This window comes from Cupriavidus sp. L7L, assembly GCF_004353535.1.
GTDB classification, from domain to species: domain Bacteria; phylum Pseudomonadota; class Gammaproteobacteria; order Burkholderiales; family Burkholderiaceae; genus Cupriavidus; species Cupriavidus oxalaticus_A.
In genome coordinates, this window is the sequence record NZ_SMNY01000022.1 from 339846 (window position 1) to 394475 (window position 54630).

The window sequence follows — 54630 nt, forward strand, 5'->3', positions numbered from 1 at the left end:
GCCCCCGTGTTTGCGTTTGCCTGGCAGCACCGCCTCTTCACGGTCGAGATCAACAGCGCGCTCGCAGTGCTGCTGCTCTTCCTCGGACAAGAGTTCTGCTACTACTGGTACCACCGCGCCTCGCACCGCATCCGCTTCTTCTGGGCGACGCACGCGGTCCACCACTCGCCGAACGAACTGACGCTGGGCACCGCCTATCGCCTCGGCTGGACCGGCAAGATCACCGGCACCGCCATCTTCTTCGCGCCGCTGGTCTTCCTGGGCGTTCGTCCTGAAGTGGTACTGGCCACGGTGAGCCTGAACCTGCTGTACCAGTTCTGGCTGCACACCACCTGGATTCCCAAGCTGGGCTGGCTCGAATACGTGTTCAACACCCCGTCGGCGCACCGCGTGCACCATGCCTCGAACATCGACTACCTCGATGCCAACTACGGCGGCGTGCTGATCATCTTCGACCGCCTGTTCGGCACCTATGTGGAAGAGCGTGCAGCAGAGCCCTGCCGCTACGGCCTGGTCCACCCGACCACCACGCATAACCCGCTGGTCAACCAGTTCGAGCACTGGATCGGCCTGGGCAAGGACATGCTCAACGCTGGCAGCCTGCTGAATGCGATTGGCTATCTGGTGATGCCCCCCGGATGGACCCCGGATGGGTCGGGCCAGACCACGGAGAGCCTGCGGCTGCAGGCGCAGGCTGAGCGGGCGGTGGCAATAGAAGTCAGGTAAGACCTGCGGAATGCAGGGTTGGAAAGCGCGGCAAGTGCCGCGCTCTATTTTTTCTTCCGACAACGCCCCGCGCGGCACCGGTTTTGGCCGTTCAGTACGGCAACCCCACATAGTTCTCCGCCAGCACCCGGCACGCCGCTTCCGAACCCACCAGGTAATCGAGCTCGGCCCGCTGCATGCGCAGCGCAAACGGATCCGCAGCCGGGAAGCGATGCATCAGCGAAGTCAGCCACCATGAAAAGCGCTCGGCCTTCCAGATGCGGCGCAGGCAGCGCGCCGAATAGGCATCCAGCTCCCGCTTGTCGTCATGCCGGTAGGCGGCGACCAGTCCATCGGCCAGGGTCAGCACGTCGCTGGCGGCCAGGTTCAGCCCCTTGGCGCCGGTGGGCGGCACGATATGCGCGGCATCGCCGGCCAGGAACAGGTTGCCGAAGCGCATCGGCTCGCACACAAAGCTGCGCAGCGGCGCGATGCTTTTCTCGATGCTCGGGCCCGTCACCAGCGACTGCGCCGACTGCGGATCGAGGCGGCAACGCAGTTCGTCCCAGAAGCGTTCATCGGACCAGTCCTCCACGCGCTCGCTCGACGGCACCTGTACGTAGTAGCGGCTGCGCGTGCGCGAGCGCATGCTGCACAGCGCAAAGCCGCGTTCGTGGCTGGCATAGATCAGTTCCTCCGCCACCGGCGGCGTGTCCGAGAGGATGCCAAGCCAGCCGAACGGATAGACGCGCTCGAACAGCTGCGTGGCGGTAAGCGGCACGCTCTGGCGGCTGACGCCATGAAAGCCGTCGCAGCCGGCGATGTAGTCGCAGTGGATCTCGTGCGCCACGCCGTCCTTGCGGTAACGGACCACCGGCCTGGCGCCATCGAAATCATGAAGGCTGACATCCTGCGCCTCGTAGACCGTGGTGATGCCCGCTTCCTGCCGCGCCGCCATCAGGTCGCGCGTGACCTCGGTCTGGCCGTAGACGGTCACGCTGCGGCCGACCAGCGCGTGCAGGTCGATCCGATGCCGCTGGCCATCGAACGACAGCTCGATGCCGTCGTGCACCAGGCCTTCCTCATGCAGCCGCGCCGCCACGCCCGCGCGCTCCAGCGCATCGACGGTCACACTCTCGAGGATGCCGGCGCGGATGCGCCCCAGCACGTATTCCGGGCTGCGTTGCTCGACGATGATGTTGTCGATGCCCGCCTTGGTAAGCAACTGCCCGAGCAGCAGGCCGGCGGGGCCGGCGCCGATGATGGCAACCTGGGTGCGCATGTCTTGTCTCCTTGTACATATCGATCTACCGGCGCTAACGATAGTCGGCGGAGGCCCGCTACGGAATGGACAGACCGAACCGATGACAGGACAATCAGAACATTGCTGGTAAACACTGACGCCCCCCGTGAAACCTGTCCCGACCTACTCCCTGTATGGCGTGAATTCGTCCGAGCCGCTGTCTGACCAGCTGCATTTCGAGTCCATCGCCGCGCGCAGCCGCCTGCACGGGTGGGAGATCAAGCCCCACCGGCATGAGCGCTTCCTGCAAATTCTGTACATCCACGCGGGTGGCGGGGAAGCCCTGCTCGAGGAACGCCGCGAGCCGTTGCGCGGCGGCTCGCTGGTGACGATGCCGCCGCGGCACATCCACGGCTTCGTGTTTACGCCGGACACTGACGGCATGGTTGTCACCATGACCGACAGCCACCTGCGCACGCTGCTGGCGGGTGTGCCGGATGCGCTGCCGCTGTTCGACCACCCGCGCCACGACCGCGTGCGGCGCGGGCACGCGCTGGCGGATGCGCTGGCGCTGTTTCGAGGGGAGATGGAAGCGGTGTCCGCCTGGCGCGGGGCGTCGCTGTCGGCGCTGCTGACGCTGGTGCTGATCGGCATTGCGCGGCTGGGCAATGCCGATCAGCCGGCCGCCGCGCGCAGCAGCAGCCGCCCGGCGCGGCACTTTCAGCACTTCCAGCAACTGCTGGAATCGGACTACCGCGAGCAGAAGGAGATCGGCCACTATGCCGGCACCATCGGCATCACGCCTACACAGCTCAACCGCGTGTGCCGCCAGGCCTCAGGGCAGTCAGCGCTGCAGATGATCCACGCGCGCGTGCTCGCCGAAGCGCAGCGCGACCTGCTCTTCAGCGACCTGGAGATCAAGCACATCGCGCTGTCGCTCGGGTTTTCCGATGCGGCGTATTTCTCGCGCTTCTTCGCGCGGCAGGTGGGCCAGGCGCCCACGGAGTTCCGGCAATCGGGGCGGGCGCGGCTGCCGGCGTTCGCGGTGCGCTGACGGATCAGGCGGGCTGGTCCATCCCGGCGAAGATTTCCTCGGCCATGTGGAAGGCCGAATTCGCAGCCGGCACGCCGCAATAGATCGCCGTCTGCAACAGCACTTCCTTGATCTCGTCGCGCGTCACGCCGTTGTTGGCGGCGGCGCGCAGATGGAGCTTCAGTTCATCCGCGCGGTTCAGCGCCACCATCATGGCGATGGTCAGCAGGCTGCGCGTATGGCGCGGCAGGCCTTCGCGCGTCCAGATCTCACCCCAGGCGTAGCGTGTGATCAGGTTCTGGAATTCTTCGTTGAGCGGCGTCAGCCGCGCCAGCGAGCGATCGACATGCGCGCTGCCGAGCACCTCCCGCCGCACCGAGAGGCCGGCGTCGTAGCGCGCGTGGTCGTCGGTCACGGGCAGGCGGCCGCGCACGAAATCGATCAGTGCGGCAGTGAAGCGGCCCGGCTGCTCGAAGCTGGAGATATGCGCGGCAGGCAGTTCGATGAAACGCGCGCCGGGAATCGCATCGGCCAGCGCGCGGCCCTCCTGCGCGGTGGTCGACGGGTCCTGGCTGCCGGCGACAACCAGTACCGGCACCGGGATCGACGGCACCGTCTCGCGGAAGTCGGCGTCGCGCACCGCCGCGCAGCTGGCCGCATAGCCGCGTGGATCGAGTCCTGCCAGCACGCTGCGCAGGCCGTCCAGCGCGCGGTCGGCCGTGGCGGCAAACCCGGGGGTGAACCAGCGCTCGACCGAAGGCGCGACCATCACGCTCATGCCGTCGCGCAGCACGGTGTCGATGCGAGTGTTCCATCCCTCCGCGTTGCCGATCTTTGCGGCGGTATTGGCCAGCACGATGCGGGAAAAGCGCTCGGGCGCATGGATGCCGAGCCACATCCCGGTCAGGCCGCCCATCGACAGGCCACAGAATACGGCCTGGCCGATGCCCAATGCATCCAGGATGGCGATCACGTCCTGGCCGAGTTGTTCAACCGTGAAGGCATCGCCGGGTGCGGTCGAGCGGCCATGGCCGCGCGTGTCGTAGCGCACCACGCGAAAGCGCCCGGCCAGCGCGGCGGCCTGTGGCTCCCACATGGTGTGGTCGGTGCCGAGCGAGTTGGAGAAGATGATGGCCGGCGCGGCCTCGGGGCCGTCGACGGTGTAGAAGAGCCGGGCACCGGCGTGATCGAGATAGGGCAATGCAGTCTCCTGAGAATCCGTGGCCAGTCAGCGTGCGGCACGTCCGGCAAGCGCGGATTGCCACGCCTGCACCGCGGCATCCGCAAAAGCCGATGACTGGCCCGCGTAGTTGGCGGGGTTGGCAAGGCGGTCGAGCGTGGCGTCGTCGAGCAAGCCCGCATGGGCGGGTTCCTCCTGCAGCGTGCGGGCCAGCGCATCGCGCAGGCTGGTGCCGTCGGCCACTGCGCGGCGCGAGGCGCGCTCCACCAGATGGTGCGCCTGCAGGCGTCCGATCCTGCCGCCGAGCTCCAGCATCGCGGCCTCGCCGAGTATCAACCCATGCGTGAGATCGAGATTGCCACGCATGCGCGCCGCATCGACCTGCAGCCCCGCCACCACCTCGCCCATCTGGCGCAGCGCGCCCGCGGCCAGCGTGACGATCTGCGGCAGCGTGTCCCATTCTGCCTGCCAGCCACCAAGCGCGCGCTCGTGTTCCTGCACCATGCCCGACAGCATGGTGGCCACCAGCGGCGGCACGCGCACCGATGCCGTCAGCACCGCCGCGCAGCCGACCGGATTGCGCTTGTGCGGCATGGTGCTGGAACCGCCGCGGCCGGGCCCGGTGGGCTCGGCCACTTCCGCCACCTCGGTCTGCATCAGCAGCGAGATGTCGCGCGCCATCTTGCCGAGCGTGCCGGTCAGCATGCCAAGCGTGGCGGCCACTTCGACCATGCGGTCGCGATGCGCATGCCATGGCAGCACGGGTGCGACCAGGCCCAGCTCGCGGGCCAGTGCGGCGGCTACGCCGGGCGCGGCGTCGCCAAGGCTGGCGAGCGTGCCCGCGGCGCCGCCGAACTGCAGCGCGCGGGCCTGCGCGCGTGCCGCATCAAGGCGGGCGAGGTCGCGGCGCAGCGCGTCGAGCCAGCCGGCGGCCTTGCAGCCAAAGGTGGTCGGCAGTGCATGCTGGAGCCAGGTGCGTGCCACCATCGGCGTGGCGCGGTGCGCGCTGGCCAGCGCGGCGCAGGATTCGCCCAGGCGTATCAGGTCGGCATCGAGTACGCGCAGCGCGTCGCGCAGCTGGAGGACGAGCGCGGTGTCGATGATGTCCTGGCTGGTGGCGCCCCAGTGCACGAAGCGCGCCGCATCGGCATCGCGCGCAGCCATGGCGGTGGTCAGCTGTTTGACAAACGGAATGGCCAGATTGCCGGCGGCGACCGCGGCCTGCGCCAGCGCATCGCGGTCGATGGCGCCGACGTCGCTGCAGACTTCGGTGATGACGGTCGCGGCAGCGGCCGGGATCACGCCGCATTGCGCTTCGGCGCGCGCGAGCGCGGCCTCGACGGCAAGCATGCGTTGCACGGTGCCGGCGTCGGAGAAGATGTCGAGCACCGCGGGGCTGCCGAACATGGGATCGGTAAGACGCGTGACGGTTGGCATGGGGGCGATCGGTAGGGGTCGTGGCGATGACGACCACCTGATTATGCTTTGTCGCCGGCGGCCCGGGAGAGTCCCCGGCCGCCGGCGCGGCGTGTCAGATATCGAAGAACACCGTCTCGCCCGGGCCTTGCAGCACGATATCCCAGCGCAGCGTGCCATTGCCGGCATCGTTGCCAACCAGCGTGCCGCGCCGCTCGGCCGGCACCAGCGCCAGTACCGGATCGGCCCCATTGGCCGCGGCCTCGTCCGGGAAGTACATGCGCGTGGCAACGTGCTTGACCAGCCCGCGCATGAACACCGACACCATGATGTGCGGCGCCTGCGGCCGGCCGTCGGCACCGGGTACGGCGCCCGGCTTGACGGTGACGAAGCGGAACGACCCGTCAGCCTCGGTCGGCACGCGGCCGAAGCCGGTAAAGCCTGGCACCAGCGGCAGTTCGCGCGTGTCTTCGGCGTGGCGGTAGCGGCCGGCGGGATTGGCCTGCCAGATCTCGACCATGCCGTCGGGCACGGGCTCGCCGTTGCCGTCGGTGACGCGGCCTTCGATCACGATGCGCTGGCCGGCCAGTGCCGGTGCGCTGGCGGTCAGGTCGGCGCAGTTCAGCCCGCTCAGGCCGATATGGAGGTAAGGACCGACGGTCTGGGATGCGGTGGCGTAAAGCATGGTCTTACTCCATCGGCGTGGCATCGCGGCCACGCAGCACGATATCGAAACGGTAGCCGAGCGCGTATTCGGGCTGGGTGGTCTCCCAGTCGAGGCTGGCGATGAGCCGGTCGCGCGCCTTCTCGTCCGGCACGCAGTTGAAGATCGGGTCGAACGGCAGCAACGGATCGCCGGGGAAGTACATCTGCGTCACCAGCCGCGTGGCGTAGGCATTGCCAAACAACGAGAAGTGGATATGCTGCGGCCGCCAGGCATTGTGGTGGTTGCGCCAGGGATAGGCGCCGGGCCTGATGGTCTTGAACCGGTAGTGCCCGTTGGCGTCGGTGACGGTGCGGCCCTCTCCGGAGAAATGCGGGTCCAGCGGCGCGTCGTGCTGGTCGCGCTTGTGCACGTAGCGGCCGGCCGCGTTGGCCTGCCACACCTCGATCAGCGCGTTCGGCACCGGCCGGCCATTCTCGTCCAGCACGCGGCCGGTCACGAGGATGCGCTCGCCGATGGGCTCGCCGCCGTTGCCGACGGTGAGGTCGTTATCGCCTTCGCGGACGAACTCGGCGCCGAAGGTGGGACCGGTCACTTCGGACAGCGACTGCGGCAGCGCAATCAGCGGCTGGCCAGGCGAGCGCTTCTGCGTGGAAGCGTAGGGGTCGAAGCGGTATTCGGGCTGGGTGTCCCAGTAGGGACGTCGATACTGGGCAAGGCGGGTCATTGCGCAGTCTCCTTGTCGTTGGAATGGTATGACTTTAAGCAACACATAAAGTCATGTAAATTGAGATTTCCAAGAATTACGATAACTTTTCAGCATGAAAAACCCCGCCCCACCCGCGCTCGAAATCTTCCGCAACCGCGTGCGGCTGCGGCATCTCTACTGCTTCGTGGCGGTGTCGCAGACCCAGCACCTGGGCCGCGCCGCTGATCGCCTGGGGCTGACGCAGCCAGCCGTGTCCAAGACCCTGAGCGAACTGGAGGAGCTGACCGGCACGCGCCTGCTGGTGCGCCAGCGCGCGGGCACGGAACTGACCACCGCCGGCACGCGCTTCCTGCGCCACGCGCTGCGCATCCTCGCCGATATCGATGCGGCGGCCGACAGCATGGCCGGCGAGCAGGCGCAGCCACAGGAGCGCATCCGGCTGGGCGCGCTGCCCAGCGTCGTGCCGGCGGTGCTTACCGATGCCTTGCTGCGCTTCCGCGCCGCGCACCCCGAGGTCGGGCTTGCCGTCCAGACCGGCATGAACCGCAGCCTGATCGACCAGCTCAAGGCCGATGTGCTGGATCTGGTCATTGGCCGGATGGATGACCCGGTTGCCATGGAAAGCCTGTGGTTCGAATCGCTGGGCCCGGACTCGCTGGCGCTGGCGGTGCGTTCCGCGCACCCTCTTGCCGCCGTATCGCGGCCGACCTTGCTTGACGTGCTGGCATGGCCGCTGGTGATCCCGGCAGCGGGCTCGATCCCCCGCCACAACACCGAAAGCCTGCTCGCCCGCCACGGCCTGCCCCTGCCGGGCGGATGCGTGGAAACATCGGACGCCTACCTCGGGCGGCTGCTGGCCCGCCACAGCGACTGCGTGTGGGCGGCGCCGCTGTCTGCCGCGCAGCGCGCGGTGGCCGAGGATGAACTGGTCCTGCTGCCGCTCGATACGCAGGGCACGGAGGAACCGATCGGCCTGCTACGGCACGGCGACCGCACCCTCAGCCCGATGGCCGAAGCGCTGGCTGACTGCATCCGCGCCGCGGCCCGGCCGCTTGCGGCTCAGTGATGCTCAGGACTGCTCAGTGAGGCTCAGTGAGCTGCCACGCCGGCGCTGCCCTCGGCGTCGGCACCCGGGGCATGACTGCCGCTGAAATGCTTGACCACCAGCGCACCGGCAGCCAGGAATGCCGGCACGGCAAGCAGCGTAAAGATGGTGTCGAAGCCCAGATGCAGGCGCAGCAGTTCGGCACCGAGCAAGGCCCCGGTGATGCCGCCGAAGCGGCCGATGCCAAGCATCCACGCCACCCCGGTGGCACGGCCCTGCGTCGGGTAGAACGCCGCGGCCAGCGACGGCATCGACGACTGCGCGCCGTTCATGGCGGTGCCGGCGAGAAAGATCAGCACGCCAAGCAGCACCTGGCTGCCAGTGCCGTGCCCCACGGCGTAGATCAGCACGCCGGTGGCGGCGTAGGTGATGGCGATCACCTTGTTGGGGTTGAAGCGGTCCATGAACCACCCGGCCGCGATGGTGCCGATGCCGCCGCCGAGCGGGAACAGCGCTGTCAGGAATGACGCGTGCTGGATCGAGAAGCCGGCGTCCTTCATCAGCGTGGGCATCCAGCTCGTCAGCAGGTAGAAGATGACCAGGCCCATGAAGTAGGTGCACCACAGCATCGCCGAACCCAGGCGATAGCCCGGCGCCAGCACGGTGCCGATGGCGGAGCGGGTCGCGGGCGCCTGCTCGCCGATGACGAAGGCGTTCGCTGCCCCCACGTCCGCGCCGGTCACGCGCCGCAGCAGCTGGCGGATCTGGTCGGCCGGATAGTTGCGCAACACCATGTAGCGCACCGACTCCGGCAGCAGCACCACCAGCAGCAGCGCCAGCGCAAGCGGCACGATGCCGCCAAGCAGCAGCACGCTGTGCCAGCCGAAATGCGGGATCATCGCGGCGGCGACAAAGCCGCCGGCCGCGGAGCCGAGCGGAAAGCCGCAGAACATAGTGTTCACCAGCACGGCCCGGCGGCGTTGCGGCGCGAACTCGGCGGTCAGCGTCACGGCATTGGGCATGGCGGCGCCCAAACCCAGGCCGGTCAGGAAGCGCAGCACCGTCAGCCAGCCCAGCGTGGGCGCAAAGGCCGTGGCCAGGCTGCAGGCGCCAAAGAAGAAAACCGACAGCACCAGCACCTTCTTGCGGCCGATGCGATCAGCCAGCGGGCCGGCAAAGATCGCGCCGAAGGCGAGGCCGAACAGCGCCGCGCTCATGACGGGCCCGAGGGCCGATTTCTCGATCCCCCAGTCCTGCACCAGCGCCGGCGCGATATACCCGATGGCGGCGGTATCGAAGCCGTCGACGGCAACCACAAGGAAGCAAAGCACAAGGATCAGCCACTGGTAAGCAGTGAATCGCTGTCCGTCGATCAGGGCCTGGACGTCCGCGACGCCAGCCTTGGTTTGGAGGGATTGGGGCACTATTGTCTCCGTCTGCCTTGGAAATCGCACGGTCCGCCTGCAGGCAGGCACGACCGGCACCGCGATTTGTTCTAATAGCGAACTCACGTTCTCTAATTGAACGAATCTTAGGCAACGGGCATTGAGGCCAAGAATTGGCGTTAACCCGGCAAAAAGGCGTGCGCATCAGAGCCTCGATTCACCAGGAATCTCCACCTATCTCGGGTTTTTCACTATCTGTTCCTCACTATTTTGGATATTTATTTCACTGTTTTACGAAATACTGAAATTTTCTATCCCAACCATCCATACGAATAAGGAAATTTCATACAAAAAGCGCGAGCCTTCAATTTACATTCCGAAATCCATGTAAATCACGGCATCCTGACCAGGATGGCTGGCCTGCGGCAGACCGGAATCAATGCGTCGACCTGCCGGTCAAATGCCTCAGGATCGCCCGCTGACCCTCCCCATCCCATGCAACGCCTGCTCCTCATCCTGGGCGCCGTGCTGCTTGCCGCCGGCGCCGCCTGGCCCTGGCTGTCGAAGTTGCCGTTCGACCGCCTTGGCCGCCTGCCCGGCGACATCCATATCGTCCGCGACGGCTTCAGCTTCTACCTGCCGATCACGACCTGCATCCTGGTGTCGGTGGTGGTCTCGGTCGTGATCTGGCTGCTGCGGCGCTGACCCCGCGCCAGCGGCATCAGGCCGCCTGCGCCTCGGTGCGGAACACCGCCATCGCGCGCTGCATCTGCTGCGCCTGCGCCTGCAGCGACTGCGCCGCGGCGGCGGCCTCCTCCACCAGCGCGGCGTTCTGCTGCGTGACCTGATCCATCTGCGCCACCGCCTGGTTGACCTGCGCGATGCCGGTGCTCTGCTCGCGCGAGGCATGGCTGATTTCGTCCATCATCGCCGTCACGCGCCGGATCGCGGCCACCGTGCTGTCCATGCTGGCGGCAGCGTCCACCGCCAGCGACGTCCCGGACGCCACCCGCTGCGCCGACTGCGAGATCAGCGTGCCGATCTCCCTGGCCGAGTTGCCGGCACGTTGCGCCAGCCCGCGCACCTCGGTCGCCACCACGGCGAAGCCGCGCCCGGCCTCGCCCGCGCGCGCCGCCTCCACCGCGGCGTTCAGCGCCAGGATATTGGTCTGGAAGGCGATGGCATCGATCACCGCGATGATGTCGACGATGCGGCGCGAATCGGCCTCGATGTCCTGCATGGTCTGCCGCATGCGCCCCACCGCGGCGCCGCCGGCCAGCGCGATGTCCGACGCCTCGCGCGCCAGCTCGCTGGCCTGCCCGGCGCTGCCGGCGTTCTGCTGCACGGTGGCGGTAAGCTGCTCCATGCTGGCCGCGGTCTGCTCCAGCGAAGAGGCCTGTTGCTCGGTACGCGCCGACAGGTCGATATTGCCCTGCGCGATCTCGCCGGCGGCAGCCAGCACATTGTGCGCGCCGGCCTTGGTATCGCCGATCAGCCCGCGCCAGCTGTCCACCAGCGACAGCAGGTGGCGCTTGACCTCGCTGAGTTCGTCGCGCCCGTGCACCGCCATGCTCAGGCTCAGGTCGCCGGCGTTGATGCGGTCGACCATGTCCCCCACGGTGCGCACATCGCTGCGCATGCCGCGGCTGAAGCCGCCGAACAGATAGAAGGCCAGGGCCAGCGCGACCACGCCCAGCGCCGCCAGCAGCACGAACTGGCGCTGCTGTGCGGCGATGCGCTGCGCCAGCATGGCGCCGGCGATGGCCGAGAACTCCCTGTTGGCGGCCAGTACGCCGTTGATCGCCGCGGTCGCCTCGTCGAAATAGGTCTTGGCATCGATGCCGATGCCGCTCGCACCAAGCATGCGCGCCTTGAGCGTGCGGTGGAAATTGTCCATCGCCGCCAGCTGCTGCATGGCCGCGTCGAGCTGCGGCTGGTGTGCCGGCGCATTCCTGCGCACGCGCGCGGCATCGCGCCGGATGGCTTCAAGTCCCTCCTGGATCTGCTCGGCAAGCGCGCCCAGGTCGGCCTGCTGCGCGGCATCGGCATAGCCGCCCCGCGCGATGATGCCGGCGCCGCGCCCGCGCGCCAGCGCGCTGTGCTCCGCCAGGCGCGGCATGGGGCCAACCATCAGGCTGATCAGGTAGTAGGCGCCGGCCTCGCCGTCGAGCGCGAGCTCCGAACGGTCGGCCACGTCGGCGATGAACAGCTGTGTCTGCCTGACCAGCGCGCTGTGCCGCTCGAACAGCGGTCCGCGCGAGGTGCTCAGGCCGAGGCCGCGGATGTGCTGCCAGTCCTGCTCCAGCTTGCGCGCCGCGGGCTCGAGCGCAAAGCCAGGATTGGCGGTGGTGGCGCGCAGCAGTTCGGCCAGGTTGGCCGCGGCCTTGCCGTCGGCCGCGTCGAAGGTCGGCCGGAAGCCGGCGTTGCCGGCCAGCACGGTATTCGCGGCACCGCGCCGGATCTGCGTCTCGCGCATGAAATCAAGCGCGTGGCCGACGATGACCAGGCCGCGCCGTTCGCTGTCGGTGGCGCGGATCGACTGCGCCGAGCCATGCAGCACGACGTACATCGCGCCGCACAGCGGCACGAGGAACAGCGCTGCGATCAGGGTCAGTTTCTGGTTGATGTTCAGGCGCGCCATCAGGCGCTCGGCGGGGCGGAAAAATGCGGTCATCGGGCTCGGCAAGGGGTTGGCTTTCCCCCGGGCTATCGGCCGCGTTTTCCAGGCCTGAAGCACGAATTCCGATCGTTTTGACGATGCGCAAACGGGGTGCAGAAAATGCCCGGCATCGGGGCAAAATGCACGCACCAGGGGCAGAAAAACGGTACTTGCACGTCAATGTCGGCGATACCGACGGAGTCCTCTGCGCGATTGCGGTGTGCCGTCGTCTATCGCTTTCCGGCCCTCGCTTTGCCCGCCCCGGTCTGTGCCTGCCTGCGCCCGGCGCGCGGCGGCTGCACGCCCGCCATGGCCGGCACCGCCTCGCGCATGGCATCGATGAACAACCTGAGCCTGGCGGGGTAGAAGCTGGCGTACGGATAAACCAGGTAGACCGGCAGCGGCTCGGCCTGCCACTCCGGCAGCAGGTGCAGCAGGTCGCCGCGCGCGATGTCGTCGGCGAAGATCCACGCCGAGCCCACGCCGACGCCCAGGCCCTGCAGCGCGGCACTGCGCAACGCGTACAGGCTGTCGGTGCTTAGCCGCGGCCGGAACCGGAGTTCGCGGGAGTCGCCGCTGGCCACGTGCGACAGCGTCATCGCCTGGCGGTAGAAGGTGTGCAGCGCCAGCCAGGGCAGCGCCTCCAGTTCCTCGGGCTGGAGCGGCAGCCGCCGGCCTTCGAGCAGCGCCGGCGCGGCGACTGCCACGCGCGGCACTTCGGCCAGCCTGACTGCGACCAGCCCGGGCTCGCGCACCTCGCCGACATGGATGGCGCAATCGATGGCCTCGGCGATGAAGTCGGGCGTGCGGTCATGCAGCAGCCACTCCACCGCGACCTGGTCGTACTGGCGCATGTAGGCGGCCAGCGGCGGCACCATCAGGTCCTGGCCGAAGGCATGCGGCACCACCACGCGCAGCGTGCCCTCGGGCGCGTAGCCGGCGCCGCGCAGGTCGGCCTCCAGCGTCGCCCAGTCGCCGACCAGCGCCTTGGCGCGCTCGTAGCAGCGCTCGCCGTCTTCGGTCAGCTTCATCCCATGCGTGGAGCGCTGCAGCAGGCGCACGCCCAGCTGCCGCTCCAGCGCCTGCAGGCGGCGGCTGACGGTGGGCTGCGTGGTCCGCAATTGCGCGGCGGCTTGCGACAAACTGCCGGCCTCGACGATGCGCACGAAGGTCTGGAGCAGGTCGATGCGGTCGGCACCGGCGCTGGCCGGAGCGGGTTCCGGGGTGCCGGCCCGTGCGGTGGCCCGTGCAGTGGTCCGGGATCTGGTCATACGCGCCTCGTATAGCCGTTGTTCACCGCACACCTCTACCAGAAAACGCGGGGGCCGGACAACATCTGCATCCATCGCATCCACTGCACCGATTGCGGATCTGCCTTTTTTCAACGAAATCACCAGATTCAGGAACAACGACCATGTCTTGCCTTTCCCCCTCGCCCGCCGCTGCCATCGCGGCGCCATCGCCGGCACCGGCGCTGCCGGCACGCCTCGTATTGATGCTCGCCACTGCCGCCGGTCTCGCCGTCGCGTCGCTGTACTACAGCCAGCCCATGCTCGGCATCATGGCGCCTGACCTGCACACCTCCGCCACGGCTGTCGGCGCCATCCCGACGCTGACGCAGCTTGGCTATGCGCTGGGCATCCTGCTGCTGGCGCCGCTCGGCGACCGCTTCGACCGCCGCCGCATCATCCTGGCCAAGTCGGCGGCGCTGGTGGCCGCCCTGCTGCTGGCGGGACTGGCGCCCGGCATCGGCTTGGTGCTGGCGGCGAGCCTGGCCATCGGCCTGTCCGCCACGCTGGCGCAGGACATCGTGCCCGCCGCGGCAACGCTGGCGCCCGATGCGCAGCGCGGCAAGGTGGTGGGCACGGTCATGACCGGGCTGCTGCTCGGCATCCTGCTGTCGCGGGTGGTCAGCGGCCTTGTCGCCGCGCAATTCGGCTGGCGCGCGATGTTCATCGCCGCCGCCGGCAGCATCGCCGCGATGGCGCTGGTGGCGCAGCGCAGCCTGCCGCGTTTCGCCCCGACCGCGGTGATGCCCTACCGCGCGCTGCTGGGCTCGCTGCTGACGCTGTGGCGCCGGCATGGCGACCTGCGCCGCGCGGCGCTGGCGCAGGCCCTTCTGTCGGTCGGCTTCAGCGCGTTCTGGTCAACGCTGGCGGTGATGCTGCATGGCGCCCCGTTCCACCTTGGCAGCGAAGCTGCCGGCGCATTCGGGCTGGCCGGTGCGGCAGGCGCGCTCGGCGCCCCGATCGCGGGCCGCATCGCCGACCGCCGCGGCCCGCAGGCCGTGACCCGGCTCGGCGCCGCGCTCGCCGCGCTGTCCTTTGCCGCCATGCTGCTGGCGCCATGGCTGTCGCCGCAGGCGCAGCTCGGGCTGCTGGTGGCCGCCGCCGTCGGCTTCGACCTGGGCGTGCAGGTAACGCTGGTCGCACACCAGACCATTGTCTATGGCATCGACCCGGGCGCGCGCAGCCGGCTGAACGCGGTGCTGTTTGTCTGCATGTTCGCCGGCATGGCCGCGGGCGCCGCGCTCGGCAGCCTGGCGCTGGCGCATGCCGGCTGGACGGGCGTGGCCGCGCTCGCCACTGCCACATCGCTGGCAGCGTTGGCGGTACGGACGCTGCCGTTGCGAGCCGGGCAGGCGTCGTAACCAGGAAGCAATGCGCAAGGCTTCCTGCGGGCGGTGATGGCGGGCGGCTACGTCCCCGCCCGGCCTGCGCCCTGGCATGCCGCCGCGGCACGATCATGCGGCGGGTGCCAGTCCCTCACCTTCCTCGCCGTCCTCATCCCCCGTCGGCGCCAGCGGCAGTTCGATCGTCAGCGTCGTCTGGCCCGGTACCGATTTCAGTTGCAGCCGCCCGCTGATCGCCGCAGCACGCACCCCCATATTGCGCAGCCCGCGCCCGCCACGCGGGGCGTCGACATCGAAGCCGCGCCCGTCATCGCCCAGCGTGACGCGGATCACCTGCGCCACCGGGTCGGCATGCGCCGCCAGCGTGATCGCGCTGGCGCCGGCGTGCTGCAGCACGTTGGTGATGCCCTCGAGCAGCAGGTACTGCAGCTCCTGCACCTTGCGCGCGGTGAAGTGGGGCAGCACCGGCAGCCGCTCGACCTGCCAGCGGATGGCGATGCCGGCCTCTTCGATGCGCGGCCCCAGCCGGTAGCGCAGGTTGCCCAGCACCGCGGCGAGGTCGCCGCCGGTGTCCTGCATGGCATCGATGGAGAGCTTGAGCGAGTCCAGCGCATGCCGCACCTGCCCGGCGATCTCCGCGCGGCTGGGCTGACCTGACTCCAGCATCGACAGCGTGGTGACCAGCTGGCTGCCGAGGCCGTCGTGCATGTCGCGCAGGATGCGGCTGCGCTCGCGCAGCGCGGTCTGCTCGGCGGCGGCCTTCTGCGCGCGTGCGAACACCGCGCGCAACTCGGCCTCGCGCTGCGCCACGCGCTCGCTCAGCACCTGGTTGGCGCGCTGCAGGCTGCGTACCGCGCTGGTGTAGCGCTCCACCAGCATCCACGCCATGACCACGCTGAACGGCACCGAGACATAGCGGGTCATCGAGTGCACCCAGTAGTAGTCGCCGGTCAGCCACACGCGCAGCCAGTCGCCCAGGAACAGCACCGCCGACACGCCCACGGTGGCGGCCAGCAGCCTGGCCTCGCGGCTTGGATGCCGCAGCGCGGCCCATACCAGCGCGGCCGCCACCGTCAGGATGATGCCGACCTTGGCCAGCCAGCTCAGCGGGAACACCAGCGGATGGCTCGACAGCGCGGCCAGCGGCGCCAGTATGGGCAATGCCAGCCACAGGTAGGCGTCGAGCGTGCGGTGCAGCCAGCGCCAGGGCACGCGGATCACCAGCAGGCAGAACTTGCCGATGGCGCCGAGGAAGACCTCGCGCGCGGCCGCGACGATATAGCTGCGCAGTTCCGGCGGCAGCGCGAGGTCGTCGACAAAATAGTCGAGCAGCCGCACGCTCCAGGCGATCTCGGCCAGGCCGTACAGGCCGAACAGCGGGTCGCGCTGGCGCCACCAGATCAGCAGCGCGATGGTGCCGAGCACGGCGCTAAGCACGGCGACAATGAAGGGCCCGGCCACGCGCACCATGAATGCGTCCTGGTAGCGCGCGCGCACCGCCTTGGCCGGCCCCACCGTGACCGGCAGCAGGCCGGCTCGTGAAAACGCGCGCGCCGCCACCGTGATGCGCAGCGCGTTGCCGTGCTCGCGCACCAGCTCCGGCGGCAACGGCACATAGTAGGGTCGCTTGGCCAGCGCGGATGACGGCGCGCCCAGGCTGCCGCCCGCCGCCACCAGGATGCCGTTCAGGCGCACCTCGTAGCTGCCGCCTGCCCACGGCACGAACAGCCCTGCCGCTGCCGCCGCCGGCCAGCCGCGGTCAAAGCGCAGGTCGTAGACCGCCATGCCGGACTTGCCCGGCAGCGCGCGGTCCCAATAGTCCGGCAGCGTCAGCGGCTGCGCCGGCAGCACGCTGCCGTCGCTAAGCGTGGCGCTGCGCACGGCCAGCTCCAGCTCCGCCAGCCCGTCGCTGGCGGCCGGCGCGGCACCACGCGCCGGCGACGCCAGCCACGACAGCGGCAGCAGTACCGCAAGGACGGCAAGCAAGGTCCGGGTGAGTCGCAGCCAGGTCGGCGGCATGGCGCAGGAAGCTACAGGGACTTGAGCAGGCCGAGCTTGGCGGCCTCATACACGGCTTCGCCGCGCGAGCGCACCGCCAGCTTGCCGTAGATGTTCTTGATGTGCGATTGCACGGTATGCACGCTCAGGCCGACATAGCGCGCGGTCTCGGCATAGGTATAGCCGCGCGAGATCAGGTCGAGGATCTCGCTTTCGCGCGCGGACAGCGTGACGCCGCGCTGGGCGGCGTTGCCGCGTCCGGCGCATTCGGCGGCCCCGGCGGGCTCGCCGCGCAGGCGGTTGACCACCTGGCGCGCAATCAGCGGGCTCATCGGCGAGCCACCGGCGCGCAGTTCGCCGATCGAGGCGGCGATGCGGTCGGTGGTCTCGTCCTTGAGCAGGTAGCCAATGGCGCCGGCTTCGATGCTGGCCAGCACGTGCTGGTCGTCGCCGAACACCGTGACCACCATGCAATCGCACTCGGGATAGCGTTCGCGCACCTGGCGTATCACGGCGATGCCGCTGCCGTCCGGCAGGCCCAGGTCGCACAGCAGGACATCGGGCTGGTGCAGCGCCAGCCAGGCAAGGGCATTGGCGACACTGCCGGCGCAGCCGGCCACGGTACTGGCGGGAGCATGCATCTCGACGGCCTGCACCAGGCGGCTCTGCGCCGCCGGGTCATCCTCGACGATCAGGACTCTTGTTGTGCTTGTCATGCCAGTGTGGTTGCGGGGCCCTGCCGTTGCGTCGGCGCGACGGGTTGCCGGCGGATTCTGACATATCCGCCGGTGTCGCGGGCGTGGCTCGGGCTGGTTTTCAGGGTAAACACAAGCGTCGCCGCGGCCGCCCGCACCAGCCTATCCATGCGGGTGTCGCTTTTTGTCCGCTGGTTCGCGGCGCCGCCCCGTTGTGGAGAACGCGGCATTTCTCCCCGTTCCCCACCCTGCATCCCTTACAAGGTCTGCAAGGCTTGCACGGCCTGCGGCGTCACCCGGGCCGCAGGCGCGCGGCTGCCGCACGGTATGAATCTTGCCGCTCCTGATAACCCGCCACCGGAATGCGGACATTGTTGTGCTCGTCCGCGTATGGCGCCATTCACATATCAGGAAATCAGCATGAGCTACTACTACGACGAACGCCAACGCCGCCAGGCGTGGGACGACGACGACTGGCAACCGGAATCCGAAAGCGACCGCGACCGCTGGCAGGCGCAGCGCCGTCGCCAGCAGCTGACGCCGGGCCAGACCAGCTACGGCGGGCCGGCACGCCAGGGCGGCGGCTACAGTGACGAGTACGGAGCCGGCCGGTATCCGGAGCGGCCGACGCAAGGCGAGTACGGCAGCCGCGGCCAGCAGCGCTCCGCCGGGGCGTGGCGCGGTGACTACGACTATCCACAGCGCCAGGACTTCCAGGGTTCCCAGGGCTACCAGGGCGATGAAAGCCGGCGGTATGAGCGCGACGAGCGCAGCCAGCGCGACCGGGACGAAGAGCGCTATCGCCGCCGAGCCGGCAGCAGCCTGAGCTACGGCCTGAACGGCGGCTATGGCTGGGAACGCGCAGGCGAATGGCGCGATCCGCAGGCGTGGCAACGCGATGACGAATACGCCGACCGCCAGTGGCGCGAAAGCGCCGAGCGCGCCCGCGACCCGTATGAGATCGCTCGCGAGCGCAACCGCGACCGCTACTTCCGCGACCTGCGCAGCGACACCCGCTACTGGACCGAGGACCGCGACGAGCGCGAAGACCAGCAGCGCTACGGCCAGCGCTACAGCCGCGCGGCGGCGCGCCAGCGTGGGTGGGAAACCGATGATCGCGAAGGCTATCGCGGCGACGACCGGGAAGACCGCGGCGTGCTCTACAACCTTGGCCGCCGCATCGGCGAGGCGGTCGGCGACCTGTTCGGCACCGACCAGCGCGAGCACGAGCGCAAGGCTGGCCCGCGCGGCTACCAGCGCAGCGACGACCGCATCCGCGACCAGATCTGCGAGCGGCTCAGCTATGCGCGCGGCGTCGATGTCAGCGATGTCAGCGTCGACGTCAACGAAGGCGTGGTGTCGCTGACCGGCACGGTGCGCGAGCGCGGCCAGAAGTACTACATCGAGGATCTGGCCGACGGCACCTACGGCGTGAAGGAAGTCAACAACGACATCCGGGTGCGCCGCGAGGGCCACGGCACCAGCGCCGGCAGCACGAGTACGTCCGAGGCAACCGGGAGCACCTGGCGCGCCTGATTTGCCGCAGCAGCGCACCGGTGCAGCGCCGGTGCGCGCGGCAGATGCCCCGGCCGGCACTTGTGTCGGCCGGCCTCGTTCCTGCCTCATTACCAACGCGCAAGGTGCCCATGCCCGCGCTCAAGATCGCCACGTTCAACATCAACGGCATCCGCAGCCGGGTCGGCGCGCTGCGCCACTGGCTGGAGCGCGAGGCGCCCGACGTGGCCTGCCTGCAGGAACTGAAGACCGCCGACGAAAGCTTTCCCGCGCGCGAACTGCGCGAGGCCGGCTACGGCGCCGTCTGGCACGGCCAGAAGTCGTGGAACGGCGTTGCCATCCTGGCGCGCGGCGCCGATCCGGTGGAAGTCCGCCGCGGCCTGCCCGGCGATCCCGACGACAGCCACAGCCGCTACCTGGAGGCAGCCGTGCACGGCATCCTGGTCGGCTGCCTTTACCTGCCCAACGGCAACCCGCAGCCCGGGCCCAAGTTCGACTACAAGCTGGCCTGGTTCGCGCGGCTGATCGAACACGCGCAGACGCTGTTCGACAGCGGCCACCCCGTGGTGCTGGCGGGCGACTACAACGTGGTGCCCACCGACGAAGACATCTACAACCCGCGCTCGTGGCGCAAGGACGCGCTGCTGCAGCCTGAAAGCCGCGAGGCCTACGCGCGCCTGCTGGCGCAAGGCTGGACCGATGCGTTGCGCACGCACTATGGCGAGGAACGCGTCTACACCTTCTGGGACTACTTCCGCCAGCACTGGCAGACCAACTCCGGGCTGCGCATCGACCACCTGCTGCTGAGCGCCGACCTCGCCCCGCGGCTGCGCGATGCGGGCGTCGACACCTGGGTCCGCGGCGAGGATCATCCCAGCGACCATGCACCCGCGTGGGTGGTGCTGAACCGGCCCGCCGCCCGGCGCAAGCGCGCGCCATAGCCAGCGCCCCCAGCGCAGGATTCAGGCCGCCGCGCCCATCTCCGCCGCCAGGCGCTCCCGGGCGAAGTCCAGGAAAGCGCGCACTCCCTCGGGCAGCGTGCGGCCGGCCAGCGTCTGCAGTTCGACCGCACGGCTGCGCATGCCGCGCTCGCGGATGGCAGCGGCATGCAGTTCGCCGCGCCGCAGGCGGTCGCCTACGGTCACCGCGCCCGAGATCGACAGCCCGCCGCCATGCAGCACGAAGCTGGTCAGCGTCTCGAAGTGGTTGGTCACCAGCACCGGATCGAACACGATGCCGCGCTCGCCGCAGGCAATGTCGAACAGCTGCCGAACAGTGTTGTCGCCTTCCGGCAGCGCTAGCGGGTACGGCTGCATCTGCGCCAGCGTGATGCTGCGAAAGCGCGCCAGCGGGTGGTCGGGCCGCATGATGGCGATGACCGGCGCGGGCTGGCGATGCTCGATGCGTATGCCCTGCTCGGCCGCACGGCTGTAGGTGATACCGATGTCCGCGTCGCCATGCAGCACGATGCCGGTCACCTCCGCCGGCGCCGCCACGCGCACATGGAAATGCAGCCCCGGATAGCGCTCGCGGAACTCGGCGATGATGCGCGGCAGGAACTCGATGGCAAACCCGGCAGAGCTGGCAATGCGCACGCGGCCACGGCGCAGCCCCTGCAGCGCGGCGATCTCCGCCACGACGCGGTCCGCTTCCAGGGCGCCGCGCAGCGCATAGGCGGCGAGCAGTTCCCCGGCGGCGCTCGCGACCATGCCCCGGGGGCGCCGGTCGAACAGCGGCACGCCCAGCAGCGCCTCCAGTGCCGCGACCTGCCGGCTGACCGCCGAAACGGTCACGCTCAGGCGCTGCGCCGCCTCGGTCAGCGAACCGCTGCGCACCACCTCCAGGAAGTAGCGCAGCGAGGTGTCCTGCAGGCGGTGCGACAGCATGGGGGCAGCTCCGTGGAATGCGGCAGTGCAGCGAGCCGCTTTGCGTTTTATGCAAGGATATTTGAAAAAATCATCGATTGCGTAAAGCCCTGCCGGGCCCGTATGCTTTTTCCCGACACCACAGGAGACACCGGGAGAACCCATGGCGAACAGGCTTTCCAGCGCGCTTTCCATCACGCTTCCCACCGCGCTTCCCACCGCGCTTCCCACCGACCCGATCACCGAACTCGATGCCGTCGCCCTGTCGCGCGCCGTCCATGCCCGCGAGGTCTCTTGCGTGGAGGTGCTGGAGGCCTTCCTCGGCCAGGTCGATCGCCACAACCCCCGCGTCAACGCCATCGTCGCGCCAGTCGACCGCGACGTGCTGCGCAGCCAGGCGCAAGCGCTCGATGCCGAGCTGGCGCGCGGCGACAGCCGCGGCCCGCTGCACGGCTTTCCGCAAGCGCCCAAGGACATCAGCCCGGCGGCGGGCATGGTTACCACCAAGGGGTCGCCGATCTTTGCCGGGCAGGTCACCCGGAGCGATGCCGCGATCTTCGAGCGCATGCGCGCCGCGGGCTCGGTCTTTATCGGCCGCACCAACTCGCCCGAGTTCGGCCTGGGCGGCCATACCTACAACCCGGTCTACGGCACCACCCGCAATGCCTTCGACCCGGCGCGCTCGGCCGGCGGCAGCTCCGGCGGCGCGGCGGTGGCCGTGGCGCTGCACATGCTGCCGGTGGCGGACGGATCGGACATGATGGGCTCGCTGCGCACGCCCGCGGCCTTCAACCAGGTGTACGGCCTGCGCACGTCGGTCGGCTGCGTGCCGCATGGGCCCGCCGACGAGGTCTTCTTCCAGCAGTTCAGCGTGGCCGGGCCGATGGCGCGCAACGTGCCCGACCTGGCGCTGCTGCTGTCGGTGCAGGCCGGCTTCGATGCGCGCATGCCGCTGACGCGGCGCGCCGAAGCGCCCGGCGCCTTCACGCTGCCCCCCGCGCGCGACTGGAAAGGTGTGCGCGTGGGCTGGCTTGGCGACCTGGGCGGCCACTTGCCGACCGAGCCCGGTGTGCTCGAAACCTGCGAGCAGGCACTGGACCACTTCCGCGCGCTCGGCTGCGACGTCGACGCCGCACTGCCGGATTTCGAGCTGGAGCGCCTGTGGCAGGCGTGGATCGACCTGCGCAGCTTCTCGGTGGCCGGCGCCAATGGCACGCTGTACCGCGACCCCGCCACGCGCGCGTTGCTCAAGCCCGAGGCCGCCTGGGAAATCGAGCGCGGCCTGGCGCTGCCCGGCACGCGCGTCTACGAAGCCCTGTGCGAGCGCAGCGCGTGGTACCAGGCACTGCGCGCGCTGTTCGAGCGCTTCGACTACCTGGTGCTGCCGGCCGCGCAGGTGTTCCCGTTCGACGCCGGATGGGACTGGCCGCGCAGCGTCGGCGGCCGTGACATGGACACCTACCACCGCTGGATGCAGGTCGTGGTGCCGGCCACCATGGCCGGGCTGCCGGCGCTGGCCGCGCCCGCCGGCTTCGGCCCGCAGGGGCTGCCTGCCGGCATCCAGATCATCGGGCCGGCGCAGGCCGACGCGGCGGTGCTGCAGCTGGGCCATGCCTACGACCAGGCCGGCGGCTTCTCGCGCGTGCGCAGCCCGTGGCTGGACCGCGCGGCCTAGTTCGACAACACACCACACCATCACAACACACGCGGCCCGGCCTGACCCGGGCCGGTGCCCACGCTTCGCTTTCCTACAACTGCCGGCAGGAGTGAATCCGATGACCGCATTGCCCCCGAAGCTGTTCCTCGCCTGTGCCGCATTCAGCGCGGCGATGGCCACGGCGCCTGCCATGGCGCAGGCGCCAGCCTGGCCCGAGCGCCCGTTGCGGCTGGTGGTGCCGTTCGCCGCCGGCGGCGCCACCGACCTGCTGGGCCGGCTGCTCGCTGTCGGCCTCGGCGAAAAGCTGGGCCAGCCGGTAGTGGTCGAGAACAAGCCCGGCGCCAGCACGGTGGTCGGCGCCACCCAGGTCTCCAAGGCAGCCCCTGACGGCTACACCCTGCTGCTGGCGGCCAGCACCACGCTGACGCTGAACCCGGCGATCCGGCAGCACCTGGGCTATGACCCGATCAAGAGCTTCACGCCGCTGGGCCTGGTCGCCGACATGAGCCTGGTGCTGGTTGCCAATCCCGATGCGCAGGTCGGCTCGGTGAAGGACCTGGTGACGCAGGCCAGGGCCCATCCCGACAAGTTCTCCTATGGCTCGTTCGGCACGGGTTCGTCGGTGCATTTCGGCGGCGAGATGCTCAAGTCCGCCACCGGCATCCGCATGGTCCACGTTCCCTTCAATGGCAGCGCGCCGAGCCTGACCGCGCTCGCCGGCGGGCAGGTGCAGGTGGCGGTCGATACCGTGGTTGCCAGCCTGCCGCTGATCAAGGGCGGCAAGATCCGGCCGGTGGCGGTGCTGTCACCGCAGCGGCTGCCGGCGCTGCCGCAGGTGCCGACGGTGGCGGAAAGCGGCTATCCCGGCTTCCAGATGGGCACGTGGTTCGCACTGCTGGCGCCGGCGGGACTGCCCGCGCCGGTGCAGCAGAAGCTGGAAAAGGCGCTGGCCGAAGTCGCCAATGCCCCGGCCACGCGCGCGCGCATGGTCGAGCTGGCGCTGACGCCAGCCTACGGCAACGGCGCCGCGGTGCGGGCGCGGGTCGAGAAGGAGCTGCCGGAGATGCGCGCAGTGGCCGCGCGCGCGGATATCCGCGCTGAATGACGGTGGCAGGCGCCTGCCTGCCGCACGGTGCCCCCGCGCGCGCGGCTCATGCGACGTGCGCGGCAAACCCTGCCAGGCCCGGCGCCACGTCTTCGCGCAGCGTCAGCGCCGGGATCCGGTAGTCGCCGGCGTTCTGCGGCCGGAACGGAATCGGCGCCGTGGTCGCCAGCGTATCGAGGCGCTCGCCCAGCTCTGCACGGATCGCGGCAAAGCGGGCGTCGTCGACCCGGCTGGTCCGGTACACCACGTACGGCGGCAACACGTCGAAGCCGGGGTAGTACAGGATGCCGTGCTGGATCGGGAACAGGACATCGTCGATCGGCCCGTTGATGCCGCGCGCGCTGTAGTGCGATTCCCAGCCGCCGGTGGTGACCACCAGCATCGCGCGCTTGCCGGCGAGCATGCCTTCGCCGTAGCGGTTGCCCCAGCGTTCGTCCGAGTGCTCGCCCACGCCGTAGGCAAAACCATAGGCGTAGACGCGCTCGATCCAGCCTTTCAGGATCGCCGGCATCGAGAACCACCACAGCGGGAACTGCAGGATCACCGTATTGGCCCAGCGCAGCTTGTCCTGCTCGCGCGCGATATCGTCGCTCTGCAGGCCGTTCTCGAATGCGTGCCTGGAATCCAGCGAAGGATGGAACGGCGCATCGCCGCGGCGCGCCTTGCTGTCTGCGGCATCGAGCTGCGCTTTCCATTGCATCGCGTACAGGTCGGATACCTGGACCTGGTGGCCGGCATCGCTCAGCCGCTGCACCGCGTAATCGCGGATGGCGCCGTTGAGCGAGGTGGGTTCGGGGTGGGCGTAGACGATAAGAACGTTCATGACAGCGGCTTCCTTGGGTAAGCAATGATCGGGAGAAGCCAGCTTAGGCCGCCGCGAGGTATATTGGAAATGAATATCCAATATCACAGGTATTGTCATGACTAATCTCAGGCGGCTCGACCTCAACCTGCTGGTCACGCTGGACGTGCTGCTGTCCGAGCACAACGTGACCCGCGCCGCGCAACGCCTGCATTTCTCGCAGCCATCGGTCAGCGTCCACCTGGCCAGGCTGCGTGACTACTTCGGCGATCCGTTGCTGCTGCCCGGGCCGCGCGGCATGCGGCCCACGGCCAGGGCGGAATCACTGCGCGAGCCGCTGCGCGAAGCGCTGGCCGCGCTGGAGCATGCGGTGTCGCCCGACAGTCCCTTCGATCCCGCCGCCGCCACGCATACCTGGCGCGTGGCGGCGACCGACTACGGCGAATCGACCATCGTGCTGCCGGCCATCCGGGCGCTGCGCACCGCCGCCCCGGGCGCGCGGCTGGCGGTGCTGGAGATGGTGCCGTCGCGCATCGCCCGCCAGTGCGAGCAGGGCGAGCTGGACCTGGCCTTCCACACGACCGAAGGCTCGCCGCCCGCGCTGCACCGGCGCGCCCTGTTCACCGAGCGCTATGTGCTGGCGGGCCGCGCCGGCCATCCCCGGCTGAAGCGGCGGCCGACGCTGGCGCAGTTCTGCGCGCTCGAGCATGTGATGGTGTCGCCCGACGGCGGCGGCTTCTCCGGCGTTACCGACGAGGCGCTGGCGCTGGCCGGCATGCAGCGCCGCGTGGTGCTGTCGGTGCCACATTTCCTCTTTGTCGCCGCGGTGCTGGCGAGCACCGACCTGGTGGCGATGGTGCCGCAGCGCCTGGTGCGCGATGCGCCGGCACTGCGCGTGGTCGAGCCGCCCGTCGAGGTGCCGGGCTACGAGATGTCGATGCTGTGGCATGAGCGCGTGCACCGTGACCCGGCACATCGCTGGCTGCGGGAGCAGATCGTCGCGTCGCTCTCACAGGCGTAGACCGGCGCTTCTGTTTTGCATACAAAACTGGAATACAATCAGTGCTTTCAATGTAGCGGCCGGGTGCTTTCCGCGCCGCCCAGTTTTGGAGGAGACCATGACCTACAGTGCAACCGGCCTGACTTCCCGCCACACCGCCGCCCTGGCCCCGATCGAGGACTACCTGCAGGGCCACGCCACCGGCAACCCCGAGGTGATGCGCCGCGCCTTCCATGCCGACGCCCGCATCGTCTCGTTCCGCGACGGCAAGCTGCATTCGCTGACGGTGGAAGACTTTATCGCCGCGCGCTGCCCCGGCCATCCGCCGGCCGATGAAGCGCAGCGCCGGCGCGCCATCAGCCAGTTCGACGTGGTCGGCAATGCCGGCGTGGCCAAGGTCGTGCTGGAGCATCCGGACGTGGTCTTTACCGACTACATGACGCTGCTGCAGATCGACGGCGCGTGGAAGATCGTCAACAAGACCTTCAGCGCCGCGCCACGCGTGCCGCAGTAACGTACTGCGGCGGCTGCCCGCGCGGCTCAGCCGGGCAGCACCGCGGTGGCTTCGATCTCGAACAGCATGTTGTCGAGCGCCAGCCGCGGCACCGGGATCAGCGTGCAGGCCGGCGCGGGCCGGTCGCCCCACATCTCGCGCAGCGCGGCGCCAAAGGTGCGCAGGCGGTCGTGCGAGTGGTCGACCACCAGCACCGTCAGCTTGGCGACATCGCCCACGTCGGCGCCCGCGGCCTGCAGCGCGATGCGCAGGTTCTGCATGGCCCGCGCCACCTGCCGCGGAAAATCCGCCGCCAGGCAGCCGGCGGCATCCTCGCCGCCCTGCCCGGCCACGTAGACGATGCGGGCGGGCCCTTCCACCACCGCCACGTGCGAATAGCCGTTGGGACGCGGATCGTACAGCGCGGGGGGATTGATCAGGTTCAGCGATGCATTGGGGCGGGCAGGCGTCAGCATGGTCATTAACTCTGTGTTGAGAGAAGGGCAAACAATGGAGCCGCAAGTATCAAACCTCAAGTTAGGTTAAGGTCAAGCGCGGCCACGGTGGTAGCATGGGCATTCCCGCCGCCGCCCTCCCTCCACCCAGCCATGCCCAAGACTTCCCGACCTGTTCCCGCCGTGCCTGCCACGGCCGATGCGCCGCGCCGGCGCCGGCCAGGACCTGCCGAGGAACTGCTGTCGGTCGGGCAGGTGGCCGAACGCACCGGCATCGCGGTATCGGCGCTGCATTTCTATGAATCACGCGGGTTGATCGCCAGCACGCGCAGCGGCGGCAACCAGCGCCGCTATGCGCGCGCCGTGCTGCGGCGGCTGGCGGTGATCCGCGTGGCGCAGCGCATGGGGCTGCCGCTGGCGGTGATCGCGGCGGCGATGCAGAAGCTGCCCGACGGGCGCGCGCCGACAGTGGCGGACTGGCGGCGGCTGTCGGCCAGCTGGCGCGATGACCTGGAGGAACGCATCCGCACGCTGACGATGCTGCGCGACCAGCTCGATGGCTGCATCGGGTGCGGCTGTTTGTCGCTGAAGGCGTGCCCGCTGCGCAATCCGCAGGATGCGCTGGCCGGAGCAGGGCCGGGGCCGCATTTCCCCGGCGAAGAGGATTAGGCGGAGGCCTTACCGGAAGGTCTGCAGGTAGCCGAGCAGGTCTTCGATCTGCTTGTCGTTGCCCATGCCCCAGAAGCGCATTTTGGTGCCCGGCACGACCTTGGCCGGGGAACGCAGGAAGGCGCTCAACGTGTCGCGCGACCACACCACCCTGGATGTGCGCATCGCTTCCGAATACTGGAAATCCGTTGTCGTGCCCGCCTGGCGCCCGAAGATGCCGTTCAACTGCGGCCCGAACGCGCCGCGCGCATTGCGGCCGACGTAGTGGCACGACGCGCAGCGCGTGGCAAACAGTGCCTTGCCGGCCTGCAGGTCAGGCTCGGCGCGCGCCACGGCGGGCATTGCGGCAAGGATGGAAAAGGCGAGGAAAGCGGCGGCGGGCAGGACGGTACGGCGCATGGGCAACACGGGGCAATGAACTGCGAGGCTGCATGATACAGGCGCGCGGGTGGATGGGCAGGTTACACCGCGTCACACTTGCAACACTTCGAGCGCCCAATATTACGGACCCTGCCCCTACAGTGAGCCCATGTCCAACGCCCCTTGGGAGGCACCCATGAAACGAATCCTGGCAATGGCAGTAGCAGGCGGTGCATTGCTGGCGGCGAGTGCCGCAGCCCATGCCGGCGTCAGCGTCGGCATCAATATCGGCGCGCCCGCCGTCGTGGTCGCCGAGCCGGCGCCGGTGTACCGCCCGGCCCCGGCGGTCTACGTGCCGGCGCCCGCGCCGGTAGCGTATGCCCCCGCCCCAGTCGCCTACGCCCCGGCACGCCCGGTGGTAGTGGCCCCGGTGCCGGTGCGCTATCGCCCGGACTATCGGGCCGACTATCACCCCGGCTATCACCCCGGCTATCACCGCGCGGAATACCGCGAGGCTCGCCGCGAATGGCGCGAGCGCGAATGGGCCCACCGCCATGACGGGCACCGCGATTACCGCGGCCCGGGCCGCCACTGGGACTGACACGCCGCTGCCGGCCGGGCCCTCCAGCCCGGCCGCCGTGGAAAGACCCTTCCAGCAAAGATCCGCAAGTCAGGCTACCCTGTCGGCCAACTTCCCGTTTGAGCCTGCCAGGAAATCGCCATGACCCAACCCCTCAGAATCGACTTCGTCTCCGACATCGCCTGCCCCTGGTGCGCCATCGGGCTGTCTTCGCTCCAGCTCGCGCTGCAGCGGCTGGGCGACAAAGTCGACGCCGAGATCGTGCTGCATCCCTTCGAGCTGAACCCCGACATGGGCCCCGAAGGCCAGGCCATTGTCGACTACCTCGGCAAAAAGTATGGCCGCACGCCCGCGCAGATCGCCGAAACCCAGGCCATGATCCGCGAGCGCGGCGCCGGCGTGGGCTTCACCTTCGGCGAGCGCGCCTTCGTCTACAACACGTTCGACGCGCACCGGCTGCTGCACTGGGCCGGCCTGGAGGGCAAGCAAGTCCCGCTGAAGCTGGCGCTGCTGCGCGCCTACCATACCGATGGCAAGGATCCGGGCAACCATGCCGTGCTGCTCGAGGCGGCGGCGTCGGTCGGCCTGGATGCGGACGCCGCGCGCCAGGTGCTGGAAAGCGGCCAGTACGGCGACGAGGTGCGCGCCGAAGAGCGCCAGTACCAGCAGATGGGCATCCAGTCGGTGCCGTCGGTGATCTTCAACAACCGCTACCTGGTAACGGGCGGGCAGCCGGTCGAGGCCTTCGAGCAGGCGATCCGGGAGATCGCGGCCGAGGCGCAGGCGGGTACGGCAACCTGAAGCAACGCGTGCGCTGACTGGACCGGCCTGGGGTGGTCCTCAGGCCGGTAGCTTGCGGGTCAGGAATTGCGCTTGTGCCCGCGCCGTTCATTGACCGCTTCGCCGAGCAAGTCCAGCATTGCCAGCGAATCCTCCCAGCCGATGCAGGCATCGGTAATGCTCTGCCCGTAGGTCAGGGCGGACGGGCTGTGCTGCCCCGGGGTGAACTTCTGCGCGCCGGCCACCAGATTGCTCTCGACCATGACCCCGAAGATGGAGCGGCTGCCGCTGCGGATCTGCTGCGCCACATCCCGCGCCACGTCCAGCTGACGCTGATGCTGCTTGCTGCTGTTGGCGTGGCTGAAATCCACCATCAGCGCGTCGCCCAGCCCTGCCGCCTGCAACTCCCGGCACGCCGCCGCCACGGAATCCGCATCGTAGTTGGGCACCTTGCCGCCGCGGAGAATGACGTGGCAATCCGGATTTCCCTTGGTGTGCACCGTCGCGACCTGGCCGTTCTTGTGCACGCCCAGGAAGTGGTGCGGTCGCGATGCGGCCTGGATCGCGTCGATCGCAATCCTGATATTTCCGTCGGTGCCGTTCTTGAAGCCGATCGGCGCTGAAATGCCTGAAGCCAGCTCGCGATGCACCTGGCTTTCCGTGGTGCGGGCGCCGATCGCGCCCCAGCAGATCAGGTCGCCGATGTACTGTGGCGAGATCACGTCGAGCAACTCGCCGGCCGCCGGCAGGCCGAGGCGGTTGATGTCGACCAGCAGGCTGCGCGCAATGCGCAGGCCCTCGTCGATGCGGTAGCTCTCGTCCAGATAAGGATCATTGATCAGCCCTTTCCAGCCGACCGTGGTCCGGGGCTTCTCGAAATACACGCGCATCACGATCTCGAGCGTGCCGGCATGGCGTTGCCGCTGCTCCAGCAACAGCCGCGCATATTCGAGTGCCGCCTGCGGGTCGTGGATCGAGCAGGGTCCCATGATCACCAGCAACCGGTCGTCCTCGCCATGCTGGATACGCGCGATACGCTGCCGCGTCTGCGTGATCAGCGACTCGACCGCCGTGTTCCGGATCGGGAAAAAGCGGATCAGGTGTTCGGGCGGCGGCAGCGGGATGATGTCTTCGACATGCGCGTCGTCAGTCACGCTGGTACGGTCCGGCGGTGACTGCCATTCACTGGCGATGGTGGGCGAAGGTTTGAGCGGGTCGTTCATGGCGAGGTCGAGCAGGTTTTGCTAGCGAACGATGGTGCTACACCAATGGCGAGGGCGTCAAGGCAGGCCGAAGGCCCGCCTGCTTCCGAACTGTGTTGACGGGCACATATGATCCGCCTTCGCCACCCTGGTCCGGCCGGCACCTGTTACTGTCGACGAATCACTTGGCCACAAATCACTTCGCCACGAATCTCGCCGTCACGGTCTTGCCGTCGGCAAACCGGATCGTCGCAACCAGCTTGGCGCCAGCCTGCAGCGACAGCTTGTCGGCAGCCACGAGCGCGTTTCCAGCGCCCGGCGCAAGCGTGGTTTCCGTCTTCCTGGCACCCGTCAGCACCGTCAGCTTGCCGCTGGCACCGGCCACGGGCAATTTCTTGTCATGGTCGTCAACATAGATGGTGACTGCGCCATCCTTGTTGACCAGTTCGAATTGCAGGTCGCTGGCCGTCTGCACGATGCCGCCGTACTGCGCGGGCCCGGCACCGTGGGCCAGCGCCAGGCCGGACACGCCAAGGCTGGTGGCAATCAGGATGGTTGTGATCTGCTTCTTCATCGCATACTCCATTGATGCAGCAACTTGGGGGCGTCGCTGCCAAAGCCCATGTTCAGTACATGTCGCCCTGCCGCTGCGACAGGATCCGCTCCAGCGGGCGGCGCCCGAACAGCCAGAAGGCCAGCGGCGTCAGCACGGAATCCAGGATGGTCGAGCTGACCAGGCCGCCGAATATCACCACGGCAACCGGATCCAGGATTTCCTTGCCTGGCGCATCGGCCGACACCAGCAGCGGAACCAGCGCAAATGCGGCGACCAGCGCAGTCATCAGCACCGGGGTCAGCCGCTCCAGGGATCCCCGTACGATCATCGGGATTCCGAAGGTTTCTCCTTCGTGGCGGCACAGGTTGATGTAGTGGCTGACTTTCAGGATGCCGTTGCGGGTGGCGATGCCGGTCAGCGTAATGAAGCCGACCATCGATGCCACCGACAGCGCGAGTCCGCCGATCCACATCGCGATGACGCTGCCGATCAGCGCCAGCGGAATGTTGGCCATGATGATCAGCGTCAGCGTCGTCGAGCGGTAGCGCGAATAGAGCACCAGGTAGATCAGCGCAAGCGACACCAGGGACAGCAGCACGATCAGTTGCGTGGCTTGCTCCTGCGCCTGGAACTGGCCTTCGATGCTGATGAAGTAACCGCCCGGCAGCCCGGCGCGCGCCACGGCGCCGCGCACTTCGCTGATGATCCTCGACATATCCGAGCCGTCGGTGTTGGCATAGACGACGATGCGCCGCCGGCCATTCTCGCGGCCAATCTGGTTGGGGCCGTCGCCCTCTTCGACGGTGGCGAGAGCCGACAGCGGCACCGGCCCGCGCGGCGATTCCAGCATGATGCGGGACAAATCCTGCGGCGTGCGGCCGGCATCCGGCAAGCGCACCACCAGGTCGTAGCGGCGCACGCCTTCGATGAGCTGGGTGATGCGCGAACCATCGGACAAGGTCTGCAGAGCCTTCAGCGCCTCGCCCGCGGGGATGCCGTATTGCGCTGCCTTGCGGTAGTCGAGCCGCACGTTTACCTGCGGAATCAATACCTGGCGCTCCACCGTGATATCGACAAGCCCCGGTATGGCAGCGAGCCGCCCGCGCACGCTCTCCGCCAGCCCGCGCAGCGTATCGAGGTCATCGCCATAGATCTTGAGCGCGACTTGCGCCCGCACGCCGGACAGCAAATGATCCAGCCGGTGCGAAATCGGCTGGCCTATCGCGACCGACGCCGGAAGGCTTGCAAGCTGGGCGCGGATCGCGGCCATCACTTGCTCCCGGCTACGATCCGAGCGCTTCAGGTCGATGTCGATCTCGGACGAATGCACGCCTTCGGCATGTTCGTCGAGTTCGGCGCGGCCGGTGCGCCGTCCCACCTGGGTGACTTCAGGCACCTGGCGGACCAACGTCTCGGCCAGTGCGCCCATGCGGTTGGCTTCGGCCAGCGAAGTACCGGGATTCACCGGGAACCCGGCGGAATGCGCGAGCGTGCCTGCAGCGGCAGGATCAGCATCAGGAGGATGGCAATCACGCGCGACATGGGGCGGGATTTTACCTGACCTATCGCGTGCGGGCGCGGCCGGGGGTCCAGCTCATGTCTCATATGTGGCTCAAGAGCGTTTTTTGTAGAGATATCTACATTGTTGAAATGCGAGTTATGGGCTTCTACCATTGGTTGCGCCGCCCTGCGTGACGGCGCCTATCTATTGCCCGCGGGCAACGTGCAGGTCGCCCAGTTGCGCGAGCTGGCCGACGAGGCGCGGCAGGAAGGCGGGCAAGCCTGGCTCCTGAATGTCCGTGCCGCCGATCCGGAGGAGGAGAGCGCTTTCCGGGCGTTGTTCGACCGCAGCCCCGACTATGCCGAACTGCAGGCGGCCCTGTCAGAGGCGCGCAAGTCGCTGTCCGATCAAAGCAGCGCCGAACTCAATCGCCTGCTGCGCCGTCACGGGCGTGCCTACGAAGCGATCCGCATGGTCGACTTCTTCCCCGATGCGACGTCGGCCCGCGCCGAAGCCCAACGGCGGCATTGCGGTACCGGAAGCCAGCGGCTTCGAGGCCATGCTGGCCGGGCCTGAAGGATGATGACGCCCTGCTGGCGGAAATCGGCGCGGTGCTGGATTCGCTATACGCACACTTTTCCACCAACAGGAAGCCCTGATAGCCAGCTACCTGACAGGATCCCGTGATGAATCGCATGCAATCAGGCGGCATGGCCCCGCCGGACGCCGCGGAGCAGCCCGCCTATACCCTCTGGCAGCTCGTGCTCTATTTTCTTCGCCTGGGCACAACCGGCTTTGGCGGGCCGGTCGCGCTGGCCGGCTATATGCATCGCGACCTGGTGGAGCGGCGGGGCTGGATCAGCGATGGCGACTACAAGGAAGGGATGGCGCTGGCACAACTTGCGCCCGGCCCGATGGCGGCGCAACTGGCGATCTACCTGGGCTACGCCCACTATCGGATCCTCGGCGCCACGCTGACCGGCGTGGCCTTCGTGCTGCCGTCGTTCCTGGTGGTGCTGGCGCTGGCGGCGGGGGTGCTTGCCTGGTTCTGGCGCGCCCCGCCCAAATGGCTGCGCCAGAGTGGCGTCAATGCGCTCGCGGCAGTGCAGGTACCCGCCGCAAGCGGCCTGGCGAGCACGCTGGACTGGTCGCTACTGACCCAGATCGGCTTGTTCTTTGCCAAGGCAGGCGCCTTTGTCTTCGGCTCCGGACTCGCCATCGTGCCGTTCCTGTACGGCGGTGTCGTGACGGAGTACCAGTGGCTCAACGAAAAGCAGTTTGTCGATGCGGTGGCCGTGGCCATGATCACGCCCGGCCCGGTTGTCATCACGGTCGGCTTTATCGGATACCTGGTGGCGGGACTACCCGGCGCCTGCGTGGCGGCACTGGCGACGTTTCTGCCTTGCTATCTGTTCACCGTGCTGCCCGCTCCTTATTTCAAGAAGTACGGAAAACTGCCCGCCATCCTCGCCTTTGTCGATGGCGTCACGGCGGCCGCGGTTGGCGCCATCACGGGTGCAGTGCTGGTGCTGGCCAAGCGCTCGATCGTCGACGTTCCGACCATCCTGCTGTCCCTGGGAACGGTTGCATTGCTGCTGAAGTTCAGGAAGCTGCCCGAGCCCGTCATCATCACCGGCGCCGCGCTGATCGGCCTCGCGGTTTATCCTGTGCTGCACCACTGAAGGCGCATGCACATGCTCCGCTAAACCCAGGCTCGCCATGGCCCGGCACAATGGCCATCCCTCGAACGCCAGAAGCAGCTGGCTCGAACGCATCGCGCTGCCATCCGGTGTCCACGCCGACGCCATGCCGCTGCTTGCCGGCCGCGCGCTGCGTGGCATCTGCGATGGCTATGTTGCCGTGCTGTTGCCGTCCTACCTGCTGGCACTCGGCTTCGACTCGATGGCGGTCGGGCTCATCAGCAGCGCGACCCTGATCGGCTCCGCCCTCGCCACGATCCTGATCGGGCTCGTCGGGCACCGCTACCCGCAACGCCGCCTGATGATGCTGGCGGCTGCCCTGATGTTTGCAACTGGCCTCGGCTTTGCGGGTTTCTCCACGCTGTGGCCGCTTCTGATGATCGCCTTCGTCGGCACGCTCAACCCCGGGTCCGGCGATGTCAGTATCTTCCTGCCGCTGGAACATGCGCGGCTGGCGGAATCGGCAACGCCCGACACCCGGACGGCGCTGTTTGCCCGCTACGGCCTTATCGGCGCATTCTCATCCGCCTTCGGGGCACTGGCGGCGGCGATACCGGCATGGCTGGCCGGGCAATCCCGGCTGTCGCTACTCGATGCGATGCGCCTGATGTTCGTTTTCTACGGGATCATTGGGTTGCTGCTGTGGCGTCTGTATGCGCGCGTGCATGCCGCTCAGCCTCATGGCGCAGCGACCGCGGCTAGAACACCACTGGGTCCTTCCCGTCCGATCGTGTTACGGCTGGCCATGTTGTTCAGCGTAGACGCGTTCGCTGGCGGGCTCGTCGTCAATTCGCTGCTGTCGCTGTGGCTGATGCAGCGTTTCGGCCTGAGTCCGGCCGCGACCGGCCAGTTCTTCTTCGTGGCGGGGGTGCTGACGACGTTCTCGCAACTCGCTGCGGTGCCGCTGGCGCGAAAGATCGGCCTGCTCAATACGATGGTGTTCACGCATATTCCGTCCAGCCTGTGCCTGATCGCAGCCGCCTTTGCACCCACGCTGGCGCTTAGCCTGGCACTGCTGCTGGCTCGCAGCGCGCTGTCGCAAATGGATGTGCCGACCCGGACGGCCTATGTGATGGCCGTTGTCACCCCGCCTGAACGGGCGGCCGCTGCAAGCCTGACCGCGGTGCCGCGCAGCCTGACCGCGGCACTCAGTCCTGCGCTCGCCGCCGCGTTGATGGCCTACGGCTTTACCAGCACGCCGCTGGTCGCCTGCGGCCTGCTGAAGATCGCCTACGACCTCGCCATGCTGCGCTCGTTCCGTCGCGTCAAGCCGCTCAACTGATCCAGCGGACCCGTAAACCGCGGGAGACCGGGATTACCGCGACATCATCATCTGCCCCATGAACGCCTCGATCTGCGGCAGCGTCACGTAGCCGGTCCGCTGCGCGTCGATCTGGTCGAAGTGCTTGGCGACCATCGGCATGCCGGCGGCCGCCTGCTCGCGCGTCAGCTTGCCGTCGTGCGTGGTATTTGCACTGGCGAAGCGGCCTTGCAGTTGCTGCATCGCACGCTCCACCCGGGGGTTGGCGGCAGCGGGCATGTCAGCGCTTTGCGCTAACGCACCGGCGGAAGCCAGGCACACGGCGGCTACTGCAATCATCTTCTTCATGGTGTTTCTCCGTTTGGCCGGCCTCTGCCGGCGTTGTGAACTCAGGTTCGCGGATATGCATACCGCACCCGCGCAGTGGCCCGGGAATATCACCGCACCAGGTAGACCGGGCGGGATGCGACGTAGACGGTACGCGGCAGCGGCGTGGCTTTCACGACTACCGTCGGCAGCGGCGCCGAGGCCACGACCACCTTGGGTGCAGGCTTGACCACCACCTTAGGCGGCGGCGCAACCACCACCGCCGGCGGACGGACATACACGCTGGCCGGGACGACCACCACCGTCGAGGCGAAGGCCTGGCTGCTTGCCAGCAGGACCAGCGTACCGGCGGCAGCGCCAAGGAAGCGGGGAATGCGGAGGTATTTGGAGAAGCGCGAGGTCATCACAAGTCCTTCAGGTTCGGTTTCAGCCGGCCGGTGCAGCGCGGCAACGGACCGAACTATAGGTCGGGGCCTGGCGAATTTCGACGCGGAAAACATGTCGCGGTGTTACACGACGGCAGCCCCGTCAGGCATGACATGCGCCGACATATTTCCCACATGGCGCCGGCAGCGATCGGCCACTACATTTGCCTCACCGACGCAGCAATGCCGCTCCCCGCAAAGCAAGGCGTCACCACTCACCCCACAGGACGATCATGCACAGCCTCCACAAGATCACCCTTCTCGCCACAGTCTTCGTCGTGGCGATCTCACTGGTCGAAGCCTTCTTCCTGGCGCGCAGGACTCGCCAGCAAGGCAAGGCCTACCCCTGGCACGAAATGGGACTGTCGCTGGCCGACATGGCCGGACGCAAGCTGATGGCACTGCTGCCGCTGTCCCTGGCCACTCCGATCTTCGCGCTCGCCTGGCAACACCGGATCTTCACCGTTGAGATCAACAGCGCGCTGGCCGTGCTGCTGCTCTTCCTCGGACAAGAGTTCTGCTACTACTGGTACCACCGCGCCTCGCACCGCATCCGCTTCTTCTGGGCGACGCACGCGGTGCACCACTCGCCGAACGAACTGACGCTGGGCACCGCCTATCGCCTCGGCTGGACCGGCAAGATCCTCGGCGCGTCGATGTTCTTTGCCCCGCTGGTCTGGCTTGGTGTTCGTCCGGAGGTCGTGCTGTCCACGCTGAGCCTGAACCTGCTGTACCAGTTCTGGCTGCACACCACCTGGATTCCCAAGCTGGGCTGGTTCGAAAAAGTGTTCAACACCCCGTCGGCGCACCGCGTGCACCATGCCTCGAACGTGGATTACCTGGATGCCAACTACGGCGGCGTGCTGATCATCTTCGACCGCCTGTTCGGCACCTACGTGGAAGAGCGTGAAGACGAACCGTGCCGCTACGGCCTGGTCCACCCCACCACCACGCACAACCCGTTCGTCAACCAGTTCGAACACTGGATCGGCCTGGGCAAGGACATGATCAACGCCGGCAGCCTGCCGAACGCGCTCGGTTACCTGCTGATGCCTCCGGGCTGGGCACCGGACGGGAAGGGTCAGACGACGGAGGTCCTGCGGCAGCAGCAAGCCATGGAGCGCGCGGTGCCGGTCAGTGCGAGGTAACAGGCAGGATGGAGGAGATGAAGCGGGCAGCGCAGGCTGCCCGCTTTTTTTGTTCTTCGACGATTTCCGCCGAGATCGGCCGCCCATCGCTGATCGGGCAGCAGGCTCACCTGCTGGGCGCGCTGGTCGCGTCGACGTATTTGGTGGTCAAGCGACGCCCAATCAGGCCGCCGCCAGCGACGAACACCAGCGCCACACCGAGATTCCAAAGCAGGATCATCGCGCTGGCATCCAGGGGATGAATGACTGAAAGGACCGCTGCCGTCATCGCGGCTACCGCGAGCGCCGCGGACATTGCCACGGGTGCAGGCGAGAGACGTGCCACATGACGCAGCATAATCAGCAGGGCGGCCGATAGCGGCGTGCTCACCATCAAGAGCGTCGCGAAGCAGCGTGCCGTCTCGCCGGGCAAGATGCCATCGGGTCCGATCGCGACCCAGTTCATCAGGCAACCGTAACCGATCGTACCCATCCAGGCGGCCAGCGCAGGCAGTGGCAACCACAGCCATCGGCGCGAGCGGCCTGGTACACCGCCGATCATGGCGGCGGCCGCGGCCAGGATACCGGTCAGGATGGCGGCCGCAACGCCGGCGACAAAGGCAGGCTGGTGCAGCTTCAGCGCCAGGTCTGGCCGCACGCCATGGACGAGCGCAACCAGTGCCAGCATCAGGGACGCCAGCAGCAACCAGCCCGCCAGCCGCACCGCAGGCCGGCGCAGGCGCCGCACCGGCGTGGCGTCGGCCACCAGCGAGTCGATCAGGTCTGGGGTGGGTTTCATGGCTTGTTACCTTGCCATCCGAACAGTTTGCGGAGCGTCCTCAGGGCGCGATGGGTGGCCACCTTCAACGCCCCGACTGACATCCCGCTGACAGTTGCAGCCTCCTTCAATGACATTTCGTCCAGTTTCAGCAATCGCAGCGCCTCGCGCTGCGCGGCAGGAAGGCGCTCCACCGCTTCGCGCACTGCGCGTGCATCCGGCGCCGTCTCCTGGAAGTTCGCGCCGGGCGTCGAAATGGTTTCCTGTTCCATCTCAAGCGGTGTTTCTCGCGAACTGGTGCGTCCGTGCCGGCGCAGGCTGTCGACGATGCGCCGATTGGCAATGGCAACCAGCCATGGGCCGAACGGGCGCGCCGGGTCGTAAGTGTGGCGCACCGCGTGTACTGTGAGCAGCACTTCCTGCACGGTATCCTCGATGTCGGTGCAGTTACCAAGCTGGCGTGCCGCCAGCGCGCGAATGTAAGGGGTGATGTCTTCAAGCAGGCGCCGGTACGTCTCGCGATCGCCCTCCTGTGCGCGAGCCATCATGGCCGACCAGTCCGGTGTTCCATCCGGGCGAAGCGCAATCCCGGGCCCGCGCCCGGACCCGCGCCTGGAGCGCGGCGCATCCCGCGCAGCGTCCGCGTGCTCCGGACCGGTGCCGGCATGTTGGTCTGAAGGATTTGCCTGGGACGACATACCCACATTCTGCTTCACTGGAAATCGCCTGTCGCGCATCTTGAAATTTTCAGGGATGCGTAACCTTTGGTCGCCTCAGACCGAATTTCCTGACACGGCTCGGATCCGGGGCCGCAACCTTCAGGAGATTGCAACATGAACAAGCATGCATTGGCAGCCTCGACCTTGTCGTCCGCGCTGGGCCTCGCGCTTGCCATGATCGCCGTGCCCGCGCAGGCGCAAGCCACGAAGGACATGAGTGCGATGCCGCAGGTCGTCAAGGACAACATGACGAGGATGGAAAAAGGCAAGCTGGAAAAGTGCTACGGCATCAATGCTGTCGCCAGGAACGACTGCGCGGAGGGTGTCCATTCCTGCGCTGGACAAGCCACCCAGGCGCGTGATGCCAAGTCGTTCGTGCTGCTTCCCGCGGGCGATTGCAGCAAAATCCAGGGCGGCAAGCTGAAAGCCTCCTGAGGCCGGCGACCATGGCTGCCCTCCATCAACACGGGCCGGGCCTGATCCCGCTGCGCGCCGGGGTCGGACTGCGTTTCCGGCATCACCAGGCGGTGCTGGAGGAGCACCCTCCGATTGCGTGGTTTGAGGTGCATACGGAAAACTACATGGGCGGTGGCCGCGCGCCACGCTGCCTGGAGGCCATCCGCTCCGACTACCCGCTCTCGCTGCACGGCGTGGGCCTGTCCCTTGGCAGTGCCGAGGGGCTCGACCCGGCCCATCTGGCGCGCGTGTGCCAGATGGTCGAGAGGCTGGAACCCGGCCTGGTATCGGAACATCTTTCCTGGAGCATCGCAGGGGGAAAGTACCTTGCCGACCTGCTGCCGCTGCCGATGACCGAAGAGGCCCTGGCGGTGGTATGCCGGCATGTCGACCAGGTCCAGGACGCTTTGCGACGCAGCATCCTGCTCGAGAATCCGTCTACCTACTTCCAGTTCCGTCATTCGACCATTCCGGAGTGGGAGTTCCTCGCCGAAGTGGCGCGGCACACCGGGTGCGGCATCCTGTGTGACGTCAATAATATCTTTGTCAGCGCCAGCAATCATGGATGGGATGCCATGACATACCTGCGCGCGCTGTCGCCGGCCGCCATCGGCGAAATCCACCTGGCCGGCCACAGCATGCTGCAACTCGGACAGGGACAGGTCGTGTGCATCGACGACCACGGCTCGCGGGTGGCGCCACCGGTGTGGGCGTTATATGAGGCGGCGCTTGGGTTGTTCGGGCCAGTGCCGACGCTGATCGAATGGGATACGGATGTGCCGCCGCTCGACGTGCTGAGGGATGAGGCGCGTATTGCAGAGGCAGCCTTGGAGAGACAGCGGCATGCAATCCGATCTGCCATCGCTGCTTGATCTGCAGCACGCGCTCGCCAACGCGTTGAGGAATGCTGGCGACGGTCGCGCCTCGTCATCCGTGACCGCTGGCGCGCTTGCGCCGCAGGATCGGGTTGGCATCTACCGGAACACATCCACCGCCACGCTGGTGGCCGCGCTGCGCCTGTCATATCCGGCGGTGCAGGCCCTGGTGGGGCCAGAGTTCTTCGAAGGCGCGGCCCGGCTGTTCATCGAAGCAGAGCCCCCGCGCAGCGCATGGCTGGATGCGTATGGCGAGGGGTACCCCGATTTCCTGGCGCGCCTGCCCGAGGCCGCAGCAATCCCTTACCTGCCGGACGTCGCCCGCCTTGACTGGGCCGTGAATTCGGTGTTGCACGCGCCGGACGCCATGCCGCTTGACCTGGGCCGTCTGGCGGAACTGGACATGGCCGTGGCCGGCGAGATCTGTTTTGTGGCACACCCTGCGGTGCGCCTCGTGCAAGCCGATTCTCCTGTCGACGCCATCTGGCGGGCGGTGCTGATGCGCGACGACCGGGCGCTGGGGCTTGTCGACCTTGCATCGGGCCCGGTCAGCCTGCTGGTGCGCCGGGCATCCGACGGCATCGACGTCGACCGGATCCATGCCTGGCAATGGCAATTCGCAGCGGCCTTGCTGGCCGGCGCTCCACTGCACATCGCACTTGGCGCTGCCTCGCCGGCTGACGCTCACGCGTGGCTGGCCACCCTGCTGTGCGCTGGCTGTTTCACCGGATTCGGCCGCGCGCCATGCGCCTGATCTGACTATCGCGGAGCTTTCGTCATGACACATATCACGCACTCAGCCCGGTCCTCGTTCACGCTCGGCGCGCATTTCCGGCGCGCGGTGGGCTGGCTGGATCGAATTCCGTACTCGGCTCTCGCCGTCCCACTGCGCGTCGCGGTGGCCACTGTCTTCTGGCATTCGGCCATGGCCAAGCTGGCGAACCTGGAGACGGCTTTCGAACTTTTCCGCGAAGAATACCGGCTGCCGTTGCTGCCACCCGAAGTGGCTGTCTACCTGGCCGTGTCCGTCGAGCTGACCGCGCCAGTGCTGCTGCTCCTCGGCCTGGCAACCCGGCTCGCAGCACTGGTACTGTTGTGCATGACGGCAGTGATACAGCTCTTCGTCTATCCACAGGCATGGCCGACGCATATCCAGTGGGGAGCGATGCTGTTGGTATTGCTGGCGCGGGGTGCGGGGACCCTTTCGGCCGATTGGCTGATCCGGCGGCATGCCATGTGCACTGGGGAGCAATGACCCGCGTGGACCGCTTGGTGATGTGCAGTTTCTTGCAAGGGAGGGGCGATGCGAGACGTCATCCTGGAATCCGTTCTGACTTGTCCGCATTGCGGTTGGGCACAGCAGGAGACGATGCCGACGGATGCCTGCGTGTTCTTCTATGAGTGTGCAAACTGCAAGACGCTGCTGAAGCCCGCTCCTGGTGACTGCTGCGTGTTCTGCTCGTTCGGGACAGTCAGGTGTCCGCCGGCGCAGCAAGGACACTGCTGTGAAGGAAAGTTCTGATGTGAAACGTCTGCCGCAGAACGACGAGGATGAGGTCGTCCGTCGGATCATCCCCTTCACGGATATCTGTGATGAACCCTTTCTTTATTACACTGAACGTTCGGCTCAACACGTTACCCCGCTTCCGGAGAGACACCCATGAAGGCCTGGATTGCAAAGGCAGTTGGAGCGCTTGGCTGTGCCATGGCCTTGCTTGCGGGTCCGGCGAGCGGCGCCGAGCCGGCCACGCTGGTCATTTCGGCTGGTATGCAGCAATGCAGCTGGACGGCCGATGCGCTGCTAAAGGACCGTCGGCTCACCAACGTGACGGTCGACGATGACAACCTGAAACGCCGCCTGACATTCAAGGCGATCCCGATGGCCTCCCTGTTGCGCGGCATGCCTGCGGAAGCCGGCGCGACTGCCACGACAGCGGCCAGCGATGGCTATGTCTCTCACCTGCCGCTGCGTATGCTGCTGGCCGATAGCGCCGACGAGCCGCGGGCCTGGCTGGCCGTGGAAAATCCTGCACGGCCGTGGCCGAAGCTCAAGGGCCAGGGCATCGGCCCGTTTCGGCTGATCTGGACGCTGCCGTCGGGGCGCGCCGCATCCGTGGTCAATGAAAGCCACTGGACCTACAACATCGCGCGCATCGATATCACCGCATCGCCCGCGGAGCGCTTTGCGGCCATCCGCCCTGCCTCCGACCAGCCGGCCGATGGCCCCGTCATGCGCGGCTTCGCGACCTTCCAGCGGGTCTGCTTCTCATGCCACTCGCTGAACAAGGTGGGCGATGCCCACCTCGGCCCGGATCTCAATGTGCCGCACAGCGCGGTGGAGTACATGGGCGACGACAAACTGGCCAGCCTGATCCGCGACCCGCAGTCACTACGCTGGTGGCCGGGCGCGCGCATGCCGGCCATCGACGAAAGGACGCTATCGGATGCCGACCTGAAGGACCTGCTGGCGTACCTGCATCATATGGCCGGGCGCAAGGGCTCCTGAGGCCAGGGTTGCGTCAGGTCTTCTCCGGCATGGCCGACGAATGATGGCTTGTGATCAGCCATTGCGAACCGCCAGGCAAGCAATGCAGGTCAGCTTCATGGCTAGCTCCCTGGATTTATGGTGAGAACCAGAATGCACGCAATGCGGTATGGATTATCCCGCCGGGGTTAGCCCTGTCTGCATCGTGCCGGCGCAGTGGGGACAAAAGCGGGGACACAAGCGGGGATAAAAGCGGCGACAAGCCACGCGACAAAGCGCCCATTTAAGCGCCCCATTTAAGCGCCGCCATAATACAGGCGACCGGTGCTAAGCCTGCGCTGCCCCTGCCCGAAGGTCCGTCATGATCTGCTCGGCAAGGAAATCGCAAGGCGGCCGCTTGGACTTTGCGCTTCGGGCAAGGATAAGCTCGAGCGGCGGCAGGTCGGGCAGCCCATGGGCCTGGCCAAGCACGGCCAGTTGTGGCGGGATCGCGCATCGGGCCAGCGCCGCGACGGCCAGGCCAGCCTCGACCATGCTGAGCAAACCCAGCAGGCTCGGGCTCTCGTACGACGTTCGATGCGCAATCCGTGCTCGATCCAGGCTGCGGATCGCGTTCTCGCGCGCCACGCTGCCCGGCATGAACACGGCGATGGGCAACGGCCTGTCCTCCCACACTTGCGGCCCGTTCGTCATGGCGGCCCATGCCATCGGCTCGTAACGGATGAAGTCGCCCGACAAGCCCTTCACGCGTGTGCCGCAGACAAGGTCGACGGTGCTGTCCTTGACCAGTGGCGCGAGCGCGCTGCTGGGCAGGCCGACTACCTGGATCTGCACTTTCGGGTACGTCGTCGAGAACTTCTTCAACACCGATGGCAGCAGCGATGATGCGTAGTCGTCGGGCACCCCGATCGCTACCTTGCCCGTCACCTCCGGCCGTACCACGGCGGCCCAGGCTTCGTCGTGCAGGGCCAGCATCCGCCGGGCGAAGCCCAGCAGCACTTCACCCTCGTGCGTGAGCACGATGCTGCGGGGCCGCCGCACGAACAGGGGCCGGCCCAGCGCTTCCTCGAGTGCCTTGATTTGCATGCTGACGGCGGACTGCGAACGGTTCACCGCCTCGGCGGCGCGCGTCATGTTGCCGGTCTCGGCGACGGCGACTACCGTAGCCAGGACATCGTGGTCAAGCATCTTCATAGCTATCAGGAAAACTGAATACAACAATCAATATTATGCGTTTTTCTTCTTGAAAACGGCGTGCGATATTTGGCAACAACAAACAAAAACGTGGACCGCAACCTTGCACCACGTCTTGACCGCGGGATTTCGGTATCCGCCTTCCGAGCATGGACAACAAAGCCGCTTCGCTACTCGTCGACCACCCGCTACGCGCCTCCCTCGTCGCTGAATTGCACGCCCGCCCCTTTCTCCGGCTCAGCGGCAGCGTGTCACTGACCCACTATGCGATCTATTCGGACGAGGATCCTGCGATCCACGAGTATCTCGTTCGTACCTTGTGCGAACAGACCGGCATGGCGCTGCCCACGGACGGGGTCACGCACCACGCCGTGCAATCGCCCTTCGGCTGGCACTTGAAATGGGAGCGGCACACCGAGTTCTCCACCTTCACGTTCGTCAGTCCGCGCGACGACACAGACTACTTCAATGACCTCGCCATCCATGGGGTTCCGGCGGATTGGCTGAGCCTGCTGGCGGGCAAGCGCTTTCATGCGGTCCGGATGGAGTTGCTGTCGGGAAACGCCGCGGCCGCAGTCAGCGCGGACTTGCGCCACTGGCTCGACGGGCCGGTTCTCGTCGGCAGCGATGTCCTGGGCGGCGGCAAGGTCTACTGCGACTGGAATGTGCGGGCCGACGGCTATATGCGCATCCTTGCGATCGACGAGGACTTCCGCGAGGAACAGGGCGGCAGGCTGCTGCAGCGGCTCTACGAGATCGAGACGTATCGCATGATGGCGTTGCTGGCGTTGCCGGTCGCACGCAGCCTTGGCCGGGAACTCGACGACATTCACGCGTCGCTCCAGCAACTGATGCGGGCCATGGACGCCCGCCGCGCCGGCGACGACGATGCGGAACTGCTGGACAGGCTCACCGAACTGGCCGTGCGCGTGGAATCGCTGTCCGGGCACAGCGGACGCTTCAGCGCGTCGCGTGCGTATGAGCGAATCGTGCTGGCGCGGATCCAGGAGCTGCGGGAACAGCGGATCGAAGGCATGCCGACGATCTCGGAATTCATGGAGCGGCGTTTCGGACCCGCCATGGAGACGTGCCGCAGCGTCTGGTCACGCCACGAACAGATCGCGGCACGGGTCGCACGTGCCGTCGACCTGCTCCGCACCCGCGTCAACCTGACCCAGGAGCGTGACGTCACCCGGCTGCTGGCCGGACTGGACCGTACCGCGCGGAACCAGCTGCATCTGCAGCATGCCGTCGAGGGGCTGTCAGTGGCCGCGATCTCGTATTACGTACTGTCCATCGCCGCAGCGGGGTTGAAGGCGCTGCATGTCGTGAAACTGCCCGTCGACCCCGAGTTGGCCGAAGGCTTGCTGATCCTGCCCGTGGTGCTGATCGTGTTCGGCATCATCAAACGCAGCCGGACCCAGAAATCCCACGATGGCGTTGCCCAGGCAAGCCGCGCCTGAAACGTAGTCGACCTGAAGCGCTTATTACCGAGAAACGCATATGAACGCCACCACGAGCATTGACCCGTCTCCCATATCGTTGCCAGCGGCAACCCGGCAAGCGCCGCAGCCCGGGCCGCATTGGGTGAGCCAGCAGAGAACACCCACGGAAGTGCTGACGGACAACTCGAACGACCGGCCAGACGTCGCGACGATCGCGATTCTTGGCTACAACTGACGCAAAAAAACGCCCGCCCGGAAACCGGGCGGGCAAGTACTGCCTCTCCTTACCTCTTACTGCGTCGATTTCACCTTCCGTCGCGCGCTTCAGCGCGCCGCCGCCTTCATCCTCACAGCCACCGCATCCGCCGCGGCCGGGGTACGGTTAGCCAGCCCCAGCACCACCTGCCAGGCAAACGACACCGCGCCGACGATAAACACCACGTCGCCGAACGTGCGCACCCAGCGCAGCGTCTGCAGGATAGGCTGCTGCATGAACTCCTCGCTGCGCGAGTACCACGTGCCATGCTCGACGCTGGCCAGGAACTGGATGATGCCGACGGGCAGCAGGCTGGTGCCGATCATCAGTACCAGGCCGGCGTTCAGGCCCCAGAAGGCGGTCTTCATCAGCGCCGGGCTCAGCCGGTACGCCGGCCGCACGTAGCGCAGCACCAGCAGCGTGAAGCCCAGTGCCAGGAAGCCATAGACCCCGAACAGCGCCGCATGGGCGTGGACCGGCGTGGTGTTCTGGCCCTGGATGTAGTACAGCGCGATCGGCGGGTTGATCATGAAGCCGAATACGCCGGCGCCCAGCATGTTCCAGAACGCCACCGCGACGAAGCACATTAGCGGCCACTTCAGGTCCGCCATCCACGGCGCGCGCTGCTTCAGGCTCCAGTTCTCCCAGGCCTCATGGCCCAGCACGATCAGCGGCACCACTTCCAGCGCGCTGAACGCGGCGCCGACCGCCATCACCGGCGTGGTGGTGCCGGCAAAGTACAGGTGGTGGAAGGTGCCGGGGATGCCGCCGAGCATGAACAGCGATGCCGAGGCCAGGCTGGCCGCGGTCGCCATCGGGCGCGACACCAGCCCCAGCGTGGCGAAGATAAAGGCCAGCGCGGTGGTGGCGAAGACCTCGAAGAAGCCTTCCACCCACAGGTGCACCACCCACCAGCGCCAGTACTCCATCACCGTCAGGCTGGTGCGCTCGCCGTAGGCCAGGCCCGCGCCGTAGAACAGGCCGATCGCCACCACCGACGAGGTCAGCAGCGCCAGCAGGTTGCGGTCGGTGCCGCGCGCGCGCAGCGCCGGCAGGATGCCGCGCATCATCAGCACGAGCCAGATCAGGATGCCGGCGAACTTGCCGATCTGCCACAGCCGGCCCAGGTCGACATATTCATAGCCCTGGTGGCCCAGCCAGAAGTTCAGGTGCGGCGGCAGCTTCTGCGCAATCGCCAGGTAGTTGCCGGCAAACGAGCCCACCACCACGACCACCAGCGCCCAGAACAGGACATCGACGCCGAGCCGCTGGAACTTCGGGTCCTTGCCGCCGTTGATCAGCGGCGCCAGGAACAGGCCAGCGGCCAGGAAGCCCGTGGCGATCCAGAACAACGCGCTCTGGATATGCCAGGTGCGCACCAGCGCGTACGGGAACCACTGCGATACGTCGATGCCATAGAACTTCTGCCCCTCGACGGTGTAGTGCGCGGTAAAGCCGCCCAGGAACACCTGGAACACGAACAGCGCCACCACCAGGAACAGGTACTTGCCCAGCGCGCGCTGCGACGGGGTCAGCGCCACCGACAGCAGCGGGTCGCGCGCGGGCGCCTGCGGCGGCGTCTCTTCCTTGCCGCGCAGGAAGGCCCATGCCCACACCAGGAAGCCCACGCCGGCCAGCAGCACCACCACGCTGATCACCGACCACACCACGTTTTCGCTGGTCGGCTTGTTGCCGATCAGCGGCTCATGCGGCCAGTTGTTGGTGTAGGTGGCTTCATGCCCGGGACGCGCGGTCGAGGCGACCCATGCGGTCCAGAAGAAGAACTGTGTCAGCTGCTGGCGCCGCTCGGCGCTGGGCAGCGTGTTCTCCTTCATGGCGTAGTGATCGCGCGTGGTGTGCAGTGCCGGCGCGTCGGAGAAGAGCTGGTCGTAGTAGGCCGCGGTGTTGGCGATGGCCTGCGCGCGGCGCTTCGACACGGTCAGCACGTTGGTGGCCGGATCGGTGGCGTTGCCGCGGTATTCCGTGCGCAACTGCTCGCGCAGCGCGGCCTGTTCGGGCGCGGCCAGCTTGGCGTACGGACGGCCGTACGTGTCCTGCGCCGCCAGCTCGAGCCACGCGGTCAGTTCGCGGTGCAGCCAGTCGGCGGTCCAGTCCGGCGCCTGGTAGGCGCCATGGCCCCAGATCGAGCCGAGCTGCATGCCGCCCACCGACTGCCAGGCGGTCTGGCCGTCCAGGATCTCGTCGCCGGTGAACAGGGTGCGGCCTTCGGCCGTGACCACCTTGGCCGGCATTGGCGGGGCCTGCCGGTATACCTCGACGCCGTAGTAGCCGAGCAGGGAGAAAGTGACCGCCAGCACGGCGATCAGCATGAACCAGAGTCTGCGGTAGGAACCCATGATGCGAAGTCGTTTGGTTGTGATGGCTGGTGCGCGGCTCAGGCGTGGCCCGCGCAGCCGCAACCGGTGGCTGGCACGGTGGCGGCCACCGTGGCGGCCACTGCGGCGTTCTCGAACAGCACGTTGTTTTCCAGGTGGATGTGTTCCATCAGGTCTTCGCGCAGCGCGCGCAGGCCCAGGTAAAGCGCGCGCCAGGTATTGCAGGCCGCGCGCGGCAGCGTGATGTCGTTGGTCAGGTCGGCTACCCGCTGCAGCGCCACGCCATGGTCGTCATGCTCCATGCGCATCACCGCGATCGGGCGGCCGGCGGCGGCCTGCATGCCGCGCGTCAGCATCGGGAACAGCACCTGCTCTTCCTTCTGCATATGGGTTTCCAGCTCGCCGAGCATGCCGGCCAGGTGGTCGGCCAGGCCGACCGGGCAATCCGGCCGGTCGCCGTGGACCTGCTCGACCCGGCTTGCGAGCCGGATCAGTTCGGGCAACTGCTCGCGGTGACGAGCGTGGAAGCGCGTCAAAATATGGTCGATCAGCGCGGCCGGCGTCGCGGTGTTCCAGTCCTGTCCGGCGGGTGCGGCGTCGTCGTGCAGGGCACGCAGCCGCGCTTCGATTCTGTCGATGGCGGCGGCAGCGAGGCCTTTTTCGAGCGCGGCATCGCGCAGGGTCTGCTTGCCCCCGCAGCAGAAGTCGAGCGCGTAGTCATGGAAGATGCGCGTCGCGCCGGGGATGCGGCGGGCCAGCTGGCCGAGCGATTGGTCCTGGTAGGTCATGAGGTGCTCCTGTGTGGGAAGTTGCGTCCGCATGACATGACGCGAGGAGCGTGCCTGAAAAAAACCATTCCAGATCAAAGGGTTGTCACACGGATGGTTCTAAATACCCTAGACTGTTCGTGGTACTAATCACCCTAACTGGTGTTTTTCACCATGACGACTTCCGCGATCGTTCCCGAGCTGCTGGCCGACCTGGTGGCCGACCTGCCCCACGCCGTGCGCCTGCAGCGCCTGGTCAGCGGCCTGCGGGCGCATTTCCGCTGCGGCGCCGTGGCGCTGCTGCGGCTGGAAGAAGACCACCTGCGCCCGTTGGCGGTGGATGGCCTGGTCGGCGACGCGCTGGGCCGGCGCTTCGCCGTCGGCCTGCATCCGCGCCTGGCGGCAATCCTGGCGCGGCGCGACGTGACCTGTTTCCATCACGACAGCGTGCTGCCAGACCCGTACGACGGCCTGATCGACGAGCACGTGGGCGAGCCGCTGCCGGTGCATGACTGCATGGGCACCAGCCTGGAGGTCGAAGGGCAGCCATGGGGTGTGCTCACGCTCGATGCGCTCGCCGTGGGCACCTTCGACGCCGCCGCGCAGGCCGAGCTGCAGCGGCTCACCGTGGTGGTCGAGGCGGCGATCCGCACCACCCGGCTCGAGGCCGAGATCCTGGCGCTGCAGGTGGCACGGGGCAAGCCCGTTGCCGACGAAGGCACGGCCGGCGCCGGCGACATCACCGGCGAGATCGTCGGCCAGAGTCCGGCCATCGCCAACCTGCTGCACGAGCTGGAGGTGGTTGCCGATACCGAGCTGCCGGTGCTGCTGCTGGGCGAGACCGGCGTCGGCAAGGAGCTGTTCGCGCACCGGCTGCACCGCCAGTCGCGCCGGCGCGCGCAGCCGCTGGTGCACGTCAACTGCGCGGCGCTGCCCGAGTCGCTGGCCGAGAGCGAGCTGTTCGGCCACGCCCGCGGCGCCTTTTCCGGCGCCACCGGCGAACGCCCGGGCCGCTTCGAGGCCGCCGACGGCGGCACGCTGTTCCTCGATGAAGTGGGCGAGCTGCCGCTGTCGATCCAGGCCAAGCTGCTGCGCACGCTGCAGAACGGCGAGATCCAGCGGCTGGGCTCGGACCGGCCGCGCCGCGTCAACGTGCGCGTGATCGCCGCCACCAACCGCAACCTGCGCGAGCATGTGCGCGACGGCTCGTTCCGCGCCGACCTGTACCACCGGCTGTCGGTCTACCCGATCCCGATCCCGCCGCTGCGCGAGCGCGGCAACGATGTGCTGCTGCTGGCCGGGCGCTTCCTGGAACTGAACCGCGCCCGCCTGGGCCTGCGCAGCCTGCGCCTGGCGCCGGCGGCGCAGGATGCGCTGCGGCGCTATCGCTGGCCCGGCAACGTGCGCGAGCTCGAGCACGTGCTCAGCCGCGCCGCGCTGCGCGCGGTCAGCCGGGGCGCCGGCCGCAACGACATCGTCACGCTGGAAACGGAGCTGCTCGACCTGGACGGACTCGATGCGCCTCCGCCAGCGCTGGCGGAGGCGACATGCGCCTCGCTGCCAGCGATCGTCCCCGGCACCAGCCTGCGCGAGGCCGTCGACCAGACCCAGCGCGCGTGCATCGAACAGGCACTGCAGGCCCACGGCGGCAACTGGGCGCAGGCGGCGCGGCAGCTCGGCGTCGATGCCAGCAACCTGCACAAGCTGGCCAGGCGCCTGGGCTGCAAGTAAGTTGGCAAGTGAGGAGGCAAATGAGGGCGCGGGCGGCATTGGGATGGCAAAGGTCGCCTGGCCTGCCTAAGCTAGTCAGGCGTCGTTTGCAGTGCAGCATGCATGTGGTGCCCTCACCACCCTGCGGTGGCGCGCCCTGTGGACCCGTACCGGAGATGCCCATGATGATGACCGCAACGCAAGCCTTCTGGCCTGCCTGGCCCGCCTGGCCCTTCCCTGCCGTCTTCACGGCAGGCTTTGCCAGCCTGCAACAGTTCCAGTCCATCCAGGCAGACCTGGCCGAGAACTGGCGCCGCATGGCCGAGCTGAACCTGGAATTTGCCAGCAACATGGCCGAGGAACTGCGCTTCGACGCCGTGGGCATGCTGGTGGAACAGGACCCCGAGACCCTGTACGCGCGCGAGATCGCCTGCGAGCTGCCGCTGCTGGGCGGGCCGCTGCACTATGCCTCGGCCATGCTGGAACTGTTGGCCCGCGCCCAGCAGAAGTGGATCGATGGCTGGGGCCACCTGTTCATGCAGGGCCCGCTGACTGACTGGACCGCGGGCGCGAAGGCCGTCACCGACATTCCCTCCTGGCTGATCCGCGAGACACCGCGTCCGAGCGCGAGCTGAACCGGCACGAGCGCCGTGGCGTGGCGCGCCGGGTCGGCTCGCGCCTGGCCGCGGCCATTTTTTTTCCTGCGCGGCTTGCCATGACAACGCGCGCGCACCGGTATCATGCAGATCATGACACCCCGATTCGCCATCCCCGCCGTCCCGGCTGGCGGATCTCCACACAGGACTGGTTCAGGACGCGCCCCGGTTCATGCCCTCATATCCACTGGTCCTGCTGCTCACCGTCGCCGTCGTCTGCTGCATCGGCATGGCCATAGCCACCTGGCCCCGGCGCGACGACCCCACCGTCCAGGCGTTCCTGGTGCTGGCCTTCGGCGCGGTGGTCTGGAGCGGCGGACGCCTGCTTGAGATCAGTTCGACCGACCTGCCCGGGCGCATCCTGTGGGCCAAGATCCAGTACATCGGCATCGTCGCGGTGCCGATCGGCTGGCTCGTGGCGATGGTGCACCTGAGCCGCCCCCGCTACGTGGTGCCATGGTCGCGGCTGTGGCTGCCGGTGATGGCGGCAGTGGTGACAGTAGTGCTGGTCTTCACCAATGAGCGGCACCACCTGGTCTGGACGCGCATTACGCTGATGCCGCCCGGGGTCGCGCCCGGCGCGGTGTTCGAACATGGCGCGGGCTACGCCGTGGCGGCCTTCTGGTCTTACTCGCTGCTGGCGCTGAGCTGGTTTTTCCTGATCACGGCCGAAGTGCCCAACGACGCCCTGTCGCGCCGCGGCCGCGTCATCCTGGCCGGAGGCCTGGCGCTGCCGCTGATTGCCCATGTGGCTTACCTGAACCGCTGGACCGGCCCGCTGGGCGGCGACCTGACCCCGGCCACGTTTTCGCTGATGGCGGTACTGGTGTGGTTCTGCGCGCTGCGCACGCACCTCGACGATATCGGCCACTACGCCCGGCTGCGCGTGTTCGACGCGCTGCGCGAGGGCTGTGTGATCGTCGACGCCAAGGGCGCGGTGGTGGAATTCAACCCCGCCGCGGCCCAGCTGTGGCCGCAGCTGCACCGCGGCAGCGCGGTGCCGGCAGGATGGGAGACGGCACTGGAATCGGCGCCGGGATCGGCTCAGGGATCGGCTCAGGGATCGGCGCAGGCTGCGCCCGGCCTTGCGCCCGCCACGCCGTTCGTGCCGCCGGGTGCCCCGTTCGAGCTGGCTGTCGAACGCGTCGAGCGCCTGGACGGCAGGCAGATCGGCAGCCTGGTGTTCATGCGCGACATCAGCCGCTTCCAGTCGCGCGAGCTGGCGCTGACCGCGCGCCTCGGCCAGACCGAGGAGCAGCTGTGGCAGGTGCAGGCCGACCTCGACGTCGACGCGCTCACCGGCATCCCCAACCGGCGCTACTTCCAGCGCGAGTCGCTCGCCGCCGTGACCCGCGCGCATGAGCGCGGCCAGCCGCTGGGGCTGCTGATCCTGGATGTCGACCTGTTCAAGCAGTACAACGACCTGCACGGCCACCTGGCGGGCGACGACTGCCTGCGCCAGATCGCCTGCGCGCTGGCCGGCACGGTAACGGGCGAGCAGTTCTGCGCGCGGCTGGGCGGCGAGGAATTCGCGGCGGTGCTGCCCGGCGCATCGCGCGAAGAGACTCGCGACGTGGCGCGCCGCATGGTCGCCGCGGTGCGCGAGCTTGGCATCGCGCACCGCGGCACGCCGGTGCAGCCCGTGGTGACGATCAGCGTGGGCGCGGTCTGCGCCGTGCCCGAGTCGCCGCGGCTGGAGCCGCTGCTGCACCGCGCCGACAGCGCGATGTACCGCGCCAAGCGCGCGGGCCGCAACCGGTACATGGTGGATGGCGAAGCGGCCTGACCAGCCGTGGCCAGAACATGGCGCCGGCTAACCCGCGCGTACCGTCAGCGCGCCCTGCAGCGCCACCAGCCGCGCCGCCGCCTGGCTGACCCACGCCGGCCGCGGCGCCGCATCGAGCCAGTACTTGACCTCGAGCCCGAGCGCGGTGTCGCCGCTGATCACCAGCTTGCGCTGGAAGAACAGCGTGTCGGTGTCGGCCTCGCCGCCGAGCAGCCGCAGGTAGTCGACCGCGCCGGCGCGCAGCGTCAGCGCGGGTTCGCCGCTGCCGGCACCGGCGCTGCGGAAGCGCCCGCCTTCGCAGCGGAACGGCACTTCCAGCCCCAGGTCCTGCACCGTCAGCAGGAATACATGGCCTTCCAGCGCGGCCGGCGGCTCCAGCCAGCCGGCGCGCCGCGCCAGTTCCAGCGCCGCCACCAGCGGCAGCGCGCGCGCCCGCGCCGGCATGCGCCGGTGCACGCCGGCCATCAGCTTGTGCAATGGGCTTGTGTTCGCATTCATGCCCGTGCCTCCCACGCAATGCCGGCGCCGCCGTGCCAGTAGCCGTTGCAGGGCTGCGCCCCCGCCGGGGCGATGCCGCTGGGCGCCGGCGCGCGCTCGCCCGCGCGGATCGCCGCCAGTTGTTGCACCACCTCCAGCGTGCCGGTCGAGTGCGGGCTGACGCGCAGCATGTCCACGCCCATCGCGGCCATGGCGAGCGCCTCGGCGCACAGGTCGAGGCAGGTCGCGCTCTGGGTCTGCACGCCGTTGAGCGTGAAGAACGCCTGGCCTTCGCCGGTGGCGGCGACCAGGCCGTCGGGGTAGTCCATGCAGCGGAATTCGCAGCTGTCCTTGCGCAGCCGATGGTGGCGCGCAGTGAAGCAGCGCGCCGAGAACGCCAGCGGCATGCGGCCCCAGACAACGGTTTCGACGCCAACGCCACCCGGCCGCGCCGCGGCCAGCGCGGCCAGCGTGCGGCCGTCCATTTCCACCGGCACGACGCAGCCCGCCGCGCCCAGCCCGGACAGCCAGGCCAGCGTGTCGGCGTGGTAGACGTTCAGGTGCGGGCCGGCGATGAAAGGCCGCCCGCCCATGCAGCGCACCGCGCCAAGGTCATTGGCCTCGACCAGGTAGTCGTGCTGCTCGCAGGCGCGGCGCATCCAGGCGATGTCGGTATCGGACTCCACCAGCACCGGGGTGGACAACACCACCTCCTTGCCGGCATCGCGCAGCATCTGCGCAATCTCCAGCCACTGCGCGTGGCGCAGTTCGTGGCGCCGCGTGCAGACGGTCTCGCCGAGGTAGACGCGGTCCACCGGGGCATCGGCGACGGCGGCGTAGAACTGCAGCACGCGCTCGCGCGGCCAGTAGTACAGCAGCGGGCCGAGGGCGATGCCGAATTGCGGTGCAGTATGTTGCGAGACAGCTCGAGGTGCGGTCGCCGTGGCGGTATCGGGCATGGCAGGTTCCATCGTGGCAAGGGTGGCGGGGGGATCGACGGGGCGATTTAGGCTGGTCGCGTCCATCCGCGTCACCGCCATGGCCGGTCGTAGGCGCCCTGGGTCACCTGGTCGCCCTCGGCATGGCGGCCCAGCGTGGCCTGCCACTCCTGGCGCGGCGCAAAGCGTGCGGGATCGCCGCAGGCGTCGTCGATGGCGGCGCGCAGCACGCCGACCACATCGGCGACGTAGCGCGGGCTGCGCTGCCGGCCTTCGATCTTGATCGCAGCGATGCCCATGCCGACCAGCGCCGGCAGCAGGGACAGCGCATTGAGGCTGGTGGGCTCTTCCAGCACGTAGCCGCGCTCGCCCTCCACCTCGAAGCGGCCCTTGCACAAGGTCGGATAGCCGGCCGGCTCGCCGGGCGCGTAGCTGTCGATCAGGATGCCTGACAGGCGCGCCTGCATGGTGCCGTCCTGCTCGGTCCAGCGCACCGCGTGCGCTGGCGAGCAGACCCCCTTGTTGTTGGGCGAATCCCCGGTCGCGTACGACGACAGCAGGCAGCGCCCTTCGGCCATCACGCACAGGCTGCCGAAGCCGAACACTTCCAGCTCGACGCTGGTCTGCCGCGCCAGCTTGCCGATCTGCGCCAGCGACAGCACACGCGGCAGCACCACGCGGCGGATATTGAAGCGCTCGCGCATCAGCTCGATGGCATCGGCATGCGTGGCCGAGCCCTGCACCGACAGGTGCAGGCGCAGCCGCGGATGGCGCTCGCAGGCGTAGCCCATCAGGCCGGCGTCGGCCATGATGACCGCGTCGGCACCCAGTTCCGCCGCGGCGTCGACGGCGCGGTGCCACTGCGGCACCGCACCCATCTGCGCGAAGGTGTTGATCGCGAACAGTACTTCGGCGCCGCGGGCGTGGGCTTCGGCGACGCCCGTGCGGATGTCGGCCTCGGTAAAGTTCAGGCCGCCGAAGTTGCGCGCATTGGTGGCATCGCGCAGG

At 68.0% G+C, this 54630-nt stretch carries 55 protein-coding genes and 2 pseudogenes (2 of these 57 running past the window's edge); 29 read left to right on the plus strand and 28 right to left on the minus strand.

The features are described from left to right. On the plus strand, positions 1 to 726 hold the 3' portion of the coding sequence (locus E1J61_RS21045; protein WP_133095932.1) for a sterol desaturase family protein. It extends 189 nt beyond the left edge of the window; the window shows 726 of its 915 coding nt (coding positions 190-915); its start codon lies off the left edge, out of view; the stop codon is at positions 724 to 726. A gap of 91 nt (positions 727 to 817) precedes the next feature. Here E1J61_RS21045 and pobA read toward each other — a convergent pair whose 3' ends face one another. After that, positions 818 to 1987, minus strand: coding sequence for a 4-hydroxybenzoate 3-monooxygenase (pobA, locus tag E1J61_RS21050; protein ID WP_133095933.1), 1170 nt, complete (start codon positions 1985 to 1987; stop codon positions 818 to 820). Between the two features lie 127 nt (positions 1988 to 2114). Here pobA and E1J61_RS21055 point away from each other — a divergent pair, with 127 nt between their 5' ends. Next, positions 2115 to 3002 (plus strand): helix-turn-helix domain-containing protein, encoded by an 888-nt coding sequence (locus E1J61_RS21055; protein ID WP_133095934.1) that lies wholly within the window; start codon positions 2115 to 2117, stop codon positions 3000 to 3002. Between the two features lie 4 nt (positions 3003 to 3006). Here E1J61_RS21055 and pcaD read toward each other — a convergent pair whose 3' ends face one another. From pcaD to pcaH, 4 genes are all read right to left on the minus strand, one after another. Beyond that, positions 3007 to 4182, minus strand: a complete 1176-nt coding sequence (gene pcaD / locus E1J61_RS21060) for a 3-oxoadipate enol-lactonase (RefSeq protein ID WP_133095935.1) — start codon at positions 4180 to 4182, stop codon at positions 3007 to 3009. A 27-nt stretch (positions 4183 to 4209) separates the two neighbouring features. Then, the gene (locus tag E1J61_RS21065) at positions 4210 to 5598 is read right to left on the minus strand and encodes a 3-carboxy-cis,cis-muconate cycloisomerase (RefSeq protein WP_133095936.1); all 1389 of its coding nucleotides are present in this window, start codon (positions 5596 to 5598) and stop codon (positions 4210 to 4212) included. Between the two features lie 94 nt (positions 5599 to 5692). Beyond that, complete coding sequence (pcaG, locus tag E1J61_RS21070) at positions 5693 to 6262, minus strand: protocatechuate 3,4-dioxygenase subunit alpha (RefSeq protein ID WP_133095937.1); 570 nt, start codon at positions 6260 to 6262, stop codon at positions 5693 to 5695. A gap of 4 nt (positions 6263 to 6266) precedes the next feature. Continuing rightward, positions 6267 to 6968, minus strand: a complete 702-nt coding sequence (gene pcaH / locus E1J61_RS21075; protein ID WP_133095938.1) for a protocatechuate 3,4-dioxygenase subunit beta — start codon at positions 6966 to 6968, stop codon at positions 6267 to 6269. Between the two features lie 94 nt (positions 6969 to 7062). Here pcaH and E1J61_RS21080 point away from each other — a divergent pair, with 94 nt between their 5' ends. After that, positions 7063 to 8016, plus strand: coding sequence for a LysR substrate-binding domain-containing protein (locus tag E1J61_RS21080; RefSeq protein ID WP_133095939.1), 954 nt, complete (start codon positions 7063 to 7065; stop codon positions 8014 to 8016). A 23-nt stretch (positions 8017 to 8039) separates the two neighbouring features. Here E1J61_RS21080 and E1J61_RS21085 read toward each other — a convergent pair whose 3' ends face one another. After that, entirely contained in the window at positions 8040 to 9419 is a 1380-nt protein-coding gene (locus tag E1J61_RS21085; RefSeq protein WP_133095940.1) for an aromatic acid/H+ symport family MFS transporter, read from the minus strand. 456 nt (positions 9420 to 9875) lie between these two features. Here E1J61_RS21085 and E1J61_RS21090 point away from each other — a divergent pair, with 456 nt between their 5' ends. After that, complete coding sequence (locus E1J61_RS21090; RefSeq protein WP_133095941.1) at positions 9876 to 10085, plus strand: DUF2905 domain-containing protein; 210 nt, start codon at positions 9876 to 9878, stop codon at positions 10083 to 10085. 16 nt (positions 10086 to 10101) lie between these two features. Here E1J61_RS21090 and E1J61_RS21095 read toward each other — a convergent pair whose 3' ends face one another. Further along, entirely contained in the window at positions 10102 to 12054 is a 1953-nt protein-coding gene (locus E1J61_RS21095) for a methyl-accepting chemotaxis protein (RefSeq protein WP_133095942.1), read from the minus strand. A gap of 215 nt (positions 12055 to 12269) precedes the next feature. After that, the gene (locus E1J61_RS21100) at positions 12270 to 13310 is read right to left on the minus strand and encodes a LysR family transcriptional regulator (protein WP_133095943.1); all 1041 of its coding nucleotides are present in this window, start codon (positions 13308 to 13310) and stop codon (positions 12270 to 12272) included. Positions 13311 to 13453: 143 nt separating this feature from the next. Between E1J61_RS21100 and E1J61_RS21105 the strand changes: the two genes are divergently transcribed. After that, positions 13454 to 14689 carry an MFS transporter gene (locus E1J61_RS21105; protein WP_133095944.1) on the plus strand — a complete coding sequence of 412 codons (1236 nt, stop codon included), beginning with the start codon at positions 13454 to 13456 and terminating at the stop codon, positions 14687 to 14689. A gap of 93 nt (positions 14690 to 14782) precedes the next feature. On the opposite strand, the gene E1J61_RS21110 is transcribed toward E1J61_RS21105, so the two are convergent. Beyond that, a complete protein-coding gene (locus tag E1J61_RS21110; protein WP_243736936.1) occupies positions 14783 to 16690 on the minus strand; it encodes a histidine kinase in 1908 nt (635 codons plus the stop codon). An 11-nt stretch (positions 16691 to 16701) separates the two neighbouring features. After that, positions 16702 to 17385 (minus strand): response regulator transcription factor, encoded by a 684-nt coding sequence (locus E1J61_RS21115; RefSeq protein WP_133095945.1) that lies wholly within the window; start codon positions 17383 to 17385, stop codon positions 16702 to 16704. Between the two features lie 399 nt (positions 17386 to 17784). On the opposite strand from E1J61_RS21115, the gene E1J61_RS21120 reads away from it, so the two are divergent. Further along, the gene (locus E1J61_RS21120) at positions 17785 to 18900 is read left to right on the plus strand and encodes a BON domain-containing protein (protein ID WP_133095946.1); all 1116 of its coding nucleotides are present in this window, start codon (positions 17785 to 17787) and stop codon (positions 18898 to 18900) included. Between the two features lie 110 nt (positions 18901 to 19010). After that, on the plus strand, positions 19011 to 19820 hold the full coding sequence (gene xth, locus E1J61_RS21125) for an exodeoxyribonuclease III (protein WP_133095947.1): 810 nt from the start codon (positions 19011 to 19013) through the stop codon (positions 19818 to 19820). 21 nt (positions 19821 to 19841) lie between these two features. On the opposite strand, the gene E1J61_RS21130 is transcribed toward xth, so the two are convergent. Further along, positions 19842 to 20765, minus strand: a complete 924-nt coding sequence (locus E1J61_RS21130; RefSeq protein WP_133095948.1) for a LysR substrate-binding domain-containing protein — start codon at positions 20763 to 20765, stop codon at positions 19842 to 19844. A 142-nt stretch (positions 20766 to 20907) separates the two neighbouring features. On the opposite strand from E1J61_RS21130, the gene E1J61_RS21135 reads away from it, so the two are divergent. After that, complete coding sequence (locus E1J61_RS21135) at positions 20908 to 22419, plus strand: amidase (protein ID WP_133095949.1); 1512 nt, start codon at positions 20908 to 20910, stop codon at positions 22417 to 22419. Between the two features lie 100 nt (positions 22420 to 22519). Beyond that, a complete protein-coding gene (locus E1J61_RS21140; RefSeq protein ID WP_133095950.1) occupies positions 22520 to 23506 on the plus strand; it encodes a tripartite tricarboxylate transporter substrate binding protein in 987 nt (328 codons plus the stop codon). Positions 23507 to 23552: 46 nt separating this feature from the next. On the opposite strand, the gene E1J61_RS21145 is transcribed toward E1J61_RS21140, so the two are convergent. Further along, complete coding sequence (locus tag E1J61_RS21145; RefSeq protein WP_133095951.1) at positions 23553 to 24329, minus strand: NAD(P)H-dependent oxidoreductase; 777 nt, start codon at positions 24327 to 24329, stop codon at positions 23553 to 23555. Between the two features lie 97 nt (positions 24330 to 24426). Here E1J61_RS21145 and E1J61_RS21150 point away from each other — a divergent pair, with 97 nt between their 5' ends. Then, positions 24427 to 25329 carry a LysR family transcriptional regulator gene (locus tag E1J61_RS21150; protein WP_133095952.1) on the plus strand — a complete coding sequence of 301 codons (903 nt, stop codon included), beginning with the start codon at positions 24427 to 24429 and terminating at the stop codon, positions 25327 to 25329. 97 nt (positions 25330 to 25426) lie between these two features. Next, positions 25427 to 25822, plus strand: coding sequence for a nuclear transport factor 2 family protein (locus E1J61_RS21155; protein WP_133095953.1), 396 nt, complete (start codon positions 25427 to 25429; stop codon positions 25820 to 25822). Positions 25823 to 25848: 26 nt separating this feature from the next. Here the strand turns inward: E1J61_RS21155 and E1J61_RS21160 are convergent, their stop codons facing one another. After that, a complete protein-coding gene (locus E1J61_RS21160) occupies positions 25849 to 26283 on the minus strand; it encodes a RidA family protein (RefSeq protein ID WP_205751623.1) in 435 nt (144 codons plus the stop codon). A 126-nt stretch (positions 26284 to 26409) separates the two neighbouring features. On the opposite strand from E1J61_RS21160, the gene soxR reads away from it, so the two are divergent. After that, positions 26410 to 26925, plus strand: coding sequence for a redox-sensitive transcriptional activator SoxR (gene soxR / locus E1J61_RS21165; RefSeq protein WP_243736937.1), 516 nt, complete (start codon positions 26410 to 26412; stop codon positions 26923 to 26925). 9 nt (positions 26926 to 26934) lie between these two features. Here soxR and E1J61_RS21170 read toward each other — a convergent pair whose 3' ends face one another. Then, positions 26935 to 27324 carry a c-type cytochrome gene (locus E1J61_RS21170; RefSeq protein ID WP_133095955.1) on the minus strand — a complete coding sequence of 130 codons (390 nt, stop codon included), beginning with the start codon at positions 27322 to 27324 and terminating at the stop codon, positions 26935 to 26937. A gap of 157 nt (positions 27325 to 27481) precedes the next feature. Here E1J61_RS21170 and E1J61_RS21175 point away from each other — a divergent pair, with 157 nt between their 5' ends. After that, entirely contained in the window at positions 27482 to 27886 is a 405-nt protein-coding gene (locus tag E1J61_RS21175; protein ID WP_133095956.1) for a hypothetical protein, read from the plus strand. A gap of 120 nt (positions 27887 to 28006) precedes the next feature. Continuing rightward, entirely contained in the window at positions 28007 to 28666 is a 660-nt protein-coding gene (locus tag E1J61_RS21180; protein ID WP_133095957.1) for a DsbA family oxidoreductase, read from the plus strand. 59 nt (positions 28667 to 28725) lie between these two features. Here E1J61_RS21180 and E1J61_RS21185 read toward each other — a convergent pair whose 3' ends face one another. From E1J61_RS21185 to E1J61_RS37445, 4 genes and pseudogenes are all read right to left on the minus strand, one after another. Then, positions 28726 to 29868, minus strand: a complete 1143-nt coding sequence (locus E1J61_RS21185; RefSeq protein WP_133095958.1) for a 3-deoxy-7-phosphoheptulonate synthase — start codon at positions 29866 to 29868, stop codon at positions 28726 to 28728. Positions 29869 to 30043: 175 nt separating this feature from the next. Next, a complete protein-coding gene (locus tag E1J61_RS21190; protein ID WP_133095959.1) occupies positions 30044 to 30421 on the minus strand; it encodes a hypothetical protein in 378 nt (125 codons plus the stop codon). A 52-nt stretch (positions 30422 to 30473) separates the two neighbouring features. Further along, positions 30474 to 31877: pseudogene (locus tag E1J61_RS21195) on the minus strand (efflux RND transporter permease subunit); the annotation flags it as partial. Next, on the minus strand, positions 31865 to 32077 hold the full coding sequence (locus tag E1J61_RS37445) for a hypothetical protein (protein WP_165971505.1): 213 nt from the start codon (positions 32075 to 32077) through the stop codon (positions 31865 to 31867). The gene E1J61_RS37445 and the pseudogene E1J61_RS21195, both read right to left, overlap by 13 nt. On the opposite strand from E1J61_RS37445, the pseudogene E1J61_RS21200 reads away from it, so the two are divergent. From E1J61_RS21200 to E1J61_RS21210, 3 genes and pseudogenes are all read left to right on the plus strand, one after another. Then, positions 32037 to 32429, plus strand: a pseudogene (locus E1J61_RS21200) (Chromate resistance protein ChrB); the annotation flags it as partial. The gene E1J61_RS37445 and the pseudogene E1J61_RS21200 sit on opposite strands and share 41 nt — an antisense overlap. A gap of 170 nt (positions 32430 to 32599) precedes the next feature. After that, a complete protein-coding gene (locus E1J61_RS21205) occupies positions 32600 to 33586 on the plus strand; it encodes a chromate transporter (protein ID WP_133096048.1) in 987 nt (328 codons plus the stop codon). A gap of 37 nt (positions 33587 to 33623) precedes the next feature. After that, positions 33624 to 34886, plus strand: coding sequence for an MFS transporter (locus tag E1J61_RS21210; RefSeq protein WP_133095960.1), 1263 nt, complete (start codon positions 33624 to 33626; stop codon positions 34884 to 34886). Between the two features lie 33 nt (positions 34887 to 34919). Here E1J61_RS21210 and E1J61_RS21215 read toward each other — a convergent pair whose 3' ends face one another. After that, the gene (locus tag E1J61_RS21215; RefSeq protein WP_133095961.1) at positions 34920 to 35213 is read right to left on the minus strand and encodes an EF-hand domain-containing protein; all 294 of its coding nucleotides are present in this window, start codon (positions 35211 to 35213) and stop codon (positions 34920 to 34922) included. 89 nt (positions 35214 to 35302) lie between these two features. Continuing rightward, on the minus strand, positions 35303 to 35596 hold the full coding sequence (locus tag E1J61_RS21220; RefSeq protein ID WP_133095962.1) for a hypothetical protein: 294 nt from the start codon (positions 35594 to 35596) through the stop codon (positions 35303 to 35305). Positions 35597 to 35850: 254 nt separating this feature from the next. Between E1J61_RS21220 and E1J61_RS21225 the strand changes: the two genes are divergently transcribed. Then, on the plus strand, positions 35851 to 36765 hold the full coding sequence (locus E1J61_RS21225) for a sterol desaturase family protein (protein WP_133095963.1): 915 nt from the start codon (positions 35851 to 35853) through the stop codon (positions 36763 to 36765). Positions 36766 to 36871: 106 nt separating this feature from the next. Here E1J61_RS21225 and E1J61_RS21230 read toward each other — a convergent pair whose 3' ends face one another. Together E1J61_RS21230 and E1J61_RS21235 are read right to left on the minus strand one after the other, a co-directional pair. Then, on the minus strand, positions 36872 to 37543 hold the full coding sequence (locus tag E1J61_RS21230; protein WP_133095964.1) for an NrsF family protein: 672 nt from the start codon (positions 37541 to 37543) through the stop codon (positions 36872 to 36874). Then, positions 37540 to 38070, minus strand: coding sequence for a sigma-70 family RNA polymerase sigma factor (locus E1J61_RS21235; RefSeq protein WP_243736938.1), 531 nt, complete (start codon positions 38068 to 38070; stop codon positions 37540 to 37542). Before E1J61_RS21235 ends, E1J61_RS21230 begins: the two co-directional genes overlap by 4 nt. A 285-nt stretch (positions 38071 to 38355) precedes the next feature. Between E1J61_RS21235 and E1J61_RS21240 the strand changes: the two genes are divergently transcribed. From E1J61_RS21240 to E1J61_RS21265, 6 genes are all read left to right on the plus strand, one after another. Next, on the plus strand, positions 38356 to 38676 hold the full coding sequence (locus E1J61_RS21240; RefSeq protein ID WP_133095965.1) for a DUF2282 domain-containing protein: 321 nt from the start codon (positions 38356 to 38358) through the stop codon (positions 38674 to 38676). 11 nt (positions 38677 to 38687) lie between these two features. Continuing rightward, on the plus strand, positions 38688 to 39569 hold the full coding sequence (locus E1J61_RS21245; protein ID WP_133095966.1) for a DUF692 domain-containing protein: 882 nt from the start codon (positions 38688 to 38690) through the stop codon (positions 39567 to 39569). Then, on the plus strand, positions 39541 to 40326 hold the full coding sequence (locus tag E1J61_RS21250) for a DNA-binding domain-containing protein (RefSeq protein WP_133095967.1): 786 nt from the start codon (positions 39541 to 39543) through the stop codon (positions 40324 to 40326). The genes E1J61_RS21245 and E1J61_RS21250 overlap by 29 nt, the downstream gene beginning before the upstream one ends. A 24-nt stretch (positions 40327 to 40350) precedes the next feature. Further along, on the plus strand, positions 40351 to 40827 hold the full coding sequence (locus E1J61_RS21255; protein WP_133095968.1) for a DoxX family protein: 477 nt from the start codon (positions 40351 to 40353) through the stop codon (positions 40825 to 40827). 48 nt (positions 40828 to 40875) lie between these two features. Beyond that, complete coding sequence (locus tag E1J61_RS38345) at positions 40876 to 41094, plus strand: GDCCVxC domain-containing (seleno)protein (RefSeq protein WP_133095969.1); 219 nt, start codon at positions 40876 to 40878, stop codon at positions 41092 to 41094. A 138-nt stretch (positions 41095 to 41232) separates the two neighbouring features. Next, positions 41233 to 42078, plus strand: coding sequence for a cytochrome c (locus E1J61_RS21265; RefSeq protein ID WP_133095970.1), 846 nt, complete (start codon positions 41233 to 41235; stop codon positions 42076 to 42078). 306 nt (positions 42079 to 42384) lie between these two features. Here the strand turns inward: E1J61_RS21265 and E1J61_RS21270 are convergent, their stop codons facing one another. After that, positions 42385 to 43251, minus strand: coding sequence for a LysR family transcriptional regulator (locus E1J61_RS21270; RefSeq protein ID WP_133095971.1), 867 nt, complete (start codon positions 43249 to 43251; stop codon positions 42385 to 42387). A 149-nt stretch (positions 43252 to 43400) separates the two neighbouring features. On the opposite strand from E1J61_RS21270, the gene E1J61_RS21275 reads away from it, so the two are divergent. Next, on the plus strand, positions 43401 to 44714 hold the full coding sequence (locus E1J61_RS21275) for a DUF3422 family protein (RefSeq protein WP_133095972.1): 1314 nt from the start codon (positions 43401 to 43403) through the stop codon (positions 44712 to 44714). Between the two features lie 40 nt (positions 44715 to 44754). Beyond that, positions 44755 to 44931: a hypothetical protein gene (locus tag E1J61_RS37450; RefSeq protein ID WP_165971511.1), complete on the plus strand. Its 177-nt coding sequence runs from the start codon at positions 44755 to 44757 to the stop codon at positions 44929 to 44931. A gap of 89 nt (positions 44932 to 45020) precedes the next feature. Here the strand turns inward: E1J61_RS37450 and E1J61_RS21280 are convergent, their stop codons facing one another. Beyond that, complete coding sequence (locus tag E1J61_RS21280) at positions 45021 to 47309, minus strand: nitric-oxide reductase large subunit (protein WP_133095973.1); 2289 nt, start codon at positions 47307 to 47309, stop codon at positions 45021 to 45023. A gap of 38 nt (positions 47310 to 47347) precedes the next feature. Beyond that, a complete protein-coding gene (gene ytfE / locus E1J61_RS21285; protein ID WP_133095974.1) occupies positions 47348 to 48076 on the minus strand; it encodes an iron-sulfur cluster repair protein YtfE in 729 nt (242 codons plus the stop codon). A gap of 153 nt (positions 48077 to 48229) precedes the next feature. On the opposite strand from ytfE, the gene norR reads away from it, so the two are divergent. The 3 genes from norR (at position 48230) to E1J61_RS21300 (ending at position 52207) form a co-directional block, all read left to right on the plus strand. Beyond that, positions 48230 to 49786, plus strand: coding sequence for a nitric oxide reductase transcriptional regulator NorR (norR, locus tag E1J61_RS21290; RefSeq protein ID WP_133095975.1), 1557 nt, complete (start codon positions 48230 to 48232; stop codon positions 49784 to 49786). Positions 49787 to 49947: 161 nt separating this feature from the next. Beyond that, entirely contained in the window at positions 49948 to 50400 is a 453-nt protein-coding gene (locus E1J61_RS21295; protein WP_240745844.1) for a polyhydroxyalkanoate granule-associated phasin, read from the plus strand. A gap of 193 nt (positions 50401 to 50593) precedes the next feature. After that, the gene (locus E1J61_RS21300) at positions 50594 to 52207 is read left to right on the plus strand and encodes a histidine kinase N-terminal 7TM domain-containing protein (RefSeq protein WP_133095976.1); all 1614 of its coding nucleotides are present in this window, start codon (positions 50594 to 50596) and stop codon (positions 52205 to 52207) included. A 27-nt stretch (positions 52208 to 52234) separates the two neighbouring features. On the opposite strand, the gene E1J61_RS21305 is transcribed toward E1J61_RS21300, so the two are convergent. The 3 genes from E1J61_RS21305 to E1J61_RS21315 all read right to left on the minus strand — a co-directional run. Continuing rightward, complete coding sequence (locus E1J61_RS21305) at positions 52235 to 52705, minus strand: SCP2 domain-containing protein (RefSeq protein ID WP_133095977.1); 471 nt, start codon at positions 52703 to 52705, stop codon at positions 52235 to 52237. Further along, positions 52702 to 53643 carry a U32 family peptidase gene (locus tag E1J61_RS21310; RefSeq protein ID WP_133095978.1) on the minus strand — a complete coding sequence of 314 codons (942 nt, stop codon included), beginning with the start codon at positions 53641 to 53643 and terminating at the stop codon, positions 52702 to 52704. The genes E1J61_RS21305 and E1J61_RS21310 overlap by 4 nt, the downstream gene beginning before the upstream one ends. A gap of 71 nt (positions 53644 to 53714) precedes the next feature. Continuing rightward, positions 53715 to 54630: the 3' portion of a peptidase U32 family protein gene (locus tag E1J61_RS21315; protein ID WP_133096051.1), read on the minus strand. 38 nt of this gene lie beyond the right edge of the window; the window shows 916 of its 954 coding nt (coding positions 39-954); the start codon falls outside the window, past its right edge; its stop codon occupies positions 53715 to 53717.

Bases quoted from the DNA above. Each gene is read 5' to 3' on its own strand.
- pobA (WP_133095933.1), bottom strand. From the start codon at position 1,987: ATGCGCACCCAGGTTGCCATCATCGGCGCCGGCCCCGCCGGCCTGCTG.
- E1J61_RS21065 (WP_133095936.1), bottom strand. From the start codon at position 5,598: ATGCCAACCGTCACGCGTCTTACCGATCCCATGTTCGGCAGCCCCGCG.
- pcaG (WP_133095937.1), bottom strand. From the start codon at position 6,262: ATGCTTTACGCCACCGCATCCCAGACCGTCGGTCCTTACCTCCATATC.
- pcaH (WP_133095938.1), bottom strand. From the start codon at position 6,968: ATGACCCGCCTTGCCCAGTATCGACGTCCCTACTGGGACACCCAGCCC.
- E1J61_RS21080 (WP_133095939.1), top strand. From the start codon at position 7,063: ATGAAAAACCCCGCCCCACCCGCGCTCGAAATCTTCCGCAACCGCGTG.
- E1J61_RS21090 (WP_133095941.1), top strand. From the start codon at position 9,876: ATGCAACGCCTGCTCCTCATCCTGGGCGCCGTGCTGCTTGCCGCCGGC.
- E1J61_RS21095 (WP_133095942.1), bottom strand. From the start codon at position 12,054: ATGACCGCATTTTTCCGCCCCGCCGAGCGCCTGATGGCGCGCCTGAAC.
- E1J61_RS21100 (WP_133095943.1), bottom strand. From the start codon at position 13,310: ATGACCAGATCCCGGACCACTGCACGGGCCACCGCACGGGCCGGCACC.
- E1J61_RS21105 (WP_133095944.1), top strand. From the start codon at position 13,454: ATGTCTTGCCTTTCCCCCTCGCCCGCCGCTGCCATCGCGGCGCCATCG.
- E1J61_RS21110 (WP_243736936.1), bottom strand. From the start codon at position 16,690: ATGCCGCCGACCTGGCTGCGACTCACCCGGACCTTGCTTGCCGTCCTT.
- E1J61_RS21115 (WP_133095945.1), bottom strand. From the start codon at position 17,385: ATGACAAGCACAACAAGAGTCCTGATCGTCGAGGATGACCCGGCGGCG.
- E1J61_RS21120 (WP_133095946.1), top strand. From the start codon at position 17,785: ATGAGCTACTACTACGACGAACGCCAACGCCGCCAGGCGTGGGACGAC.
- xth (WP_133095947.1), top strand. From the start codon at position 19,011: ATGCCCGCGCTCAAGATCGCCACGTTCAACATCAACGGCATCCGCAGC.
- E1J61_RS21130 (WP_133095948.1), bottom strand. From the start codon at position 20,765: ATGCTGTCGCACCGCCTGCAGGACACCTCGCTGCGCTACTTCCTGGAG.
- E1J61_RS21135 (WP_133095949.1), top strand. From the start codon at position 20,908: ATGGCGAACAGGCTTTCCAGCGCGCTTTCCATCACGCTTCCCACCGCG.
- E1J61_RS21140 (WP_133095950.1), top strand. From the start codon at position 22,520: ATGACCGCATTGCCCCCGAAGCTGTTCCTCGCCTGTGCCGCATTCAGC.
- E1J61_RS21145 (WP_133095951.1), bottom strand. From the start codon at position 24,329: ATGAACGTTCTTATCGTCTACGCCCACCCCGAACCCACCTCGCTCAAC.
- E1J61_RS21150 (WP_133095952.1), top strand. From the start codon at position 24,427: ATGACTAATCTCAGGCGGCTCGACCTCAACCTGCTGGTCACGCTGGAC.
- E1J61_RS21155 (WP_133095953.1), top strand. From the start codon at position 25,427: ATGACCTACAGTGCAACCGGCCTGACTTCCCGCCACACCGCCGCCCTG.
- E1J61_RS21160 (WP_205751623.1), bottom strand. From the start codon at position 26,283: ATGACCATGCTGACGCCTGCCCGCCCCAATGCATCGCTGAACCTGATC.
- soxR (WP_243736937.1), top strand. From the start codon at position 26,410: ATGCCCAAGACTTCCCGACCTGTTCCCGCCGTGCCTGCCACGGCCGAT.
- E1J61_RS21170 (WP_133095955.1), bottom strand. From the start codon at position 27,324: ATGCGCCGTACCGTCCTGCCCGCCGCCGCTTTCCTCGCCTTTTCCATC.
- E1J61_RS21175 (WP_133095956.1), top strand. From the start codon at position 27,482: ATGAAACGAATCCTGGCAATGGCAGTAGCAGGCGGTGCATTGCTGGCG.
- E1J61_RS21180 (WP_133095957.1), top strand. From the start codon at position 28,007: ATGACCCAACCCCTCAGAATCGACTTCGTCTCCGACATCGCCTGCCCC.
- E1J61_RS21185 (WP_133095958.1), bottom strand. From the start codon at position 29,868: ATGAACGACCCGCTCAAACCTTCGCCCACCATCGCCAGTGAATGGCAG.
- E1J61_RS21190 (WP_133095959.1), bottom strand. From the start codon at position 30,421: ATGAAGAAGCAGATCACAACCATCCTGATTGCCACCAGCCTTGGCGTG.
- E1J61_RS37445 (WP_165971505.1), bottom strand. From the start codon at position 32,077: ATGGTAGAAGCCCATAACTCGCATTTCAACAATGTAGATATCTCTACA.
- E1J61_RS21205 (WP_133096048.1), top strand. From the start codon at position 32,600: ATGCAATCAGGCGGCATGGCCCCGCCGGACGCCGCGGAGCAGCCCGCC.
- E1J61_RS21210 (WP_133095960.1), top strand. From the start codon at position 33,624: ATGGCCCGGCACAATGGCCATCCCTCGAACGCCAGAAGCAGCTGGCTC.
- E1J61_RS21215 (WP_133095961.1), bottom strand. From the start codon at position 35,213: ATGAAGAAGATGATTGCAGTAGCCGCCGTGTGCCTGGCTTCCGCCGGT.
- E1J61_RS21220 (WP_133095962.1), bottom strand. From the start codon at position 35,596: ATGACCTCGCGCTTCTCCAAATACCTCCGCATTCCCCGCTTCCTTGGC.
- E1J61_RS21225 (WP_133095963.1), top strand. From the start codon at position 35,851: ATGCACAGCCTCCACAAGATCACCCTTCTCGCCACAGTCTTCGTCGTG.
- E1J61_RS21230 (WP_133095964.1), bottom strand. From the start codon at position 37,543: ATGAAACCCACCCCAGACCTGATCGACTCGCTGGTGGCCGACGCCACG.
- E1J61_RS21235 (WP_243736938.1), bottom strand. From the start codon at position 38,070: ATGATGGCTCGCGCACAGGAGGGCGATCGCGAGACGTACCGGCGCCTG.
- E1J61_RS21240 (WP_133095965.1), top strand. From the start codon at position 38,356: ATGAACAAGCATGCATTGGCAGCCTCGACCTTGTCGTCCGCGCTGGGC.
- E1J61_RS21245 (WP_133095966.1), top strand. From the start codon at position 38,688: ATGGCTGCCCTCCATCAACACGGGCCGGGCCTGATCCCGCTGCGCGCC.
- E1J61_RS21250 (WP_133095967.1), top strand. From the start codon at position 39,541: ATGCAATCCGATCTGCCATCGCTGCTTGATCTGCAGCACGCGCTCGCC.
- E1J61_RS21255 (WP_133095968.1), top strand. From the start codon at position 40,351: ATGACACATATCACGCACTCAGCCCGGTCCTCGTTCACGCTCGGCGCG.
- E1J61_RS38345 (WP_133095969.1), top strand. From the start codon at position 40,876: ATGCGAGACGTCATCCTGGAATCCGTTCTGACTTGTCCGCATTGCGGT.
- E1J61_RS21265 (WP_133095970.1), top strand. From the start codon at position 41,233: ATGAAGGCCTGGATTGCAAAGGCAGTTGGAGCGCTTGGCTGTGCCATG.
- E1J61_RS21270 (WP_133095971.1), bottom strand. From the start codon at position 43,251: ATGAAGATGCTTGACCACGATGTCCTGGCTACGGTAGTCGCCGTCGCC.
- E1J61_RS21275 (WP_133095972.1), top strand. From the start codon at position 43,401: ATGGACAACAAAGCCGCTTCGCTACTCGTCGACCACCCGCTACGCGCC.
- E1J61_RS37450 (WP_165971511.1), top strand. From the start codon at position 44,755: ATGAACGCCACCACGAGCATTGACCCGTCTCCCATATCGTTGCCAGCG.
- E1J61_RS21280 (WP_133095973.1), bottom strand. From the start codon at position 47,309: ATGGGTTCCTACCGCAGACTCTGGTTCATGCTGATCGCCGTGCTGGCG.
- ytfE (WP_133095974.1), bottom strand. From the start codon at position 48,076: ATGACCTACCAGGACCAATCGCTCGGCCAGCTGGCCCGCCGCATCCCC.
- norR (WP_133095975.1), top strand. From the start codon at position 48,230: ATGACGACTTCCGCGATCGTTCCCGAGCTGCTGGCCGACCTGGTGGCC.
- E1J61_RS21295 (WP_240745844.1), top strand. From the start codon at position 49,948: ATGATGATGACCGCAACGCAAGCCTTCTGGCCTGCCTGGCCCGCCTGG.
- E1J61_RS21300 (WP_133095976.1), top strand. From the start codon at position 50,594: ATGCCCTCATATCCACTGGTCCTGCTGCTCACCGTCGCCGTCGTCTGC.
- E1J61_RS21305 (WP_133095977.1), bottom strand. From the start codon at position 52,705: ATGAATGCGAACACAAGCCCATTGCACAAGCTGATGGCCGGCGTGCAC.
- E1J61_RS21310 (WP_133095978.1), bottom strand. From the start codon at position 53,643: ATGCCCGATACCGCCACGGCGACCGCACCTCGAGCTGTCTCGCAACAT.